This is a genomic window from Variovorax sp. OK212, from assembly GCF_900112425.1.
Lineage (GTDB): Bacteria > Pseudomonadota > Gammaproteobacteria > Burkholderiales > Burkholderiaceae_C > Variovorax.
Map to the genome: position 1 here is coordinate 55,079 of NZ_FOLP01000009.1, position 55,655 is coordinate 110,733.

Annotated in this window: 51 protein-coding genes (2 of these 51 running past the window's edge); 26 read left to right on the forward strand and 25 right to left on the reverse strand. The window is 69.8% G+C overall.

Features of this window, described 5'->3' with window-relative positions; genetic code table 11:
• The 4 genes from BM004_RS24105 to BM004_RS24120 form a co-directional block, all read right to left on the reverse strand.
• Positions 1-1,226 carry the 5' portion of a PepSY domain-containing protein gene (locus BM004_RS24105; RefSeq protein ID WP_093130906.1) on the reverse strand. 283 nt of this gene lie to the left of the window's left edge, so 1,226 of the gene's 1,509 nt are visible here — the first part of the coding sequence; it begins with the start codon at positions 1,224-1,226; its stop codon lies beyond the left edge, outside the window.
• 16 nt (positions 1,227-1,242) lie between these two features.
• On the reverse strand, positions 1,243-3,369 hold the full coding sequence (locus BM004_RS24110; RefSeq protein ID WP_093217536.1) for a TonB-dependent receptor: 2,127 nt from the start codon (positions 3,367-3,369) through the stop codon (positions 1,243-1,245).
• A 123-nt stretch (positions 3,370-3,492) separates the two neighbouring features.
• Positions 3,493-3,864: a DUF2946 family protein gene (locus tag BM004_RS24115; RefSeq protein WP_177206599.1), complete on the reverse strand. Its 372-nt coding sequence runs from the start codon at positions 3,862-3,864 to the stop codon at positions 3,493-3,495.
• Between the two features lie 94 nt (positions 3,865-3,958).
• Entirely contained in the window at positions 3,959-4,906 is a 948-nt protein-coding gene (locus tag BM004_RS24120) for a LysR family transcriptional regulator (protein ID WP_093217754.1), read from the reverse strand.
• Positions 4,907-5,024: 118 nt separating this feature from the next.
• Between BM004_RS24120 and BM004_RS24125 the strand changes: the two genes are divergently transcribed.
• Complete coding sequence (locus tag BM004_RS24125) at positions 5,025-5,615, forward strand: NADPH-dependent F420 reductase (RefSeq protein WP_093217538.1); 591 nt, start codon at positions 5,025-5,027, stop codon at positions 5,613-5,615.
• A gap of 60 nt (positions 5,616-5,675) precedes the next feature.
• Here BM004_RS24125 and BM004_RS24130 read toward each other — a convergent pair whose 3' ends face one another.
• The 4 genes from BM004_RS24130 to BM004_RS24145 all read right to left on the reverse strand — a co-directional run bounded on the left by BM004_RS24130 (position 5,676) and on the right by BM004_RS24145 (position 9,279).
• Positions 5,676-6,299 carry a PAQR family membrane homeostasis protein TrhA gene (locus tag BM004_RS24130; protein ID WP_093217541.1) on the reverse strand — a complete coding sequence of 208 codons (624 nt, stop codon included), beginning with the start codon at positions 6,297-6,299 and terminating at the stop codon, positions 5,676-5,678.
• Positions 6,300-6,344: 45 nt separating this feature from the next.
• Positions 6,345-7,796, reverse strand: coding sequence for a glycerophosphodiester phosphodiesterase family protein (locus BM004_RS24135; RefSeq protein WP_093217543.1), 1,452 nt, complete (start codon positions 7,794-7,796; stop codon positions 6,345-6,347).
• 186 nt (positions 7,797-7,982) lie between these two features.
• On the reverse strand, positions 7,983-8,753 hold the full coding sequence (locus tag BM004_RS24140; protein WP_093217546.1) for a class I SAM-dependent methyltransferase: 771 nt from the start codon (positions 8,751-8,753) through the stop codon (positions 7,983-7,985).
• Positions 8,754-8,757: 4 nt separating this feature from the next.
• Complete coding sequence (locus BM004_RS24145) at positions 8,758-9,279, reverse strand: O-acetyl-ADP-ribose deacetylase (RefSeq protein WP_093130892.1); 522 nt, start codon at positions 9,277-9,279, stop codon at positions 8,758-8,760.
• A 76-nt stretch (positions 9,280-9,355) separates the two neighbouring features.
• Between BM004_RS24145 and BM004_RS24150 the strand changes: the two genes are divergently transcribed.
• Positions 9,356-9,634, forward strand: coding sequence for a hypothetical protein (locus tag BM004_RS24150; RefSeq protein WP_093217548.1), 279 nt, complete (start codon positions 9,356-9,358; stop codon positions 9,632-9,634).
• Positions 9,635-9,785: 151 nt separating this feature from the next.
• Entirely contained in the window at positions 9,786-10,790 is a 1,005-nt protein-coding gene (locus BM004_RS24155; RefSeq protein WP_093217549.1) for a sialic acid TRAP transporter substrate-binding protein SiaP, read from the forward strand.
• 193 nt (positions 10,791-10,983) lie between these two features.
• Here BM004_RS24155 and BM004_RS24160 read toward each other — a convergent pair whose 3' ends face one another.
• Both BM004_RS24160 and BM004_RS24165 read right to left on the reverse strand, forming a co-directional pair.
• The gene (locus tag BM004_RS24160) at positions 10,984-12,432 is read right to left on the reverse strand and encodes a GTPase/DUF3482 domain-containing protein (protein ID WP_093217551.1); all 1,449 of its coding nucleotides are present in this window, start codon (positions 12,430-12,432) and stop codon (positions 10,984-10,986) included.
• Positions 12,429-13,841: a DUF2868 domain-containing protein gene (locus BM004_RS24165; protein ID WP_093217552.1), complete on the reverse strand. Its 1,413-nt coding sequence runs from the start codon at positions 13,839-13,841 to the stop codon at positions 12,429-12,431. The genes BM004_RS24160 and BM004_RS24165 overlap by 4 nt, the downstream gene beginning before the upstream one ends.
• 451 nt (positions 13,842-14,292) lie before the next feature.
• Here BM004_RS24165 and tssE point away from each other — a divergent pair, with 451 nt between their 5' ends.
• A complete protein-coding gene (tssE, locus tag BM004_RS24175) occupies positions 14,293-14,925 on the forward strand; it encodes a type VI secretion system baseplate subunit TssE (protein ID WP_093217555.1) in 633 nt (210 codons plus the stop codon).
• A 47-nt stretch (positions 14,926-14,972) separates the two neighbouring features.
• Positions 14,973-16,853 carry a type VI secretion system baseplate subunit TssF gene (tssF, locus tag BM004_RS24180; RefSeq protein ID WP_093217557.1) on the forward strand — a complete coding sequence of 627 codons (1,881 nt, stop codon included), beginning with the start codon at positions 14,973-14,975 and terminating at the stop codon, positions 16,851-16,853.
• Between the two features lie 7 nt (positions 16,854-16,860).
• Here the strand turns inward: tssF and BM004_RS24185 are convergent, their stop codons facing one another.
• On the reverse strand, positions 16,861-17,469 hold the full coding sequence (locus BM004_RS24185) for a TetR/AcrR family transcriptional regulator (protein ID WP_093217558.1): 609 nt from the start codon (positions 17,467-17,469) through the stop codon (positions 16,861-16,863).
• An 83-nt stretch (positions 17,470-17,552) separates the two neighbouring features.
• Here BM004_RS24185 and BM004_RS24190 point away from each other — a divergent pair, with 83 nt between their 5' ends.
• Complete coding sequence (locus BM004_RS24190) at positions 17,553-17,981, forward strand: VOC family protein (protein ID WP_093130874.1); 429 nt, start codon at positions 17,553-17,555, stop codon at positions 17,979-17,981.
• Between the two features lie 6 nt (positions 17,982-17,987).
• On the opposite strand, the gene BM004_RS24195 is transcribed toward BM004_RS24190, so the two are convergent.
• Positions 17,988-19,856 carry an ABC transporter ATP-binding protein gene (locus BM004_RS24195; protein ID WP_093130872.1) on the reverse strand — a complete coding sequence of 623 codons (1,869 nt, stop codon included), beginning with the start codon at positions 19,854-19,856 and terminating at the stop codon, positions 17,988-17,990.
• Positions 19,857-19,877: 21 nt separating this feature from the next.
• The gene (locus BM004_RS24200) at positions 19,878-20,834 is read right to left on the reverse strand and encodes a LysR family transcriptional regulator (protein ID WP_093217560.1); all 957 of its coding nucleotides are present in this window, start codon (positions 20,832-20,834) and stop codon (positions 19,878-19,880) included.
• A gap of 244 nt (positions 20,835-21,078) precedes the next feature.
• Here BM004_RS24200 and BM004_RS24205 point away from each other — a divergent pair, with 244 nt between their 5' ends.
• The 7 genes from BM004_RS24205 to BM004_RS24235 all read left to right on the forward strand — a co-directional run bounded on the left by BM004_RS24205 (position 21,079) and on the right by BM004_RS24235 (position 27,976).
• Complete coding sequence (locus tag BM004_RS24205; RefSeq protein WP_093217561.1) at positions 21,079-21,516, forward strand: DUF1810 domain-containing protein; 438 nt, start codon at positions 21,079-21,081, stop codon at positions 21,514-21,516.
• Positions 21,517-21,638: 122 nt separating this feature from the next.
• On the forward strand, positions 21,639-22,046 hold the full coding sequence (locus BM004_RS41525) for a DUF2934 domain-containing protein (RefSeq protein WP_177206591.1): 408 nt from the start codon (positions 21,639-21,641) through the stop codon (positions 22,044-22,046).
• Positions 22,047-22,180: 134 nt separating this feature from the next.
• Positions 22,181-22,792 (forward strand): Dps family protein, encoded by a 612-nt coding sequence (locus tag BM004_RS24215; protein WP_093130864.1) that lies wholly within the window; start codon positions 22,181-22,183, stop codon positions 22,790-22,792.
• 40 nt (positions 22,793-22,832) lie between these two features.
• Complete coding sequence (locus BM004_RS24220) at positions 22,833-25,415, forward strand: excinuclease ABC subunit UvrA (RefSeq protein WP_093217563.1); 2,583 nt, start codon at positions 22,833-22,835, stop codon at positions 25,413-25,415.
• A 122-nt stretch (positions 25,416-25,537) separates the two neighbouring features.
• Complete coding sequence (locus tag BM004_RS24225) at positions 25,538-25,939, forward strand: hypothetical protein (protein ID WP_093130860.1); 402 nt, start codon at positions 25,538-25,540, stop codon at positions 25,937-25,939.
• A gap of 108 nt (positions 25,940-26,047) precedes the next feature.
• Complete coding sequence (locus BM004_RS24230; RefSeq protein WP_218152722.1) at positions 26,048-26,995, forward strand: oxygenase MpaB family protein; 948 nt, start codon at positions 26,048-26,050, stop codon at positions 26,993-26,995.
• Positions 26,996-27,133: 138 nt separating this feature from the next.
• Positions 27,134-27,976, forward strand: coding sequence for a DODA-type extradiol aromatic ring-opening family dioxygenase (locus tag BM004_RS24235; RefSeq protein ID WP_093217565.1), 843 nt, complete (start codon positions 27,134-27,136; stop codon positions 27,974-27,976).
• A gap of 66 nt (positions 27,977-28,042) precedes the next feature.
• On the opposite strand, the gene BM004_RS24240 is transcribed toward BM004_RS24235, so the two are convergent.
• Positions 28,043-29,527: a glycosyltransferase family 2 protein gene (locus BM004_RS24240; RefSeq protein ID WP_093217566.1), complete on the reverse strand. Its 1,485-nt coding sequence runs from the start codon at positions 29,525-29,527 to the stop codon at positions 28,043-28,045.
• A gap of 130 nt (positions 29,528-29,657) precedes the next feature.
• On the opposite strand from BM004_RS24240, the gene BM004_RS24245 reads away from it, so the two are divergent.
• Positions 29,658-30,218, forward strand: coding sequence for a cytochrome b (locus tag BM004_RS24245; protein WP_093217568.1), 561 nt, complete (start codon positions 29,658-29,660; stop codon positions 30,216-30,218).
• Entirely contained in the window at positions 30,215-31,075 is an 861-nt protein-coding gene (locus tag BM004_RS24250) for an alpha/beta fold hydrolase (protein ID WP_093217569.1), read from the forward strand. The genes BM004_RS24245 and BM004_RS24250 overlap by 4 nt, the downstream gene beginning before the upstream one ends.
• Before the next feature lie 38 nt (positions 31,076-31,113).
• Here the strand turns inward: BM004_RS24250 and BM004_RS24255 are convergent, their stop codons facing one another.
• The gene (locus tag BM004_RS24255; protein WP_256220027.1) at positions 31,114-32,121 is read right to left on the reverse strand and encodes a Bug family tripartite tricarboxylate transporter substrate binding protein; all 1,008 of its coding nucleotides are present in this window, start codon (positions 32,119-32,121) and stop codon (positions 31,114-31,116) included.
• 14 nt (positions 32,122-32,135) lie between these two features.
• Positions 32,136-33,131 (reverse strand): Bug family tripartite tricarboxylate transporter substrate binding protein, encoded by a 996-nt coding sequence (locus tag BM004_RS24260; protein ID WP_093217572.1) that lies wholly within the window; start codon positions 33,129-33,131, stop codon positions 32,136-32,138.
• A gap of 157 nt (positions 33,132-33,288) precedes the next feature.
• Here BM004_RS24260 and BM004_RS24265 point away from each other — a divergent pair, with 157 nt between their 5' ends.
• The 7 genes from BM004_RS24265 (at position 33,289) to BM004_RS24295 (ending at position 41,470) form a co-directional block, all read left to right on the forward strand.
• A complete protein-coding gene (locus BM004_RS24265) occupies positions 33,289-34,740 on the forward strand; it encodes an FAD-dependent oxidoreductase (protein ID WP_093130846.1) in 1,452 nt (483 codons plus the stop codon).
• An 84-nt stretch (positions 34,741-34,824) separates the two neighbouring features.
• Entirely contained in the window at positions 34,825-35,706 is an 882-nt protein-coding gene (locus BM004_RS24270) for an IclR family transcriptional regulator (protein ID WP_093217574.1), read from the forward strand.
• Positions 35,707-35,760: 54 nt separating this feature from the next.
• Entirely contained in the window at positions 35,761-37,056 is a 1,296-nt protein-coding gene (locus tag BM004_RS24275) for an aconitase X (protein WP_093217575.1), read from the forward strand.
• Entirely contained in the window at positions 37,053-37,502 is a 450-nt protein-coding gene (locus tag BM004_RS24280; RefSeq protein ID WP_093217577.1) for an aconitase X swivel domain-containing protein, read from the forward strand. Before BM004_RS24275 ends, BM004_RS24280 begins: the two co-directional genes overlap by 4 nt.
• Positions 37,499-39,199 carry a dihydroxy-acid dehydratase gene (locus tag BM004_RS24285; RefSeq protein WP_093217578.1) on the forward strand — a complete coding sequence of 567 codons (1,701 nt, stop codon included), beginning with the start codon at positions 37,499-37,501 and terminating at the stop codon, positions 39,197-39,199. The genes BM004_RS24280 and BM004_RS24285 overlap by 4 nt, the downstream gene beginning before the upstream one ends.
• A 120-nt stretch (positions 39,200-39,319) precedes the next feature.
• Positions 39,320-40,471, forward strand: coding sequence for a porin (locus tag BM004_RS24290; RefSeq protein ID WP_093130837.1), 1,152 nt, complete (start codon positions 39,320-39,322; stop codon positions 40,469-40,471).
• Positions 40,472-40,492: 21 nt separating this feature from the next.
• Positions 40,493-41,470, forward strand: coding sequence for a Bug family tripartite tricarboxylate transporter substrate binding protein (locus tag BM004_RS24295; protein ID WP_093217579.1), 978 nt, complete (start codon positions 40,493-40,495; stop codon positions 41,468-41,470).
• A 21-nt stretch (positions 41,471-41,491) separates the two neighbouring features.
• Here BM004_RS24295 and BM004_RS24300 read toward each other — a convergent pair whose 3' ends face one another.
• The 8 genes from BM004_RS24300 to BM004_RS24335 all read right to left on the reverse strand — a co-directional run bounded on the left by BM004_RS24300 (position 41,492) and on the right by BM004_RS24335 (position 49,747).
• Complete coding sequence (locus tag BM004_RS24300; protein WP_093130833.1) at positions 41,492-42,631, reverse strand: acyl-CoA dehydrogenase family protein; 1,140 nt, start codon at positions 42,629-42,631, stop codon at positions 41,492-41,494.
• On the reverse strand, positions 42,628-42,954 hold the full coding sequence (locus BM004_RS24305) for a DUF6285 domain-containing protein (protein WP_093217581.1): 327 nt from the start codon (positions 42,952-42,954) through the stop codon (positions 42,628-42,630). The genes BM004_RS24300 and BM004_RS24305 overlap by 4 nt, the downstream gene beginning before the upstream one ends.
• Before the next feature lie 3 nt (positions 42,955-42,957).
• Positions 42,958-43,980: a phosphotransferase family protein gene (locus BM004_RS24310; protein WP_256220028.1), complete on the reverse strand. Its 1,023-nt coding sequence runs from the start codon at positions 43,978-43,980 to the stop codon at positions 42,958-42,960.
• A gap of 1 nt (position 43,981) precedes the next feature.
• Complete coding sequence (locus BM004_RS24315) at positions 43,982-45,505, reverse strand: acyl-CoA synthetase (protein ID WP_093217582.1); 1,524 nt, start codon at positions 45,503-45,505, stop codon at positions 43,982-43,984.
• A gap of 48 nt (positions 45,506-45,553) precedes the next feature.
• A complete protein-coding gene (locus BM004_RS24320; protein WP_093217584.1) occupies positions 45,554-46,429 on the reverse strand; it encodes an enoyl-CoA hydratase-related protein in 876 nt (291 codons plus the stop codon).
• A complete protein-coding gene (locus BM004_RS24325; RefSeq protein ID WP_093217585.1) occupies positions 46,426-47,559 on the reverse strand; it encodes an acyl-CoA dehydrogenase family protein in 1,134 nt (377 codons plus the stop codon). The genes BM004_RS24320 and BM004_RS24325 overlap by 4 nt, the downstream gene beginning before the upstream one ends.
• Positions 47,556-48,746, reverse strand: a complete 1,191-nt coding sequence (locus BM004_RS24330; RefSeq protein ID WP_093217587.1) for an acyl-CoA dehydrogenase family protein — start codon at positions 48,744-48,746, stop codon at positions 47,556-47,558. The genes BM004_RS24325 and BM004_RS24330 overlap by 4 nt, the downstream gene beginning before the upstream one ends.
• A gap of 137 nt (positions 48,747-48,883) precedes the next feature.
• Positions 48,884-49,747 (reverse strand): class I SAM-dependent methyltransferase, encoded by an 864-nt coding sequence (locus tag BM004_RS24335; protein ID WP_093217588.1) that lies wholly within the window; start codon positions 49,745-49,747, stop codon positions 48,884-48,886.
• Positions 49,748-50,018: 271 nt separating this feature from the next.
• Between BM004_RS24335 and BM004_RS24340 the strand changes: the two genes are divergently transcribed.
• Positions 50,019-51,080, forward strand: a complete 1,062-nt coding sequence (locus tag BM004_RS24340; protein ID WP_093130819.1) for an AraC family transcriptional regulator — start codon at positions 50,019-50,021, stop codon at positions 51,078-51,080.
• Positions 51,081-51,093: 13 nt separating this feature from the next.
• Positions 51,094-52,194, forward strand: a complete 1,101-nt coding sequence (locus BM004_RS24345) for a hypothetical protein (protein ID WP_093217589.1) — start codon at positions 51,094-51,096, stop codon at positions 52,192-52,194.
• A gap of 57 nt (positions 52,195-52,251) precedes the next feature.
• On the opposite strand, the gene BM004_RS24350 is transcribed toward BM004_RS24345, so the two are convergent.
• Complete coding sequence (locus BM004_RS24350) at positions 52,252-53,439, reverse strand: ABC transporter substrate-binding protein (RefSeq protein WP_093130815.1); 1,188 nt, start codon at positions 53,437-53,439, stop codon at positions 52,252-52,254.
• Between the two features lie 188 nt (positions 53,440-53,627).
• On the opposite strand from BM004_RS24350, the gene BM004_RS24355 reads away from it, so the two are divergent.
• Positions 53,628-54,890, forward strand: a complete 1,263-nt coding sequence (locus tag BM004_RS24355) for a dienelactone hydrolase family protein (protein WP_093217591.1) — start codon at positions 53,628-53,630, stop codon at positions 54,888-54,890.
• Positions 54,887-55,655: the 5' portion of a PDR/VanB family oxidoreductase gene (locus tag BM004_RS24360; RefSeq protein WP_093217592.1), read on the forward strand. 206 nt of this gene lie beyond the right edge of the window; only the first 769 of its 975 coding nucleotides appear in the window; the start codon lies at positions 54,887-54,889; its stop codon lies off the right edge, out of view. The genes BM004_RS24355 and BM004_RS24360 overlap by 4 nt, the downstream gene beginning before the upstream one ends.

Genomic DNA, 55,655 nt, shown 5'->3' on the forward strand with positions numbered 1-55,655 from the left:
TCGGCGGCGCCCATCATGGCCTCGGGCTGGCGGCCGTAGTAGTGCAGGTCGTACTGATCGAGCTGTTCGTGCGACACCATCGGCGCGCTCATCAGGCGTTGGCCCGCGCGCAGAAGCTCGGCGTCCGGCCACTGCATCAGCACGCGGTAATCACTGCCTTCCTGCACCACCAGGCGCGTGTCGTTGGCCGCGTTGCGCGCCAGCACGAAGGGCCGGCCACCGAGCACCCGCCATTCCAGTTCGCTCGCCTGGAAGTGCGCCGCCTGCAGCAGCGCCAGCAGCTTCGGCACCGGCAGCGCGAGCCGCGTCTCCTGCGGGCTGCCGCCGCGGTAGGCCGCCACGTTCGGCCGCGCTCCCTTGGCGTCGAAGACGCCCAAGGGGTTCATCGACATCAGCCCGCTGAAGATCCATGTGAACACGATCGACGCGAACACCAGCCCCAGCACGTGATGCCAGTGCAGGTGGAAGTCGCGGTAGGGCGAGCGGGAACCCGACTTGTAGCGCCCGCTGAACCGCCAGCGCCAGATGCCCGCCACCGTGCCCGTGACGGACGTGACCACGCACACGGCCGAGAGCACGATGACGATCCAGCTCCACGTCGCGTCCACCGAGCGGTCGCGAAACATGTAGAGCCAGTGCAGCCAGGCGCCGACGTAGTTCCACAGGCGCTGGGCGCGTGGTGCGTCCATCACCACCTGGCCGGTGGTCGACGACACATACAGCAGGGTGCGGGCGGCATCGTGCATCTGCACCTCATGCAGCGGACGGTGCGCGTCGAGCCCGCGCGAATGCGTCCATCGGTCTTCCCGCACCTGGCCGAGGTAGCTTGCAGCCGCGCCGGGGACGAATGCCCTTGCCGCACGCGTGGCAGCCGCTGCGTCCACCGGCGGCGCCGGCGTGCCGTCGACGGCATCCGCCACGGCGTATCCGCCGCCCTTGCCGCGAACGATGTAGCGGGCGCGGCCACCCACGGTGCCCAGCACCACCTCTTGCGCGGCGCCGTGCGCGCGGCCGGGCGCCAGCGCGGCGTCGACCGGCACGCAGCAGGTGCCCGCGTCCAGCGGCGGCAGCGCCTGCATGCGTTCCCACGGCGTCAGCTTCGGGTAGCCCACGAAGAGCATGACCACCCCGCTCACGAACCACAGCGCCATCAGCACGCAGGCAGCCACGCCCGTCCAGCGATGGACGAGGTAGGTCAGGCGTCTTGCGCGTTTGCTCCAAGTCATCGGACGGCCCCGTCCATCAGAAGCGGTGGTACGCCGTCAGCTCGACGCGGCGCCCGTCGCCCACGAACCATTGTGTGTTGGTGTAGTAGGCGGTGGTGTAGTAGCGCTTGTTGAACACGTTGAAGCCGCGCAGCGTCAGCGTGGTGTCGGGCGTGACCTGCCAGCGCAAGGCCAGGTCGGTGGTGGTGTAGGCGGGCAGCGCCAGCGTGTTGGCGTTGTCCGCGTAGCGCTTGCCGACGTAGCGCAGGCCGGAGCTGAGCGTCCATTGCGGCAGGAAGCTCCAGCTCACCCACACGTTGGCCAGCCGCCGCGGCACGTCGGTGGGAACGTTGCCCGCGCGCGAGACGGCCACGCCGCGCACCGTTTCGGAGAAGTCGTCGTAGCGCGCGCGAAGCAGCGAGGCGTTGGCGTCGAGTTGCCACCCCGACGCGAACGCCATGGCCAGCGTCGCCTCGATGCCCTTCGACGAGCGCTGCCCCACCTGGATGCTTTGCGCCGGGTTGCCCGGGTCGCGCGTGACGAGGTTGTTCTTGGTGATGTGGTACGCGGCCAGCGTCCATTCGCCGCGCTGGCCCCAGAAGGCCTGCTTGAGCCCGACCTCCGCCTGTTTGCCGGTGGAAAGCGCGAACTTGCTGTTGGCGGGCGACAGCATGAGCAGCCCGCCGACCGGGTCGGCCGCCTTGGCGAACTGCGCATACAGCGCCAGGTTCGGCACGATCTCGAACACGGTGCCGATGCGCCAGCCGGTGTTGGAGAAGGACTTGTCGAACGACGGCGTGCCGGCGACGAGGTCGCGCCGCGAAATGCGCGCGTGGTCGTGGCGCAGGCCGCCGATCAGCGACCAGCGCTCGCTGAGTTCGAGGCGGTCTTCCGCGAACACGGCCGACTGCCGCGCTTCGTTGGTGTAGCGCGGAATGAAGGGAACGCTGCTGTAGAAGACGCCGGGCACCGGGTTGAGAGGATCGACCGAAGGCGACGCACCCACGTAGGTGTTGTTCGTGTGCGTGAACGAACTCGTGTTCACGTCGAAGCCCACCGACGCCTGGTTCTTCAGGCCGAACAGCCGGCCCTTGAAAGTGGCGTCCGTCGTGTTGCCGGTCTGCGACTGGTTGTGCAGGATCTCGGTGTTGCCCGACCGGTCGATCAGCCCCGTGCGCGCGTTGTAGGCATAGGCCTCGGCATTGCGCAAGTAGCGCGTGCTCTCGATGCGATAGAGCCGGCTGCGCACGCTCATGTCGGCGCCGGGCGTCCACTGCGCCGCGAGCTCGCTCCAGCGGTCGTCGTACCGGATGGCGCTGTCGCCCACGTTGTAGTTCTTCTCGCGCAGCGCCGGCAGTTGCCGGCCATCGACCAGCGGCGTGCCGAAGTAGCGCATCGGGTTCTGCCTGCCTTGGGCGTGGCTGAGCTTCAGGCTGAATTCGGGCGACACGTCGAGCTGCACCGCACCGGAGATCGTGCGGTTGCGCGAGTCGCCCCTGTCGACCCAGCCGTCGGACCGGTCGCCGCTCAGGTCGAGGCGGTAGGACAGCTTGTCGTTGATGGCGCCGCCGCTGCCCAAGCCCAGGCGCTGCGTGCGGTCGGTGCCCAGCGTGGCCTGCACCTCGTTCTCGATGGGGCCGTGCGCCGGCTTCTTGGGAATGACGTTGACCACGCCGCCGATGGCGCCGTCGCCGTAGACGACCGAGGCCGGGCCGCGCAGCACCTCGACGCGCTCGACCGACCAGGTGTCGAACGGAAACGTCACGCCCACGCCGCCGTACTGGCGCATGCCGTCGTACAGCCGCATCACCGAGGTGGTGTCGGTGAAGCCGCGCGCGGACAGCGACGAGCCGCCGTTGCCGGGGTGCGCCAGGCTGCTGATGCCGGGCGAGCGGGTGATGGCGTCGACCAGGCTGGCGTCGCCACGCTCGCTGAGTTGCTCGCGCGTGAGGGTGCTCACGCTGGCGGGCGTCTGCAGGGGCGTGAGGCCGAGGCCGGAGCCGGTCGACACAGGGGCGGCGAGGCTCGCGTCCTGGGTGGCGGTGATCGACACGGCGGGCAGCGTGGCCTGCGCATCGGCGGCGGAGGCGGAGGCGGCGAAAGCGGGCAGGGCCACGCACGGGAATGCCGCGGCCAGTGCCAGCGACAGGAGGGTCTTGTTCATGGGAAATCTCTCTTCGGGCGCGCCCAGCCACGCACGGGCGCGCCGACTCATTGCAGGGACGGGCCGCGCGCGGTTCGCCCGATTCACGGGCGGCACGTCACGCGCGGCAGGTTCGAGAAAGCGTCAGGAGAGAGAAGGGGGCCCGCGCGCGGGCAGGGGCGCCGCGGTGGCGGCGGCGATGTGCGCCGAAGGAACCGGCCGCGTCGCATGGGCGAGCGGCTGAAGCACGGGCAACGCGAGCGTCGGCGTGGCGGGCGGCGCGCCGACCATCACGCACAGCGGGCAGTCCATGTGGGCAAGGCCCATTTCCTGCGCGCCGTCGTCGGTGTGCACGATGGCCTTCACCAGGCCGTTGGTCGAGCACACGAGTTCGATGGACTGCGGGTTCACGACCGGCGACGCAATGGCCACGCCGAGCGACAGCGCGAACCAGAGCAGCACCCCTCGGACCAGGCTCGCACCCGGACGCCGCAAGCCCGCGCGCGTGGCGGGCATGAGGTGCTGGATGGCGCGGGTGGAAGACATCGGCGCGGATTATCGGCGACGTGTGGCGTGGCCGCGCAACTGCTGTCCCCCTGTTCCGAAAGGATCAGGCCTGCACCGCGCCCGCCGCACCTGCCATGCCCGCTACGCCCGCCATGCCCGATGCGCCCGCCTTCATGCGCGCGATGAGCCACCGCCCCGCGGGTCCGGGCGGCGCCGATGCGGGGTGCACCGCGGCCATGGTCAACGGCGTGCCTTCGCGGGGCATGTCCTCGATGTCGAGCCGCACCAGCTTGCCCGAGGCAATGTCCTGCTCGACCATGTGCAGCGGCATGCTGCCCCAGCCGACGCCGTCTCTCAGGAACGCATGCTTGGTCGAAAGGTCGGCCAGGCGCCAGGTCGACGGCGACAGCACGCCGAAGTCCTGCCCCGCGAGCAACGGCGAACGGTCGGTCAGCACCAGCTGCACGTGCCTGGCCAAGGCATCGCGGGGGATCCGCCCCGCCCAGGCCGCAAGCGGATGCGCCGGTGCCGCGACCATCACCAGCAGCACCTGGCCCAGCCGCTCGCTCGTGAGCGACGGGAAGGCCATCGGCAGGACGCTGAGAAAGCCCAGGCTGCAGCGGCCGTCCATCACGGGCTGGTACGCGGCGCCCAGGCCTTCGACGAAGAGCCGCAGCGGCGTGAGCGGGAAGCGGGTTGCGAACTCCTTCGCCGCCTCGGTGATCGCGGCGGTGGGGAAGAACACGTCGACCACCACCGAGAGCTCGGCCTCCAGGCCCGCGGACATCAGCCGCGCGCGTGCCTTCAGCGTGTCCACGCCCGACACGATGTTGCGCGAGTCCGCCAGCAGCAGCACGCCTTCGGGCGTGAGCTTGGGGTAGCGCCCGGAGCGGTCGAACAGCACCACGCCGATCTGCGCCTCCAGGCTGCCGACCCAGCCGCTCACGGCCGACTGCACGCGGTTGAGCTTGCGGGCCGCGGCCGAGAAGCTGCCTTCGTCCACGGCGGCGATGAAGGTGCGGAGCTGGTCGAGTGAAACGCCGTCGAGCATGGAATGCGGATTCATCCCAAAAGGAGATGGGTCGAATCTCAATATACCGTCTTTTCAGATCGGACCGAAGCGCCCACCATTGGCCTATCGATCAACGAACACCTCACGGAAAGCTCCCATGACCTACGCCATCATCGGCACCGGCAACGTCGGTTCCGCCCTTGCCCGCCACTTCGCCCGCGTCGGCATCGACGTGGCCATTGCCAACACCCGCGGCCCCGGCTCGCTCGCCGCGCTGGCGGAAGAACTCGGCGGCCATGTCACCGCGGTCGCGCTGCCCGAGGCCCTTGCCGCCGACGTCGTGATCCTGGCCGTGCCGTTTCGCGCGCACGTCGATGTGGCACGTGCGGCCACCCAGGGCTGGACCGGAAAGATCGTCGTGGACGCGATGAACACCTATGGCATTGCGCCGGAAGAACTGAAGGGCCAGGCCTCCAGCGACGTGGTGGCGGGCGCGTTCCCGGGCGCGAAGGTGGTCAAGACCTTCAACCAGCTGCCCGCGAAGCTGCTGGCGGCCGACCCTGCCGACAACGGCGGGCGTCGCGTGATGTTCGTGGCGGGCAACGACGAGGCGGCCAGCGCATCGGTCGCGCAGCTGGTGGACGCGCTGGGCTTTGCGCCCATCGCGCTTGGCAGGATCGACGAAGGCGGCGCATTGCTGGCACTCGGTGGACCGCTGGTGCTGAAGAACCTCGTCAAGCTCGGCTGAACCGACGCGGCGGCGGCGCTGCGCGCCCTTCTGAATCTGCAGCTGCAGCTACGGCTACAGCTACAGCACGAACCAGCCGACCGCCACGTAGTGGCTCGCGGTGCCCGCCAGCACGAACAGGTGCCAGGCCCCGTGCGCGTGCCGGAAGCCTTGCCGGTTGCGATAGAACACCGTGCCCGCCGTGTACAGCACGCCGCCGGCCAGCAGCCACATCAGTCCGGCGGTGTCGAGCCGCGCGGCCAGCGGCACGGCCGCGAGCACGCCGAGCCAGCCCATGCCGATGTACAGCCACAGCGGGGGAGGCTTGGGCGCGCCGCCCTTGGCCGGCGCCAGCTCGCGCCAGATGCCGAAGAGCGCCGCGCTCCAGATGATCGCCAGCAGCAGGCCGCCCCACACGCCCTGCAGCGTGACCAGCGCAAAGGGCGTGTAGGTGCCCGCGATCAGCAGGTAGATGGCGCAATGGTCCGCCCGCTCCCACATGCGCTTGAGCCGACCGCGCGTGCTGTGGAAGAGGGTGGAGGCCGCGTACAGCGCCACCGCCGAGAGCGAGAACACCAGCGCCCCCGCGATGCGCGCGGGGTCGCCGGTGGGCACGGTCTTCGCGAGCAGCAACGCTGCCGCGGGCAGCGCGAGCAGCAGGCCGAGCAGGTGGCTGTAGCCGTTGAGTCTTTCGCCAGGGTACATGGGGTGCGCGGCCTGCTGTCTTCGGTCTGCTTGCGGTGCGGCGCCTCAGCGGCCCGTTTCCGTCAGGTACGCCTTGCGCGCGGCGAAGGCGGTGTTCGCGAAGTCCGAGAACACGCCGTCGATGCCCGCGCGGAAGTACAGCAGGTACTCGGCCACGGGGTCGCCCTTGTACAGGCCGGCCAGGTACTTGGCTTCATTGCGGAAGGTGTAGCTGTGCACGAAGAGGCCGGCCTTGTGGGCGTCGGCGATCAGCGCGGTGGGCTTCACGGTGTTCACGTCGGCCAGGCCCTTGTTGGGCGTCACGAAGGGCGCGATGGTGTGCGCCATGACCTGCGGCTTCCACGGGCCGATGCCGTCGGCATAGGTCTTCACCTCGGCCAGGCCGGCGGGCGTGAGCATCTCGCCGAACCACTTCGGGTTGCCGGCCAGCGTCCAGCTGTAGGGGCGGCCGTCGACGAAGGTGTAGACGTCGTTGGTCACGTAGATCATCTCGCCCGTCTGGTAGTTGACGTCGTTGCCGTCCACCAGTTGCACCGCGCGCGCCTTCAGGCCCGCCGAGCGCAGGTACTTCAGGCTCTCGGGCTCGAAGCTCTGCACGAAGATCGGCGCGTCCTTGCGGTTGAGGTCGTTGAAATTCATGATCTTCAACAGCGCGTCTTCCAGCGGGTGGCTGCCCACCGGGCCGCAGCCGTTGGCAATGGCCTGCGCGTTGTTCCAGATCGGGTTCTTCGTTTCCGGATACACGGTGAGCGCGCGGCCGGTGGAGGCGCTCTTGGCCTTGGCGATGTCGATGACTTCCTGGAAGCTCAGGATCGGCAGCTTGCCGTTGAGGTCGGTGGGGCGCAGGTCCTTGGCGTCGTAGGTGGTGCCGCGGATCCATTGGCGCAGCTCGTCCATGGTGAAGTCGGTGATGGACCAGTCGTCGGTGTGGTCCTCGCCGTCGACGATGAGCGACTTGAGCACCGACTTCGAATCGCTCGGGTCGGTCAGGTCGCTCAGGTACTGGGCCGGGCCGTTGGCTGCGATGGGCGGGTACGTGACGTTGACCAGCACGCCCTTCACCGTGCGCTTGCGCCCGGCGACGGTGGCGTTGGTCTTGGCCACGTCGGCCACGTTGGTGTTGTCGCTCAGCCAGGGGTTGTGGCGCGCCACCAGCACGCAGTCCTTCGTGAGGTGCAGGTCGGTCTCCAGCGAATCGGCACCGGCGTCGGCCGCGGCTTCGTAGGCGGTCCTTGTTTCTTCCGGATACAGGCCCGGCAGGCCGCGGTGGCCGATGACCAGGGGCACGGAACCGTCGAGCGTGCCCAGCGGCGCGGGTGCGGGCGGGGCCGGGGCTGGCGCCGGGGCCGGCGGGAGCACCGGAAACGCGATGCCGCCGCCACCGTTGCCGCCGCCACAGGCGGCGATCACGAGGCAGCCGCCGACAGCGGCAATGGCCGCCACGACGGCGCGAACCGGACGGGGGGCGGGTGCAGGAACGCTCTTCGTTGTTGTCATGTGCGGTCTTGGGATGGTTGTGGAAGGAGATCGAAAGCCGCCGGATGCTAGGTTTGGCCCATGACGGGACAGTGACCGGCAAACTTTTCCAACACTGCGAATCACCCGCGACCACAACCGTCCGCAACAGACCACTACCAAGAGCTCTCGAGCAGCTTTACCGAACCGCGCCGTGCTGGCGCCCGCTCAGGGCCGCGTCCCCACCAGCACCGGCTGGAAGAACGCATCGTCGATGCGCCGCACCTGCGCCAGCCCCGCCTCGCGCATGAGTTCGCACAGCCGCGTCGTCGACACCGCGTAGTAGCGCGAGCGCATCACGCGCGTGCGCACCTCGCGGGTCGCGAGGTCTTCGGTGACGAAGAAGAAGCCCAGGTCGTAATGCGCGCCCCGGCCGCCGTCGTCGAAGTCCCACACCTGGAACAGCACGTGCCGCTGCCCGTTCTCGACGCGCGCGCCGTAGTGCTTCACGAGGTTGCTGCCGCGCGCCTCGCTGTCGTAGTCGCGCACGCTGACCACGCAGCCGCCCCCGGGGCGCAGGCAGGCGGTCATCTGGCGCAGGGCGGTGAGCAGGTCGTCGTCGGTCTGCAGGTGCGGCATCGAGTTGTCGCACGACATCACGATGTCGAAGCCGCCGCCGTGGTGCGTGTGCGCCTCGCGCATGTCGCACACAGAGAAGGCGATGCCGAGGCGGCGCGCCTGGGCCTCGCTGCGCGCGCGGTCGATCTCGCGCGCGGACAGGTCCGACGCCGTCACCCCGTGGCCGAGCGCGGCGAGCCCGAGCGCCTGCGTGCCGATGCCGCACGACACGTCGAGCACCTTGCGGGGCTTGCCCTGGCCAGGCCATTCGGCCTCGATGAGCTGCGAGAGCCGCTCGCCCTGTGCGCGGATGCTCTCGTTCCAGTCCGGATAGATCAGGTGGTAGAGCGGTGCGAGGGTGTCGTAGAAGTTGTCGGTCATGCGCTCATTCTGCGGAGCCGGCGCGCAGCGCGGCCTCGTACACCGCGAGGTCGCTCGCCGAGAAGCAGCAGAACACCACCTCCTCGACCGACGTTTCGCCCTGCAGCGCCTCGCGCACGGTGGTCACCGCCACGCCGGCCGCCAGCTCGACCGGATAGCCGTAGATGCCCGTGCCGATGCTCGGGAACGCGATGCTGCGCACGCCTTGCGCGGCGGCGATTGCCATCGACCGCCGGTAGCACGCGGCGAGCAGCTCGGGCTCGCCCGATGTGCCGCCGCGCCACACCGGGCCGACGGTGTGCACGATGAAGCGCGCGGGCAGCCGATAGCCCTTCGTGAGCTTGGCTTCACCCGTCTTGCAGCCGCCCAGCAGCCGGCATTCGTGCACCAGGTCCGGGCCGGCTGCGCGGTGGATGGCGCCGTCGACCCCGCCGCCGCCGAGCAGCGAGGAGTTGGCGGCGTTGACGATGGCGTCGACCTGCAGCGTGGTGATGTCGGCGCGCAAGGCGCGAAGGGTGTGAGTCATGGCGTGGCTTGTCTGGTCTGTCGACAGGGCAATCATGCCGCGTCGGCCCGACAATCCACCGATCCGTCCGCCCACCATGTCCAGATATCCAGCAGCCACTTTCACCGGTCTCGGCCTGGCGTTGTCCCTGGCCGCCTCGGCCTTCTTCTTCTGGGCCTGGTACGACCGCTACCTGAGCCGCGACTTCAACGAGCTCGGCCGCTTCTACGACGCCGAATGCCAGTGCGTCTACACCACGGCCGGCATGGTGTGGGTGCTGCCCGCGGGCGCGTTCCTGCTGCTGGCCGTCGGGCTGCTGGCACTGGTGGTGCGCCGCACACGCGCCCGCAAGCCCTCGGCGCCACACGCTTCCTGACCGCGCAAACCCCAGTCGGGCAAACCCCGCTTCCTGCGGTTGTTTCGAGTCCTTACGATCCGCTCGCCGGACGCGATCGACCGGCACCTGTCCGCCGCCATGGCGCCGATCTTGCATGAGCCCGGGTTGTTCTCAACCCGAGGGAGAGTCGATGAAAAGCTTCTTGCCGTGGCGCCGCGCAGGCCTTGTCCTGTTCGCGCTGGGGGGCGCCATGGCGCTGGCCGCGCAAGCGCAAGCGCAGGTGGTGCAGCTCAAGTGGGGCCATGTCTACGAGCCCACGAGCATCTTCCACCAGCAGGCCGAGCTGGCGGCGCGCAAGATCGCCGAGCAGTCCGAAGGCAAGATCAGGATCGAGGTGGTGCCCTCGTCGAAGCTGGGGCAGGAGTCCGACTTTCCGTTGATGCTGGCGAACGACTCGGTGCAGATCGCCTACGTCGGCGAGGCCACATTGGCCGAGGGCTATGCGCCGCTGGGCCTGGCGAGCTACCCCTTCGCCTTCAAGGACCTCGACCACATGCGCCGGTACCTGGCGAGCCCGTTGCTGGCCGAACTGATGAAGGGCTACAACGAGAAGAGCGGCAACCGCATGGTGGCCGCCGTGTACTACGGCGCGCGGCAAGTCACCTCGGCCAGGCCGCTTGCGAAGCCGGAAGACTTTCGCGACCTGCGCCTGTACGTGCCCGACGCCGCGGCCTACCAGCTGTTTGCCACCGCGCTCGACGCCAAGCCGGTGACGCTGCCCTTCATGGCGCTCTTTGGCGCGCTGAAGAAGAACGAAGTCGAGGCGCAGGAAAACCCGCTGGGCATCGTGCGCTCGAAGAAGCTCTATGAAGTGCAGAAGTACGTGCAGCTCACCGCGCACGTCTACGACACGCTGGGCATCGTGATCGGCAAGGCCGCGTGGGCGAAGCTTTCGGCGCCGCAGCAGGCCATGGTCGAGAAAACGCTTGCCGATACCGCGAAATGGACCAACGTCGGCGTGATCGCGGGCGAACTGGAAGACGAGCAGTTCCTGCGCGGCAAGGGCATGACGGTGTCGCCGGTGAACCGGCAGCTGTTCCTGGAACGCATCGCCAAGCGTTCGACGCCCGAGCAACTGGGTGCGCGGCCGGGTGACTTCCGGCGGCTGCAGGCGCTGGCCTCGGGCGCGAACTGACGGCGTTGTCTCGCGTGCGGCTCACGCGCGGCGGCTGAGACCCCGCTTCCTGGCGGAAGCTGTTGGCGTGCACCTCGGCGATGTCGGCGAACTCGGGCAGGGGGTTTGGACGAAACCTTGGAGCGCCCCGCGGCGCCGGGTTCGCAGGCGCCGGCCAACCCCGCCGCAAGCGAAACCTCGGGCTCGACAGTGTTCAGGCCGGTTCGAAGGCGCGCAGCAGTGCGTGCGACAGGTCGGCGGCGAGCGCTTCGCGCTGCGGTGATGCGCGCCAGAAGATGCGGGTGGCCGCGTTGCCGCCGGCTTCCCAGTCCGGGTGGTTGCGCGCCGGTTGCGCGGCGCGCACGGCGGCTGCGGTAGCTTGCACAACGGCGTCGTTCACGGCGCCTTCGGCCGCACCTTCTGTCGCTGCACCGGCGCTGATGCGCTGCGTGGCCGCATGCCCGCGCTGTTCCAGCGCCTGCGTGAGCTTCAGCTGCCACGCCACCAGCGCGAACAGCACGCCGTCTTCCACCGTGAGCTCGTGCATGTCTCGCAGCTTGTTGGCCAGCTTGCGCCCGAGCGGGCCCCAGCCCTGCGACACCGCACCGCCGATGGCGCCGCCCAGCGCCGCACCTGCGCCCAGCGAGAGGCCGGCCACGGCCAGGTCGGCGACCACGCCCACGGCCGCGCCGATGACCGCGCCCTTGCCCAGGCGCAGGCCCGCGTCCTTCATGGCCTCGGGGTTGAAGAAGTCGAGCGTCCAGCGGCCTTCGACCATCGGCAGCGGCGCCTCGTCGGCGTCGCCCTGGCGAAAGCCGTAGAGCGCGAGCAGGTCGTCGGTGCAGTGCTGCGCCTTGTCGAACACCGCCTTTCGCAAGGCGGTGACGAGCGCCTGCCGCCGGGCGGTGTCGGCGAACTCGGTGGCCGACACCGTGCGGCGCACGGCCGCGGCGTCGACCAGCAGGTCGGCAATGCGCGTGCAGGCCGACTGGCGGCGCTGCGCGGCCTCGGTGTCGAGCGCGTCGACCACGCCGCGCAGCAGCTCGCGGCGATCGCGCAGCAGGGTGGCCAGGTCGTTGTACAGGTCGTGTTCGGCGCCGACGAAGGGCGCGGCCGCGTCGAAGCGAACCTGCACGTGCAGGCCGTAGGCCGACAGCAGTTCCTTCCAGGCCGGCTCGCGGCTGGCGGCGTCGCGCACGAAGTTGAGCACCGGCAGCACGGGGCGCGCGCAGGAGTTGAGCAGCTCGATCTCGTCGCGGAACTTGGGCAGCACCGGCTCGCGCACGTCGATGACCAGGAAGGCGGCGTCGATGTCGAGCATGGTGCGCAGCACCTTGGCCTCCTGCTCGAACACACCGTGGGCCTCGGGCCCCTGCAGGAAGCGGCGGATGCGCTCGGGCGGCGTGGCCTGCGCGTCGAAACCGGCGAGGTGCTCGCGCAGCGCGACGGCGTCTTCGAGGCCGGGCGTGTCGAAGAAGCGCACCGCGGCGGCGCCGTTCACCTCGAGGTCGACCGATTCGACATGGCGCGTGGTGCCGGGCCGGTCGGACACCTCGCCGAAATGCGCGCGCCGCGTGAGCGTGCGCAGCAGCGAGGTCTTGCCGGCGTTGGTGTGGCCGACGACGGCGATGCGCAGGGGCTGCGTCTGCTGTTGTGCGGTCATGGCGCGGTGGCGGCTTCGTGCAGCGCGGCGTCGAGGCGGTCGCTGGCCGCGATGCGTTCCAGGCCGGTGTCGCGCAGCCAGTCGAGCCAGCGCCGCACCGCGCTCTCGCCCGGTGCATCGGCCAGCCACAGCCGGCATTCGCCGCAGTGCGCCAGCACCTCGCGCAGGAAGCGTTCGGTGCCGCGGTCGGGGCTCGAGGCGGCGTGGCACACCAGCAGCACGGTGCGCGGATGCACACGCGCCAGCTGGTCGAGCAGCGCGCGGCGCGCCGGTGCGCTGCCGTCGATGCGTTGAATCTCCATGCCGTCGGCTGTCGATGCGGCGGGCAGGGCGGCCGGCGGCCAGGGCGTGTCGGGCGGCAGTTCGAAGCCGATGACGAACAGCACGTCGCGCAGCTGCGCCTCGGACAGGCTGGCCGGCGTGGCGCCGTGCGTGCGGCCGGGGTCGGCATCGACGATGGCGGCCGGCGCCATCGCGGCGAAGCGGTCGAGCAGCTTGCGGTAGTAGGGCTCGCGCCAGTCGGGCTGCAAGGCCTTGCGGCGGCTGCGCCACATGGCTGCGCTCAGCAACACGAGCGCCACGCGCGGCAGCAGGCCGTAGACCATGATGCAGCCGGTGAGCCACAGCGCCCAGGTGCGCTGGCCGCCGGTGCTCGCCGCGCCGGGGGCGGCCATGACGGTGGCCGCGTCGGGCACGGGAAAGCCCAGCTTCGCGGGCGCCCAGCCCAGCACCTGCACGGCCTGCACGAAAAAGGCCGGCTCGAGGATGGTGGTTTCCCAACTCAGCGTGTAGCTGCGGAAGGCGAGCGCGAACAGCATCGCGGCCAGCACCACGGCGAACGACAGCGACCAGATGCCGTGGCTCACGAGCCCGAAGGCCCAGGGCAGCAGCCTGGCGCGCGACATCAGCCCCGTGGCCGCGCGCACCAGCATGGGCGCCTGCCCGCGCTTGCCGCCCGCCACGCGCGCGGTGAGCGACAGCCAGATCCACCCGAGCGAGGCGGTGCCGCCGAAGCCCGGCGGCATCCACAGGCCCGCCAGCCACAGCAGCAGCGTGAGCGCGTGCAGGCCCAGCAGGCTCACCAGCGCGACGATCACGTTGATGTGGCGGTCGCCGCCGCCCACCACGTTGCCCGCGAGCCCGAGGCCGGCGGCCACGATCAGCGCGACCATGCCCAGCAGCACCCACGGCGCCCATTGCCGCGCGCGGGCGAGTTCAGCTTGCAGGCCGATGCGCTCGCCGAGCTGGAGCGCGCGTTCGGTGGCTTGTGCGTGGCCGTCGGCCGGGCGCGAGGCGGCGATGCGCATGGCTTGCGCGTCGTCGAGCGGGCCGTTCTGTTCGGCCCATCGAACCGCCTCGGTGATGACCGCATCCGAAAAAACTGGGTCGCGCAATGCGGTGTTGGTCAACAGGGTCCCTTCGCGAATGACGAGGCCCCGTGCAGTGACGGGGCGCGCAAATTATGCCCGGCGCGCCACGGGCGACCATGAGAAACGGGGCCGCGAACGGCCCCGTTGTCCAGGGTAGAGAGAGCAGCTGCCGCTGGCCTCGTCTCAGCGCAGGCCGAAGAACGAAAGCACGGCGACCACGACCACGACCAGACCGACGATGTAGATGATGGAATTCACGCGAGGACTCCTTTGTGTTGAATATGTATTCAGCTTCGTCGCAAGGCCACGGAAAGACTGTCGGCAAGGGGCGGCGTGTGCTGTAGGACTCGCAAAGCGAGCGGCGCAGGCATCGCCCCGCGCCAAGGGGTTTCCCGTGGGTTGTCCGAGGAATGTGACGATTGTTTGCAATGGGCAACGGGCGCCCACGCAAGACTCGGCGCCTCTTTGTGAAGCCTGTGAAACCGACCTCATGCGACCTGCCGAGCCCCCGATCTCCAGCCTTTCAAGCCCCTCCACGCCGCCCGTCAGGTTCACGGGCTCCGACCCCGTTCATCCCGGCGCCCGCCCGCTTCGCGAGCCCGGCGCGCCCGAAGCCCCCGCGGCGCGTGTCAACGCCCACCTGCTGCCCACGCTGTTCGACCGCCTGCGCGACGAGGCGCCCAGCCGCGGCTCGGAGCTGCCTTCGGACTACACCGTGAGCCCGGCGCAGATGCGCGACATCGTGCAGCGCGACCTGGCCTTTCTGCTCAACACCACCAATGCCGAAGACCTGATCGACCGCAAGCGCCACGCCGAGGCCGCGTCATCGACCGTCAACTTCGGCGTGCCGCCGCTGGCGGGCAGCTACCTGTCGCAGCGCAAGTGGGTGGACATCGAACGCATCATCCGCCGCGCGGTGCACGACTACGAGCCGCGGCTCATTCCCGAGACGGTGTCGGTGGTGCCGCTCATGAAGGAAGACGGCGCGGCCGAGGCCTGCAACGTGCTGCTGTTCGAGATTCGCGCGCTGATCAACCTGCAGCCCTATCCGCTGGCGTTCACCGTGCAGAGCGCCGTCGATCTGGAGACCAACCGCATGAGCGTGCTGCACGTGGCGCGCTGAGGCCCACCTTTCATCGCTCTTTCATCACTTCAGGAACCCCGAGCCTCATGGACCCCCGACTCCTCGACTGCTACAACAAAGAGCTGGTCTACATGCGCGAGGCGGCGAGCGAGTTCGCCAGCGCGCACCCGAAGATCGCGCGGCGCCTGGGCATGCACGGCATCGAGGTGGCCGACCCCTACGTGGAGCGGCTCATCGAGTCGTTCAGCTTCCTGTCGGCGCGCATGCAGATCAAGCTCGATGCGGAGTTCCCGCGCTTCACCCAGCGCCTGCTCGAGGTGCTGTACCCCAACTACCTGAGCCCCACGCCGTCGATGGCGGTGGCGCAGCTGCACCCGAGCGTGAAGGAGGGTGACTTCACGCGCGGCTTCGTGGTGCCGCGCGGCACGGCCTTTCATGCGCGCGTGCCCGCCGGCGAGGAAACGCCGTGCGAGTTCCGCTCCAGCCAGGACGTGACGCTGTGGCCCGTCGAGATCGCCGATGCCAGGCTCACCGGCGCGCCGCCCGACATTCCCGCGCTGGAGCGCTACCTGCCGCCGCACGTGCAGGTGACGGGCGCACTGCGCCTGCGCTTGCGCATCGTGGGCGAGATGAACTTCAGCACGCTGGCCGGCCTCGACCGCCTGCCGATCTACCTGCGCGGCAACGAACAGGTGGCCTCGCACCTGTTCGAACTGCTGCACACCTCGGCGGTGGCCACCTTCGTGGGCGAGCCCGGCAAGCTGACGGAACGGCCCCACGTGGTGACCGAAGGCGCGCTGGTGCACGAGGGCCTGGGCCCGGGTGAAGGGCTGCTGCCGCTCGAATGGAACACCTTCCACGGCCACAACCTGCTGCACGAGTACTTCGCGTGCCCCGAGCGCTTCTATTTCTTCACGCTCACGCAGCTGGCGCCGGGGCTGGCGCGCGTGCACGGCAAGGAGGTCGAGATCGTCGTGCTGCTGGGCAAGCTGCCGGGCGCCTTGGGCGCGCTGGTCGACGCGGGCCAGTTCGCGCTGTTCAGCACGCCGGTGGTCAACCTGTTCGAGCGGCGCACCGACCGCATCGAGCTCGACGAGGCGCAGCCCGAGTTCCACCTGGTGCCCGACCGCTCGCGCCCGCTCGACTTCGAGGTGTACGCGGTGCGGCGCATCGCGGGGCAGCAGGCGCAGACCACGGCCGAACTCGAATTTCGCCCGCTCTACCAGACGCTCAACGAGGACGAGGGCAACTACGGCCGCTACTTCTCGGTGCGCCGCGAGCCGCGGCTGGTGTCGAACACCGCGCGCAAGTACGGCACGCGCACGCCGTACATCGGCACCGAGGTGTTCCTGTCGCTGGTCGACCAGCACGAGGCGCCGTACCCCGAGCGCCTGCGCTACCTCTCGGTGAAGGCGCTGCTCACCAACCGCGACCTGCCGTGCCTCGTGCCGCGCAACGGGCATGCCGACCTGGCCGTGTCCGACTCGGTGCCGGTGTCGGCGGTGGGGCTGATCCGTCCGCCGAGCACGCCCAAGTCGCCGTTCGCGCAGCGCGAGATCGCGTGGCGGCTGATTCGCCAGCTGGGCTTCAATCACCTGCCGCTGGCCGACATGCCGCACCGCGAGGGCGCGCAGGCACTGCGCGACATGCTGCGGCTGTTCGTCACGGCCGACAACGACGTGCTGGGCCGGCAGATCGACAGCCTCGTCGGCTCGCGCATCGAGCCCGTGACGCGGCGCCTGCCGGGCGCGGGGCCGCTGATCTACGGGCGCGGCGTGCAGTGCACGCTCAGCGTCGACGAAGAGGGCTTCTCGGGCACCAGCCCCTACCTGTTGGGACTGGTGCTGGAGCACTACCTGGCGCGGCACGTGAGCATCAACGTGTTCACGCAGACGGTGCTCGAGTCGATGCAGCGCGGCACCGTGGCCAGGTGGCCGGTGCGCATGGGCGGCCGCGGAGTCGTCTGAGGGGGCTTCAGCCCTTCTTTGCGGGCCTTGCGGAATTTGAGGGCCTTGTGGGCCCCAGCGCCTGCTCGACCAGCCAGCGCATGGCGGCGCGAACCTCCTTGGCGTCGGCGCCGGCGTCGATCTCCAGCGCCGCGCGGTCGAAGGCGGCCGACAGCAACTGCGACAGCGCATCCACCGAGACCTCGCCGCGCCCCATGCCGGCGCGCTTCAGGCCCTCGCGCAGCGAGTGCGCCGCATTGGCATCGTCGATCGCCATGGTCTCGGCCACGCCCAGCACGGCGGGGCCGTCGACCAGCAGCAGCCGCGTGCGGCCCGGCACGGTCATCGCGCCCAGGTAGGCCTCGCTGCCTTCGAGCAAGGCTTCGCGCGGGCCCAGTTGCTCAGGCGTGGCGGCCTCGATGTCGGCCGCCACGGCCATCGCCTCGCGCGCCAGCACCTGGCGGAACAGGTCGCGCTTGTCCGCGAAGTGGTGGTACAGCGCGCCGCGGGTGATGCCCGCGGCCAGCGCGATTTCAGGGGTGGAGGTGTCGCCGTAGCCCTTGCTGACGAAGAGGGCGCGCGCCGCTTCGAGCAGCGCGAGCTGGGTGTTTTCGGTGCGTTCGCGGTTGGTGGCCATGGCGGGTAATTTACATGCAGGCTGTCTGTAGGTTAGTATTTAACGTACGTACAGTCTGTATGTTTCATGGAAAGGACCCTCCGATGAAAGTCACGAGCTACTACCCCGTCGTCATGACCCGCGACGTGGCCGGCACCGCCGCCTTCTACCAGTCGCACTTCGGCTTCGTGCCGCTCTTCACCAGCGACTGGTACGTGCACCTGCAACTGGCGGACCAGCCTTCGGTGAACCTGGCCGTGCTCGACGGCCGCCACGAGACCATTCCCGAGGCGGCGCGCGGCCAGGTGGCGGGCGGGCTGCTGCTGAACTTCGAGGTGGACGACCCCGACGCGGTTCACGACCGGCTGCAAGCCGCCGGCCTGCCCATCCTGCTGCCGCTGCGCGACGAGGCCTTCGGCCAGCGCCACTTCATCACGCGCGACCCGAACGGCGTGCTGATCGACATCATCAAGCCGATTCCGCCGAGCGGCGAGTTCGCCGCGCAGTACGAGGCCGGCGCGCTGCCGACCTGAACGCGCTCAGGCCCGCAGCGCCTCTTCCTCGTCGAGGTTGTCGCCCAGGAAGCCGCCGCTCTGGTGCGCCCACAGCCGCGCATAGAGTCCGCCGCGCGCCATCAGCGTGCGGTGGTCGCCTTCCTCGACCACGCGGCCTTCGTCGAGCACGATCAGGCGGTCCATTGCCGCGATGGTCGACAGCCGGTGCGCAATGGCGATCACGGTCTTGCCTTCCATCAGCGTGTACAGGCTCTGCTGGATGGCGGCCTCCACCTCGGAGTCGAGCGCGCTGGTGGCTTCGTCGAGCAGCAGGATCGGCGCGTCCTTGAGCATCACGCGCGCAATGGCCACGCGCTGGCGCTGGCCGCCCGACAGCTTCACGCCGCGTTCGCCCACGTGCGCCTCGTAGCCGCGGCGCCCGGTGGCGTCGCCCAGCGTCTGGATGAAGTCGTGCGCCTCGGCACGCCTGGCCGCCGCCTCGATCTGCTCCTGCGGCGCGTCGGGCCGGCCATAGGCAATGTTGTCCGACACCGAGCGGTGCATCAGCGAGGTGTCCTGCGTGACCATGCCGATGTGGCTGCGCAGCGAGTCCTGCGTGGCGTGCGCGATGTCTTGCCCGTCGATCAGGATGCGCCCGCTCTCCAGGTCGTGAAAGCGCAACAGCAGGTTCACCAGCGTCGACTTGCCCGCGCCCGAGCGGCCGACCAGGCCGATCTTCTCGCCGGGCTTCACCGTCAGGTTCAGGTCGTCGATGACGCGGCGGCCACCATCTTGGTCGCTCAGGCCGTAGCGGAAGCTCGCATGCTCGAAGCGCACCTCGCCGCGCGGCACCTCGAGCACCTTGGCGTCCGTCGCGTCGAGCACGGTGCGCGGGCGCGACAGCGTCTTCATGCCGTCCTGCACCGTGCCGATGTTCTCGAACAGGCTCGTCATCTCCCACATGATCCAGTGCGACATGCCCTGCAGCCGCAGCGCCATCGCGGTGGCCGCGGCCACCGCGCCCACGCCCACCGTGCCGTGCGACCACAGCCACAGCGCCATGCCGGCCATGCCGGCGGTGAGGCCCATGCTCAGCGTGTGGTTGACGATTTCGAAGGCGCTCACCAGCCGCATCTGGCCGTAGCCGGTCTTCATGAAATCGCGCATGGCGTCGCGCGCAAAGCCCGCTTCGCGGTGCGTGTGCGAGAACAGCTTGACCGTGGCGATGTTGGTGTACGCGTCGGTCACGCGGCCGGTCATGAGCGCGCGGGCGTCGGCCTGCGCCTTGCCGACCTTGCCCAGGCGCGGCACGAAGTACGCGAGCGAGGCGATGTACAGCGCCAGCCAGATCACGAAGGGCCACACCAGTTGCGCGTCGAGCACGCCCACCAGAATGATCATGGTGGCCACGTACACGCCCATGGCGACCAGCACGTCGGCCAGCACGAACACGGTGTCGCGCACGGCCAGCGCGGTCTGCATCACCTTGGCCGTGATGCGGCCCGCGAACTCGTCCTGGTAGAAGGCCATGCTCTGGCCCAGCATCAGCCGGTGGAAGTTCCAGCGCAGGCGCATCGGCAGGTTCACCGCCAGCGTCTGGTGCTTCACGATGGTCTGCAGCGCCACCACGCCGATGCTGATCGCCAGGAACGCGGCCAGCCACAGCAGCGTGTCGCCGCGCTCGGCCCACAGGCGCGAAGGCACCTGCCCGCCGAGCCAGTCGACGATGCGCCCGAGGATGGCGAACAGCGCCGCCTCGAAGGTCGACATCAGCGCGGTGAGCACCGCCATGACGGCGATCTTGCCGCGCACGCCGTGCGTGCAGGCCCACAGGAAGGCGAAGAATCCCTGCGGCGGCAGCGTGGGTTCGGCGGCGGGGTACGGTTGGAGGAGTTTTTCGAAGAAGCGGAACAAGGACACGGTCTCCCAGAGAGCTCAGGACTTTAGCCGTGCCTGCATGACCTTGCCCCGAAAAGGTGCGTTCTGCGGCGCTTTCGCCGGCGCCTGCGCGCCGAGCCGCTCGCTCAGGAAGTCGATGAAAGTTCGCAGTTTGGGCGACATGTACTGCCGGCTCGTGTACACGGCGAACAGCGTGACCGGCATCGATTCGAACTCCGGCAGCAGCCGCACCAGCCGGCCCTGCGCGATGTCGTCGTCGATCAGCCACAGCGGCATGAAGGCGATGCCCATGTCCGCATGCACCGCGTGCAGCGTGAGCGTGGTGTCGTCCGAGCGCATGGCCGGCGCCAGCCGCAGCGGGAACATGCGCCCACCCGGGCCCTTGAGCGCGAGGTTCTCCAGGTTCACGTAGCTTGGCACGATGGCGCCCAGCTTCGCCAGGTCGGCGGGCAGCGCCGGAACGCCGCCCCTGCGCGCCAGGTAAGCCGGCGTGCCCGCCAGGTAGAAGGGCACGCGGCACAGCGGCCGGGCAATCAGCGCGGGCGAGGGCTCCTGCGTGGCGCGCAGCGCGAGGTCGTAGCCGTCGGCGGCAAGGTCGACCTTGCGGTTCTCCAGATGCATGTCGACCAGCACCTCGGGGTACTTCTCGCGGTAGTCGGCCAGCACGCGCGCGAAGCGCGGCGTGGCACACCACACGGGCGCGCTCACCTTGAGCTGGCCGCGCGGCGTGTCATGGGTCTGGCCGATGGCGGCCTCGGCCGCGTCGAGCAGGTCGAGCGCGCGCCGGCTCTGCTCGTACCAGGCGGTGCCGGCCTCGGTCAGGCTCAGGTGGCGGCTGGAGCGGTGCAAGAGGCGCGCGCCCAGCGATTTCTCGAGTTGCGCGACATGCTTGCTGGCCATGGGCGGCGACATGCCCAGGCGCCCGGCGGCTGCCACGAAGCTGCCGGCCTCCACGACTTCGCGGAACACCCGCAGGCTGGTCATTCGGTCCATGTTCGGTCCATCGGCACACCTTTCAATCTTTCCTGCCAGGAACTTGGCCGGCGCATCGTAGCCTGCCGGTTTCCTGAAAGGAAATGTCGCGGCGCCGCCCGGCCGCGCTTTTTCTGCTGCGATCGGCCGGTCCGCTTGCCCCACGGGGCGAAAGCCTACCGGCGCCCCCGGCGCATGCCCACGGCTTCCCGGCACCGGCGCCGTAGCCTCGTCCGACCGCAGCAACGAACCGGAGACCCGAGCGATGCCTTTCGATCTCGAACGCTTTCTGAGCGCGCAGGCGCCGGTGTACGAGGCCGTGCGCGCCGAACTCGCCGCCGGGCGCAAGGCGAGCCACTGGATGTGGTTCATGTTTCCGCAGCTGCGCGCGCTGGGCCGCAGCCCGACTGCGAAGTTCTTCGGCATCGAGGGGCTGGACGAGGCGAAGGCCTACTGGGCGCATCCGGTGCTGAGCGAGCGTCTGGCCCTGTGCACGCAGCTCGTGCTCGACGTCCGCGGCCGGAGCATCCACCAGATCTTCGGCTCGCCCGACGACATGAAGCTGCACTCGTGCATGACGCTGTTCGAAGCGGCGGCTCCGGAAGAGGCTCGCTTCGCCCGACTGATCGAGCAAGGTTTCGGCGGCGTGCGGGACGACAACACCCTTGCGCTGCTGCGCCCGCAGGGGCGGCAACCCGGCTGAGGTGGTGTCCGACCTGGAGAAGGGAAACAGGCTCGCGATGCGCAGGCGTTCGGGCGCCAAACCTTCCAACCATTCCATCCAATCCGGTCCATCCGAATCCAGTCCATCCAAAGGAGCACCCCATGAGCAGCACACCCCTCGGTTCCGGCGACGGAACCCGCCCCACCACCAGCGGTGGCGTCGACAACATCGGCGGCGGCGAGAAGTTTTCTTCCACGAAGAACAAGGCCGGCGAAGACGTTTCCGGCCCGGCACCGAAGGAGCGGATGCAGTCCAAGCGCAAGAGCGCGGAGGCCAGCCAACGCGACGACTCCGCGCCACTCGGCCTGGCTGAAGACCTCACGCCGGAGACCAACCGGGAGCCCGGGGGAGGCAGCGAGCCCGCCGGCGACTCGGCCTCCCGCGAAGAAGCGATCCGCCGTGCCGCCTACGACGCCTACCAGCGCAGGGGCGGCGAGGGCGGTCATGAAACGCAAGACTGGCTGGAGGCCGAAGCCGAGGTGGACCGCCAGCACGCCGCGAAACGGTGAGCGACCAACGAGGAGCGGGCAGCTTGCCGTCTCGCGGTCGAACGGCCTCGATGCAAGCGGCCTTCCGCCCTACAGGCAGCGCGCGAAGAACGGACTAGAACCCGAGCACTCAACACACAAACCTGGAGTTACCGATGGCAGCACCTTCCGCAAGCAACAAGTCCGCGCTGGCTGGCGCACCCGCCTCGTCGAGCGAAGTGGCGCCCGACCTCGACCAGCCGAGCCACGAGACGCAGAAGTTCGGCGAGATCGTCAAGATGCCCAACGGGCTTTCCGAAAAGGTCTGCAAGGGCAGCGTGGCGCTGCTGAACCAGTGCCTGGCCGACACCATCACGCTGCGCGACATGTACAAGAAGCACCACTGGCAAGTGGTCGGCCCCACGTTCAACCAGCTGCACCTGATGTACGACCAGCACTTCGAGGCGCAGGTGCTGCTGGTGGACATCCTCGCCGAGCGCATCCAGCTGCTGGGCGGCATCGCGCTGGCCATGGCGGCGGACATTGCCGAGACCACGAAGATCAAGCGCCCGCCGCGCGGCCGCGAGCCGGCCGCCGTGCAGATCCGCCGGCTGGCCGAGGCGCACGAACTCATCATCATCGAGGCCCGCAAGGCGGCTAAGGCGGTGGACGAGGCGGGCGACGACGGCAGCAACGACGTGTTCGTGAGCAACATCCTGCGCACCAACGAACTGCAGGTGTGGTTCCTGACCGAGCACCTGGTGGCGGCGTCGCCGGTCACGGCCTGAGCCGTTCCGGCTTTCGGGTGGGGGCCGTACGCTATCGCCCATGGACGATCAACGCAACGACCCCTCCTATTCCGCGCACCCTGTCGGCCGCTTCGTGCGCGTGCGCGGCGCGCGCGAGCACAACCTCAAGGACGTCGACGTCGACATCCCGCGGGATTCGCTCGTGGTGTTCAGCGGCATCTCCGGCTCCGGCAAGTCGTCGCTGGCGTTCGGCACCTTGTATGCCGAGGCCCAGCGGCGCTACCTCGAATCGGTGGCGCCGTATGCGCGCCGCTTGATCGACCAGGTCGGCGTGCCGGCCTTCGACAGCATCGAGGGCCTGCCGCCGGCCGTGGCGCTGCAGCAGCAGCGCGGCACGCCGAGTGCGCGTTCTTCGGTGGGCAGCGTCACGACCCTGTCGAGCCTGTTGCGCATGCTCTATTCGCGAGCCGGCGACTATCCCGCGCGGCAGCCGATGCTGTACGCGGAAGACTTCTCTCCCAACACGCCACAGGGGGCCTGCCCGGTGTGCCATGGCCTGGGGCGCGTTTTCGAGGTGACCGAGCAGTCGATGGTGCCCGACGATTCGCTCAGCATCCGCGAGCGCGCCGTGGCCGCGTGGCCGCCGGCCTGGCACGGGCAGAACCTGCGCGACATCCTGGTGACGCTGGGCCACGACGTCGACAAGCCCTGGCGCGACCTGCCGAAGAAGACGCGCGACTGGATCCTGTTCACCGACGAGCAACCGACGGTGCCCGTGTATGCCGGCTTCACGCCGGCCGAGACGCGCGCCGCGTTGCGCAGCAAGGCGGAGCCGAGCTACCAGGGCACCTTCATGGGCGCGCGCAAGTACGTGCTGCACACCTTCGCCACCACGCAAAGCGCGCTCATGAAGAACCGCGTGTCCCGCTTCATGGTGGGCGCGCTGTGCCCGTCGTGCAAGGGCAAGCGGCTCAAGAAGGAGGCCTTGTCGGTGCGCGTGGCGGGCCACGACATCGGCGAGATATCGCAGATGCCCCTGGGCGAGTTGTCGCGCGTGCTGGCGCCGGTGGCCGCGGGCAAGCTGCCCGGGCAGTCGGAAGAAAAGCGCATCGCGGCGCAGCGCCTCGCCCACGACCTGCTGGAGCGCGTGGGCACGCTGCTCGACCTGGGCCTGGGCTACCTGTCGCTCGACCGGCGCACACCGACCCTGTCGCCCGGCGAACTGCAGCGGCTGCGGCTGGCCACGCAGATCCGCTCGAACCTGTTCGGTGTGGTCTATGTGCTCGACGAGCCTTCGGCCGGCCTGCACCCGGCCGACGGCGAGGCGCTGGTGGTGGCGCTCGACATGCTCAAGCGCGCGGGCAACTCGCTCTTCGTGGTCGAGCACAATCTGTCGCTGATGCGGCGCGCGGACTGGCTGGTCGACGTCGGGCCGGAAGCCGGCGAGAAGGGCGGTGTCGTGCTGTACAGCGGGCCGCCGCAAGGCCTGCGCGGGGTGGCGGGCTCGCACACCGCGCGCTACCTCTTCGGGGAACGCACGGCGCACCCGAAAGCGCCGCGCCCGCCCGCCGGCTGGCTCAGGCTGGCCGGCATCTCGCGCAACAACCTGAGCAGGCTGAGCGCCGAATTTCCGCTGGGCGTGCTGACCGCGGTGACGGGTGTGTCGGGCTCGGGCAAGTCGAGCCTGGTGACGCAGGCGCTGGTCGAGCTGGTGTCGGCGCACCTGGGCCATGAGCCGCCCGAAGCCGAAGAGGAAGCATCGGGCGAACCGTCGGTCATGCAGCGCGCCACGGGCCGCATCGTGCAGGGCATGGAGAACATCCGCCGGCTGGTGCGCGTCGACCAGAAACCCATCGGCCGCACGCCGCGCTCCAACCTCGCGACCTACACCGGGCTGTTCGACCATGTGCGCAAGCTGTTCGCCGCCACACCGGCCGCGCGCAGGCAGCGCTACGACGCCGGGCGCTTCTCGTTCAACGTGGCCAAGGGCCGCTGCCCCGACTGCGAGGGCGAGGGCTTCGTCAGCGTCGAGCTGCTGTTCATGCCCAGCGTGTACGCGCCGTGCCCCACCTGCCATGGCTCGCGCTTCAACCCGCAGACGCTGAAGGTGACGCTGCGCGGCAAGACGATTGCGCAGGTGCTGGGCATGACGGTCGACGAAGCGCACGCGTTCTTCGAGGCCGACACCGCGGTGGAACGCCCGTTGCGCCTGCTGCGCGCCATCGGCCTGGGCTACCTGCGGCTGGGCCAGCCCGCCACCGAGCTGTCGGGCGGCGAGGCGCAGCGCATCAAGCTCGCGACCGAACTGCAGCGCGCGCAGCGCGGCGACACCCTGTACGTGCTCGACGAGCCCACCACCGGCCTGCATCCTGCCGACATGGACCGGCTCATGGTGCAGCTCAACGAGCTGGTGGACGCCGGCAACACCGTCATCGTGGTGGAGCACGAGATGCGCTGGGTCGCGGCCTGCGACTGGGTGATCGACATGGGGCCGGGCGCCGGCGGTGAAGGCGGGCGCGTCGTGGCCGTGGGGCCGCCGCGCGCGGTTGCGGCAGTGGAGGCGAGCCGCACCGCGCCCTACCTTCGCGCGTGGCTGGAAGAAGATGTGCCCGATGTGCCCGATGTGCCCGATGTGCCCGATGTGCCCGACGCGCTCGCATGACCGCAGCCTAAGCCGAAGCCGGGCTTCGTCCTACCCGGCGCGCCCCTCGCGCTGCCTACATTGCATTGCATGGAGACGCGAGGTGCGGCTCCTTCCAACATCCGCTTCAAGAGGGACTTCCAATGAAAAAACATCTTCTGGTTCTGGCGATCGCATCGAGCTGCTTTGCCATGGCTTCCGCCAATGCCATGACGAAGGACGAATACAACGTTGCCAAGGAAAAGATCTCGGCCGACTACAAGGTCGCCAAGGCCAAGTGCGACACCCTGAAGGACAACGCCAAGGATGTCTGCGAGAAGGAAGCCAAGGGCGTGGAAAACGTGGCCAAGGCCCAGCTGGAGCAGGACTACAAGCCGACGCCTGGCCACGCCAAGAAGGTGGCCGAAGAAACCGCCACGATGAACTACGACGTTGCCAAGGAAAAGTGCGACGACCAGTCCGGCGATGCCAAGAGCGCCTGCGTGAACCAGGCCAAGGCCGATCACGACAAGGCCAAGGCCGACATCAAGGCGATGAAGGGCTGACCCGCTGCCGCACGATGAAGAAGAGCGCCTCCGGGCGCTCTTTTTTTGCCGGTCGGCCGCGTCGCAAGTCCCACGAAAGGCCGCTACCAACAAAAGAAAAATCGCACGATGCCGCGTTCCCGATCGACCCGCAGCGCCACGACCTTGCAGCTCCCTTCGTGGATCCAGCAGGCCATCGACGGCCTGGCGTCGGACATGCTGAGCCCGCCGGGCGTGCCGGCGGTCGACTTCACGCAGCCGCGGGGAGAGCCCGCGCTGGCACCGCACGGCTCGATGTCCTGGAAGATCTTCAAGAACCCGGTGGCCATGTTCGTGGGCGGCGTGGCGGCCGTGATCCTCGAGCTTGCGCAGCCGCGCGTGCGCACGGGCGTGTGGGAGCACTCCACGTTTCGCACGCAACCGTTGGCAAGGCTGCAGCGCACCGGTCTCGCGGCCATGGTGACGGTGTATGGCGCCAGCAGCGTGGCGCAGAAGATGATCGCGGGCGTCGTTCAGCGCCATGGCCAGGTGCACGGGCAGACACCCGCGGGCGATGCGTACGCGGCCACCGATGTCGAGCTGCTGAGCTGGGTGCAGGCCACGGCGGGATTCGGTTTCGCGCATGCGTTCGATGCCTGCGTGCGGCCGTTGAGCCCCGACGAATTCGACCGCTTCTATTTCGAGGGCGCACCGGCCGCGCGTTTGTACGGCGCCCTGCAGGCCCCCACGTCGCGCAGCGAGATGCAGGCGCTGTTCGACAGCATGGCCGACCGCCTGGGGCCGTCGCCCGTCATCTTCGAATTCCTCGAGATCCTCCGGCGCACGCCCATCCTGCCCAGGGCGCTGCGGCCAGCACAGTGGCTGTTGATGCGGGCGGCCGTGGAGATCGTGCCGCCGCCGTTGCGTGAACACCTGGGGCTTGGCCGCGCCTATGGCCTGAACGGCTTTGAAAGGCGACTGGTGCGATGGAGCGGGAGCCTTGCCGACCGGGTGATGCTGGCCCAAAGCCCCGCCGTGCAGGCGTGCCGGCGGCTCGGATTGCCCGACAACTATCTCTATCGGCGGCTCAATGAGTGACGGCGGTTGCGCCGCTGAATGTCCCGGTTCTTCCGGTTCTCGATGTTTCCTGACAGGAACCGATTCGATGCATCGCAGCCTGTCGATTTCCTGCGGGGAAATGTCTACAGTCGATGCAACGCTTGAAGGAGCATCGACTTGACCCACGACCAAACGAACACATCGCAGCTTTCGAGATTGCCCACGTACTTCATCTCGCACGGCGGCGGTCCCTGGCCCTGGATGAAGAAGGAAATGGGCCCGACCTACGACCAGCTCGCGGCCTCGCTGGCCGACATGCCGCGCCAGATCGGCCGCACGCCCAGTGCCATCCTCATGGTGTCGGCGCACTGGGAGGCGCCCGTCTTCGCGGTGCAGGGCAACCCCAAGCCGCCCATGATCTACGACTACGGCGGCTTCCCGGCCCACACCTACGAGGTGCGCTACGACTCGCCGGGCTCGCCGCAACTCGCGCAGCGCGTGCAGTCGCTCATTGCCGAGGCCGGCCTGCCGGTGCAGATCGACCCCGAGCGCGGCTACGACCACGGCATGTTCTCGCCGATGGCCGCGATCTACCCGAAGGCCGACGTGCCGGTGGTGCAGCTGTCGCTGCGGCGCGGGCTCGACCCGGCCGAGCACCTCGCGCTGGGCCGCGCCATTGCGCCGCTGCGCGACGAGAACGTGCTCATCGTGGGCAGCGGGCTGAGCTATCACAACCTGCGCAACTTCGGCCCGCAGGCGCACGGCGTGTCGAAGGCTTTCGACGACTGGCTCGATGCGGCGGTGGCCAATGGCTCGCCCGCCGAGCGCAGCGCGCAACTGCTCGACTGGGCTTCAGCGCCCGCGGCGCGCATGGCGCATCCGCGTGAAGAGCACCTGATTCCGCTGATGGTGGCGGTCGGCGCGGCCGAGGCCGAGGCCGGCGAGCGCGTCTATCACGAGGAGACCTTCATGGGCGGGCTCGTGGTGTCGAGCTTCCGGTTCGGGGAAGCGGCCGCCTAAAAAGAAGACAACGAAGAAGCGCGGCCCGTTCCGTTCAGTCAGCGGCCGGGCCCTGCCGCCCGCGCCTCAGCTGTTGCGGCGCTGCACCCCATCGGCATCGACCAGCCCCACGCGCGTCTGCCGCCCCCACGTCCCGCGCCCCGTCAGGAACGTCCACCAGCCCCAGGCCGCACCCGTGTGGCGCAGGATCTGGAAGGTGAAGGGCTCGACCAGCGCGGCCGCGAAGGCCTGCATGAAGTTGGCTTCGCTGCTGTGGCCGATCCAGCGGCGGTACAGGTACACCGACCACAGGTGGAAGGCGAGGTCGAGCACGATCTTCGCGCCGATCACGCCGGCCACCGGCGCCAGCACGCCGAATTCGCCGCGCACCAGGTACACCAGCAGCAGCGCGAAGGCGGCCAGGCCGTACAGCGGCTGCAGCGTGTCGATGGCCTTCACGGGCAGCATCGCAATGCCGAGCCAGCCGTAGCGCCGGTCGCCGACCATGGCGCGGTACCAGTACTGCGTCTGCAGGAAGCCGCCGAACCAGCGCCGGCGCTGGCGCAGGAAGGCGCCGGTGCTGCTGGGCGCGTCGGTGTGCGCCTGCGCGTCGCCGAGCACGCGCACGGTCCACGGCAGGCCGTGGGCCTGGGCATGACGGTGCAGGCGGTGGATGAGTTCGTAGTCTTCCACCAGGCAGTCGGTGTCGAAGCCGCCCACGGCGCGCACCGCCTCGGTCCGGAAACCCGCGAAGGCGCCCGAGATCAGCAGCAGCCCATTGACTTGCATCCACGCATAGCGCGAGAGGAAGTTGCGGATGTACTCGTAGGTCTGGAACCACTGGAAGCAGCGCCCCGTCAGGGTGCGGCTGCACACGGGCGTGATGACGCCGGTGGCGGCCACCAGGTTGGGCTCTTCGGTGAAGGCGCGGCGCACGGCGCCGATGGCCTGGCTGTCGAGCAGGGTGTCGCCGTCGACGGTGAGCACGGTGTCGGTGTCGATGCACACGATGGCCGCGTTCAGCGCCACCGCCTTGCCGCCATGAGGCAGGCGCAGCCAGTAGAGCGAGGGGTGCGTGGCGCTGGCGGCGCTGAGTTCGCCCAGCGGCGGGGCGACCAGGCCGTAGCGCGCGGCCAGCAGTTCGGCCGTGCCGTCGCTGGAGCCGTCGTCGGCAATCACGATGCGGTCGGGCACGTCGCTCTGCCCGAGCAGGGCGGCCAGCGTGACGGGCAGCACGGCGGCCTCGTTGTGCGAGGCGACGATCACGCCCAGCGTGTTGCGGCGCATCGCGGCCGCGGCAGAAGCAGAAGCAGGGCCGGAAGAAGGCGAGGGCCGCTGCCGCAGGATCGGCAGCGTCATCCAGGCCACGAACAGCAGCAGCACGGTGTCGTACAGCACGTAGGCCACGCCGACCGACCAGGCCCGCACGTTGCCGACCTTGAAGGCCATGGCGAAGAGCAGTGCCCACAGCACGAGCACGCCGCCGTGGATCAGCCAGCTCCGCAGCGGGGTGCCGGGGGGGGACAGGCGCGGCGAGGCGGCCGCAAAGGCGCGTTGGAGAGGATCGTTCAAGAGAAGGTGCCCGGGCGAACTGGTCGTTGATACGCAAAAACTCGGCCTGCGGTTTCGAAAGTCCCATGGCAAACCCGGGACAATCGCTCGCGCCACAGACTGAGTCGCCTCACGCCCGAAAATTCCCCGCATGCTCGCACAAACCCGTTACACCCGAATCGCGATCGCGCTGCACTGGCTCATTGCCGTGCTCATGGCCGCCAACATCGCATTGATCCTGCTGGTCGACCACTACCCCGACGAGTGGGTGCGCCCGGCCGTCGACACCCACAAGTCGATCGGCATCACGGTGCTGGGGCTGGTGCTCCTGCGCATTCTGTGGCGCGCCACGCACAAGCCGCCGGCCATGGCGGGCTCGCTGGGCGCGCTGGAGCGCTTGGCGGCCCATGCGGCCCACGGGGCGCTTTACATCCTGATGATCCTGCTGCCGCTGTCGGGCTGGATGCACGACTCGGCCTGGAAGGACGCCGGCACCCACCCGATGTTCCTGTTCGGCCTGTTCGAGTGGCCGCGCATCGGCTGGATCATGGCCATCGAGCCCGCGCTCAAGGAAACCTGGCACACCGTGCTGGGCGGGGTGCACACCTGGGCGGGTTATGTGCTTTATGTGATCTTCGGGCTGCATGTGCTGGGCGCGCTGAAGCACCAGTTTCTCGACGGCGAGCGCGAGCTGCAAAGGATGTGGCCATGACGCCGAAAGACACTGAAGACGCACGCGCGGTCATCGCCCGCATCGACGCGCTCTCGACCCACCACGACCCCGTGCACGAAGGCGTGCGCGTGCGCTGGCGCCGTTTCGGCACCGACACCACCAAGCCGCCGCTGGTGCTGCTGCACGGCGGCCATGGCAGCTGGATGCACTGGCTGCGCAACGCGCAGGCGCTGTCGGCCGGCCGCACGCTGTGGCTGCCCGACATGCCCGGTTTCAACGAATCCGACGCGCCGCCGCGCGTGGCGCCCGGCGAAGACTCGCTGCCGCCGCTGCTCGACGCACTGGGCGGCACGCTCGACCAGCTCGTCGGCGCGGGCACCCCCATCGACCTGGGCGGCTTTTCCTTCGGCGGGCTGACCGCCGCGCGCTTCGCGGTGAAGCGCGGTGCCATCCGCCGTTTTGCGGTGGTGGGCAGCGGCGGCCACGGCACGCTGCGGCGCATGACGGCGCAGATGATCAACTGGCGCGCCGCCCCCGACCGCGAGGCCGAGCGCGCCGCGCTGCTGAACAACCTGGCCGCGCTGATGCTGCACGACCCGGCGGCCATCGACGCGCTGGCCTTCGAGATCCACGACATCTCGTGCCACGGCACGCGCTTTCGCAGCAAGGAGGTGTCGCAGTCGGGCGGGCTGCAGCAGGCGCTCGACACGCTGGGCGTGCCCACGCTGCTGCTGTGGGGCGAGTTCGACGTCACCGCCGACCCGCGCCCGCTGGTGGCCCGGCTGGTCGCCGAAGGGCCGGCGCGCGAAGGCGTGGTGATCGACGGCGCCGGGCATTGGGCGCAGTACGAGCGCGCCGACGAGGTCAACGCGCACCTGCTGAAGTTCTTCGGCTGAGGCGCCAGAATCCCGGCGTTGCCGCTGCCTGCTGATGTCTACTGGGGCTGCCTCACCAGCCCCAGCTTGCGGATGATGTCGCCCCACTGGTCGTAGGTCGCGCGCGTCAGCGCGGCCAGTGCCGCGGGGCTGGACGACTCGGCCTCGTACGCGCCCTGGCGGAAGAAGTCGCGCGTGGCCGGCATGGCCAGCACCTGCGCCAGCGCGGCGTTGAGCTTCTCGACCACCGGTGCCGGCATGCGCGCCGGCCCGTAGAAGCCCAGCCAGCTCGGCATGTCCACGCCGCTCACGCCCTGTTCGCCCATGGTCGGCACGTCGGGCAGCATCGGGCTGCGCCGGGGCGCGGCCACCGCCAGCATGCGGACCTTGCCGGTGGCCGTGTTCTGGATGGCGTTGGGCGCCGCGTCGAAGTAGTACTGCACGCGGCCCGCGAGAAAGTCTTTCGCGGCGTCGGCACCGCCCTTGTAGGGCACGTGCACCACGTCGAGCCCGGCCTGCCGGGCGAAGGCCTCGCCGTAGATGTGCGACGAGGTGCCGGTGCCGAAGGAGGCATAGCTCATCTTTCCCGGGTTGGCCTTGATGTACGCCACCAGCTCCTGCACCGTGCGCGCCGGCACGCTCGTGTGCACGGTCAGCACCAGCGGTCCGCGCGCGCCGAGCGAGATGGGCGTCAGGTCCTTGAACGGGTCGTAGCGCACCTGCGCCAGCGTCTGCGGGTTCTGCGCCACCACGGAAGAGGGCGCGTACATGAGGGTGTAGCCGTCGGGCGCGGCGCGGATCACTTCCTCGGTCGCGAGGATGAAGCTCGCGCCCGGCCGGTTCTCCACGATCACCGGGATCTGCAGCACCTCGCCGAGCTTGTGGGCGACAAAGCGCGCCTGCGAATCCGACGCGCCGCCCGCCGCCAGGCCGAGCACGATGCGCAGCGTGCGGTTCCTGTCGGGGAAGGGCGCGGCGGCGCGGGCGGCCAGCGGCCACATCGGCGCCAGGACCGCAGCGAGCGCACCCAGCGAGACCCCGGCGGTGATCCGGCGGCGACGGAGCATGGTCTGCAGGCCGCTCATTGCTTGGCCAGCCCGACCTGCTGCACCATCGCGCCCCATTGCTCGTAGGTGGCGCGCGTGATGCTCGCGAACTCCTCGGGCGTGGTGGCGCCGGCTTCGTAGCCGCCGCTGCGGTAGAACTCGCGCACCTGCGGCATCGCCAGCACCTTGGTGAGCGCGGTGTTGAGCTTTTCGAGCACGGGCGCAGGCATGCGCGCCGGCCCGTAGAAGCCCAGCCAGCTCGGCAGGTCGAGCCCGGCGTAGCCCTGCTCGGCGAAGGTGGGCACGTCGGGCAGTGCGGCCACGCGCGCGTTGGCCGCCACCGCCAGGATCTTCACCTTGCCCGTGGCCGAGGTGATGACGGCCGACGAGGCCGAGTCGAACATGTACTGCACGCGCCCGCCGATCAGGTCCTTGGCCGCGTCGGAGCCGCCCTTGTACGGGATGTGCACCGCGTCGATGCCGGTCTTCTTCACGAAGGCCTCGCCATAGATGTGCGACGAGGTGCCCGCGCCGAAAGAGGCGTAGCTCACCTTGCCCGGGTTGGCCTTCACGTAGGCCACCAGTTCCTTCACGTTGTTCACCGGCACGGTGGTGCTCAGCGACAGCACCAGCGGCCCGCGCCCGCCCATCGAGATGGCGGTGAAGTCCTTGAACGGGTCGTACGGCACCTGGCTGAAGGTGTGCGGGTTCTGCGCCATGGTCGACGACGGCGCGTACAGCAGCGTGTAGCCGTCGGCCAGGGCGCGCGAGACCTCGTTGGCCGCCAGCATGGTGCTGGCGCCGGGCTTGTTGTCGACGATCACGCTGGTGTGCAGCACCTCGCCGAGCTTCTGCGCCACGATGCGCGCCTGCGCGTCGGTGCCACCGCCGGCGGTGAAGCCCACGACGATGCGGATCGGCTTGCCGCGCGCCGGAAAGTCCTGCGCCAAGGCCAGCGGCGCCAGGCCCAGGAAGGCCGCGGCGCCCAGGGCCGAGCCAAAGGCACGGCGGGTGCCGTGAAGTTTCTTCATCGATGTCTCCGTTTGGAATTTCTTTTCTTATATTGATCTTGAAAACCATAAAAAGCCATATTCACTAGGGAATACCCCAGAGATATAGCTTTTGAGTTTGACAAAATGGAAAGTGAAATCAAAATACGACGAAACAAGCCAAGCCGAGAACGCATTCATGAAAACTGTCGTCCGCACCGACGAGCGCATCCTGTCTTCCGACATCTTCGACCGCGACAGCCGCGTCAAGCGCCCTGACCACGGCAGCTGGGCCGAGCCCGGCAAGGACATTCCCGTGTACCACCGCTGCGGCGTGCTGGTGGTCGGCGGCGGCCCGTCGGGCACCGCCGCCGCGGCGGCCGCGGCCCGCGCGGGTGCCGACGTGGCGCTGCTGGAACGCTACAACCACCTGGGCGGCCTGTCGACCGGCGGCCTGGTCATCTGGATCGACCGCATGACCGACTGGCAGGGCGAGCTGGTCATTCGCGGTTTCGCCGAAGAGCTGTTCGACCGCCTGCCGGCCGACGCCATTGCCGGCCCGGTGCGCGAAGACTGGGGCTCGCAGGACGCGGCCAAGGCCGCGCACTGGTCGCAGCGCACGGCGGCGTACCACGGCGTGGTCACGTGGTCGCCCACCATCGACCCCGAGCGCCTGAAGCTGCTGTCGCAGGAGATCGTGCTGGAGCGCAAGGTCAAGCTCATCTACCACTCGTGGGCCGCCATTCCCATCGTGCAGGACGGCGCCGTGAAGGGCGTGGTGTTCGAGAGCAAGGAAGGCCGCATGGCCATCATGGCCGACGTGGTGGTCGACGCCACCGGCGACGGCGACCTGTTCGCCCGCGCCGGCGCCGCCTACGTGAACGACATCGAGGAGGCCGACGTGCACCACTGCATGAACACCTCGTGGCTGTTCGGCGGCGTCGACATGAACCGCTGGATCGAATTCAAGGCCGGCCAGCCCGAGGCCTTCACGAACTTCATGGCGCGCGGGCGCGAGGCCTGCGGCCTGTTCGAGCGGCCCTTCGTTTCGTGGCGCAACGACGTGGCGCTGTTCATGGGGCCGCGCCAGTCGGGCTACTCCGCGCTCGACGTGGACGACCTCACCGCGGTGGAGGTGCGCTCGCACCGCGCCATGGCCGCGCACCTGGACTACTTTCGCGCGCATGCGCCCGGCTTCGAAGATGCCTACCTGATGCTCAGCGCGCCGCAGATCGGCGTGCGCCACGCAAGGCGCCTGACCGGCGTGGGCGCCGTGCTGCGCAGCCAGTGGCCCGACGGTGTGCCGCTGGCGGACGAGATCGGCGTGTCGCCGGCGGTGTCGCCCAAGTTCCCGAACATCTCCATTCCCTACGGCGCGCTGGTGCCGCAGCAGCTCGACGGCCTGCTGGCCTGCGGGCGCCACATCTCGTGCGACCGCAACTCGCACGGTTTCATGCGCGAAATTCCGCAGTGCTGGATCACCGGCCAGGCCGCGGGCGTGGCGGCGGCGCTGGCCTCGCGCGGCGGCATTGCGCCGCGCTTCATCGACGTGGGCGCGCTGCAGTCCGAGCTGCTGGCGCAGGGCGTGTACCTGCGCACCGGCGCGGCGCAGGGCGCCGCCGCGCTGGCCACCGCCGAAGCCGGCGCCTGAACGCCGGCCCGAGCCTTTGCCATGACCCCGGCAGACCACCCTGCGCAAGCCTCTACATTGGAGAGTCTTGTGAAGGGTCCTCCCATGTCCACTGAAAAAAACGACACCTCCCATTCCGCCGCCGAACCGGTCGAGCCGGTTGAAACGCGCGGCGAACGCTCCGACACCGTGAGCGCGCTGGAGCGCGGCATCTCGGTGCTGCGCTGCTTCAGCGAAGAGCGCCCAGTGCTGGGCCACGCCGACGTGGCGCGCATCACCGGCATTCCGCGCCCCACCGTCAACCGGCTGGTCGCCACGCTGCTCTCGCAGGGCATGCTCAAGCCCGCGCAGGCGGCCGACCGCTTCATGCTCGGGCCGGGCGTGGTGTCGCTTTCGCGCGTGTTCCTCGGCAGCCTCGACGTGCGCGCCGCCGCGCGGCCCAGCATGCAGGCGATGGCCGAAGAGGTGGGCGCCTCGGTCTACCTGGCGGTGCGCGACGGCATGGAAATGGTGCTGATCGAGGCCTGCCGGCCGCGCTCGTCGATGCTCTCGGCCCGGCTCGACGTGGGCTCGCGCGCGCCGCTGGCCAACTCGGCGCTCGGCCGCTCGTACCTCTCGGCGCTGCCCGAGGCGCAGCGCAACCAGCTGATCGATTCCATGCGCCTGCTGCGCGGGCCCGAGTGGGACAGCATTGCGCCGGCCATGAACCGCGCCATCGGCGAGTCGCGCCGGCTGGGCTACTGCCTGTCGCTGGGCGAGTTCCACCGCGAGATCAATTCCGTGTCGGTGCCGCTGATCGGGCCCGACGGCGAGGTGATGGCGCTCAACGGCGGCGGCGCCGCGTTCGTCTTCACCGAGGAGCGGCTGCGCAACGAACTCGCGCCGCGCCTGCACGACATCGCGCTGAGCATCGCGCGCGACATCGGCGGGCACGTTCCTACACCGACACCGACACCGACACCGACACCGACACCCCCGCCGGGTTAGCAGGCCCGGCCGGGGGACTTCCCCCACGACCACAGAAGAACGGAGACACAGGCCATGCACCTGAGCGATGAAGAAAAAGCCATGCGGGACGGCCGGGACGGGCCGGCCGTGCAGAAGGCGATGGACCTGCTGATGCGCTACGGCGAGGCACTGGGCGCCGAGCGGCTGGTGGAAACGCGCAACGTCTGCGCCACCATCACCTCGACCACGCCCTTCCAGCGCGACTTCGCGCTCGCCAAGGGCGGCGGCATGGACGCGGTGTTCTCCGAATTCAGCCTCGACAGCCAGGAGACCGTCGAGATCCCCAAGTTCAAGGTGTTCACCAGCCACCTGCAGCTGGGCTTCGACCCCGGCCAGCCCGAGCGCATGGGCGTGAGCGAGGAGATCGTGCAGTTCTACAACCGCAGCGAGCGGCATGCCGCGGGCCTGGGCGCGCAGATCATGAACACCTGCACGCCCTACCAGGTCGGCAACATTCCCACGCGCGGCGAGCACTGCGCATGGATGGAATCGTCGGCCGTGGTGTATTGCAACTCGGTGCTGGGCGCGCGCACCAACACCGAAGGCCGCGAGAGCACGGGCGCGGCCATGCTCACCGGGCGCATTCCGTACTGGGGCTACCACCTCGACGACAACCGGCGCGCCACGCACGTGGTCGAGCTCGACATCGAGGTCGAGTCGGTGCAGGACTGGGGCCTGCTGGGCTACTACATCGGCGAGCACGTGCAGGAGCGCGTGCCGGTGGTGCACAGCAGGCGCGGCATCGGGCGCGTGCCCAACCTGCCGCGGCTCAAGCACTTCGGCGCGGCGGCTTCGTCTTCGGGCGGCGTGGAGATGTACCACATTGCCGGCGTCACGCCCGAGGCGCTGACGCTCGAGCAGGCGCTGGGTGGAAGGGCGCCGGTCGAGGTGCTGCGCTACGGCGAGGCCGAGCGGCGCGCCACCTACGAGAAGATCAACGTGACCGGCAAGGACGCGGAGGTGCAGTACGTGATGCTCGGCTGCCCGCACTACACCATCGAGCAGATCTGGGAGGCCGCGCAGCTCATCGAGGGCCGCAAGGTGCACCCCGATTGCGAGCTGTGGATCTTCACGCCGCGCGCCATCAAGTCGCTGGCCGACCGCAACGGCTACACGAAGATCATCGAGGACGCGGGCGGCATCCTCATGAGCGACAGCTGCTCCGCCATGAGCCGCGCCGTGCCCAAGGGCACGAAGACCGTGGCGCTCGACTCGGCCAAGCAGGCCCACTACCTGCCCGCCATCCTCGGCGTGCAGGCCTGGTTCGGCAGCACCGCCGAATGCATCGACGCTGCCTGTACCGGGCGCTGGAACGGGGGCTACGCATGAGCACGGCCGTCTTGAACGAACAGGTCATCGTCATTCACGGGCGCAAGGTCGTGGGCGGCGTGGCCGAGGGCGAGGCACTGGTCACGCGCGACCGCATCTCGGGCTGGGGCGGCATCGACCCGCGCACGGGCACCGTCATCGAGACGCGGCACGAGCTGCGCGGCCAAAGCTTCGCGGGCAAGGTGCTGGTGTTCCCCGGCGCCAAGGGTTCGTCGGGCTGGTCCGCCATGTTCCACATGACGCGGCTCATGAACGTGGCGCCCGCCGCGTTTCTCTTCAACGAGATGACCACCAAGATGGCGCTGGGCGCGGTGGTCACGCATTCGCCCGCCATGACCGACTTCGAGCGTGACCCGCTCGCCTGCATCGAGACCGGCGACTGGGTGCGCGTGGACGCCGACCGCGGCGTGATCGAGATCACCAAGAAAAAAAGAGGCACGCCATGACCCGTCCCCTGCGCAGCAACTTTCCGCGCGGCTCCTACCTCTGGTCGGTGCGCAACGCGCACTGGCGCGCGCTCGGCATTCCCGAGGAGGACTGCGAGAAGCCGAAGATCGCCATCGTCAACAGTTCGTCCGAGCTGGCGGCGTGCTTCAGCCACCTCGACCGCGTGGCGGTGGAGGTGAAGGCCGCCATTCGCGCGGCGGGCGGCGTGCCCTTCGAGATCCGTACGGCCGCGCCCAGCGACTTCATCACCGGCGCCGGCGCGCGCGGCGCCTACATGCTGGCCGCGCGCGACCTGGTCACCAACGACATCGAGGTGGCCGTCGAAGGCGCGCAGCTCGACGGCATGGTGTGCCTCACCTCGTGCGACAAGACCGTGCCGGGCCAGCTCATGGCGGCCGCGCGGCTGAACATCCCAACCCTGCTGGTGCCCTGCGGCTACCAGCCCAGCGGCGAGTACCGCGGCCACCACATGGACATCGAGGAGGTGTTCATCGGTGCGATGCATGCCGTCACCGGCAACCTGCCGGTGGAAGAACTCGTGGGCATGAGCCGCGAGGCGATCCGCGGCCCCGGCGTGTGCTCGGGCCTGGGCACGGCCAACTCGATGCACATCGTGTGCGAGGCGCTCGGCATGGCGCTGCCGGGCAGCGCGCCGGTGGCGGCGCTCAGCGAGAAGATGATGGCCGACGTGCGCGCCGCCGGCACGCGCATCGTGCAGATGGTGTGGGACGACCTGAAGCCGCGCGACATCCTCTCGCCCGGCGCCTTCGCCAACGCGGTGCGCGCGGTGCTGGCCATCGGCGGCTCGCTCAACACCGCCAAGCACCTGCAGGCGGTGGCCACCGAAGGGCAGTGCGGCGTCGACGTGTACGGGCTCTTCGAAAGCCTCGGCCCCACCACGCCGGTGCTGGCCGGCGTGCGGCCCATCGGCGCGCATTCGATCGAAGCCTTCGAGGCGGCGGGCGGCTGCCGCGCGTTGATGAAGCAGCTCGCGCCGCTGCTGGACACCGGCGCGCGCACCGTCACCGGCGCTACCGTGGCCGACAACCTGCAAGGCTTCGGCGTGGCCGATGCCGAGGTGATACGCCCCATCGAGCGCCCGGTGGCGCCGCTGCCCGCCATCGTGCTGCTGCGTGGCAACCTCGCGCCAGAGTCGGGCCTCATCAAGACCGGCATCGCCGAGCGCAAGGTGCGATGCTTCACCGGCCCGGCCGTGTGCTTCTGGAGCGCCGACGCGGCCATCACCGCACTGAAGCAGGGCGAGATCGTGTCCGGCCAGGTGATCGTGATGCGCGGGGCCGGCGCCTGCGGCGGCCCCGCCATGGGCGGCGGGGCGTCGCGCGTGGTGTTCGCGGTCGACGGCGCGGGGCTCGGCGACGACGTGGCGCTGCTCACCGACGGCCACCTCTCGGGCCTGGTCTGCAAGGGCCTCGTGGTGGCCGAAGTGTCGCCCGAGGCGGCGCTCGGCGGCCCGCTGGGCCTGCTGCGCGACGGCGATGTGATCACCATCGACCTCGATGCGCGTCGGCTCGACGTCGCGCTGAGCGACACCGAACTGCAGGCCCGCCGCGCCGACTGGCAGGCGCCGCCGCCGGCGAACGACACCGGCTGGCTGCAGCAGTACCGGCGCAACGTCGGCGCGCTTTCGCAGGGCGCCGTGCTGGTGCGTGCGGAGCGCCGCGAGCCCGCGAGCTAGACCACCCCTTTCCCCAGGCTGAGATCACCCCGGCGCGCATGCCCGTGCGCCCCGGGTGGCGCAGCCCTGCGCGCGTGCCGAGTTGTTCAACCAAGAAAAGAAGCAGGAGACAGAGAAAAAATGAAAAAGCAATGCATGTGGCCGGCGGTCGGTCTGGCGGGCCTCACCGGCCTTGCGAGTCTTGCGGGTGGGGCGGCGCACGCCCAGTCCAGCGTCACGATGTTCGGCGTGGTGGACCTGGGCATCCAGTACACCCACGGCGCCGGCGTGGGCTCGGTCAAGGCGCTGTCGAACGGCGGGCTGTCGACCAGCCGCCTGGGCTTTCGCGGCACCGAAGACCTGGGCGGCGGCCTGCGCGCGGGCTTCTGGCTCGAGGGCAGCCTGAACCCCGACACCGGCGGCGGCCGCGCCAGCAACTCCAACAACCAGACCAGCGGCGCGGGCACGGCCGGCCCGATCACCTTCGACCGCATGTCCTTCGTGAGCCTCTCGCACGACAGGCTGGGCGAACTGCGGCTGGGGCACGACTTCATTCCCACGCACTACAACAGCATCTACTTCGACCCTTTCAACGCCAACGGCGTGGCGCGCGCGGGCAACCTCACCTTCGCGGCCGCGGGCACCGGGCCGCTGCCCACGGGCATCACGGGCAGCAACACCGTGAGCTACTGGCTGCCGGCCAACCTGGGCGGCCTCTACGGCATGGCGATGGCCGGCACCGGCGAGAACGACTCGACCGCCGCGAACCGCGACGACGGCAACTTCGCGGGCGCGCGCATCGGCTTCGCGTCGGGCGCGTTCGACATCGCGGCGGCGTTCACGCGCACGCACTACAACGCGGGCGCGGCCATCGGCAAGTACTCGCACGCCAACATCGGCGGCTCGTGGGACGCGGGCTTCGCGAAGTTCTTCGCGCTCTACAACATGGTGCGCGTGGAGGTCCTGGCCGGCACCGTGCGCAAGAACACCGCGGAGATCGGCGCGCACATTCCGGCCTTCGAGGTCGGGCGCATCCGCATCAGCTACGCCTACCTGAACGACCGCAGCGACGACAGCGTGCGCAACGCCGACGGCATGCCGCGCAACCGGGACGACGCGCGCCAGTTCGGCATCGGCTACGTGCACAACCTCTCGAAGCGCACCGCGCTGTACGGCACCTACGCGCGGCTCATGAACAGCGGCCAGGCGCGCTACGTCGTCAGCGGCGGCGTGGCGCCCGCGGCCGGGCAGCGTTCGTCGGGCTGGGAGTTCGGCGTGCGGCACGCCTTCTGAAGCGCTCCAAAGGAGAACACCATGCAACGCAGAACCCTGACTGCGGCGGCCCTGTGGGGCGGCGCCGCCGCGCTGTGCGGCCTGCCGGCGGCCGCCGCGCTGGCCGACGAGGCCTACCCGCAGAAGCCGCTGAGGCTGATCGTCGGCTTCGCGCCCGGCGGCGGTGCCGACGTGCTCACGCGCATCATCGCGGAGGGGCTGGCCAAGCAGCTCGGCCAGCAGGTGATCGTGGAGAACCGGCCCGGCGCCGACGGCGTGCTGGCGGCGCAGGCCACCTCGTCGGCCAGGCCCGACGGCTACACGCTGCTCATGGGCACCAACACCGCGATGGTGGCCGCGCCCACGATGCGGCCCACGCCGCCGTACGACCCGTTCAAGGCCTTCACGCCCATCAGCTCGGCCGGCCAGTTCTCGATGTTCCTCGTGGTGCCGTCGAACCTGCCGGTCAAAAGCGTGGGCGAGCTGCTCGCGCTGGTGGCGTCGAAGCCCGGCGCGCTCAACTCGGCCTCGAGCAACAGCGCGTCGGAACTCGCCATGCTGCAGCTGCTGGGCGAGCGCAAGGTGGTCAACGCGCGCTACAAGGGCGACATGCAGGCCATGACCGACCTGCTGGGCGGGCAGATCCACATGATGTTCACCACCGGCACGCTGGCGCCGGGCTTCGTGAAGGAAGGGCGCATCCGCGCGCTGGTGGCACTGCTGCCGCAACGCAGCGCCTTGCTGCCCGAAGTGCCCACGGGCGGCGAGCTGGGCCTGGGCAAGCTCACCATCACGCCGTGGGCCGGCTTCTTCGGACCGCCCGGCCTGCCGCCGGCCATCACGCAGAAGCTGTCGCTGGAGCTGCAGAACACGCTCAGGCGGCCCGACGTGCGAGAGCAGCTGGGCCAGCAGGGTTTCGAGGGCTACGGCATGAGCCCGGAGAAGTTCGGCGCGTTCTTCCGCGCGCAGTACGACGCCTTCGGCGCCACGGTGCGCGAGCACAACGTGAAGTTCGAATAGCCCCTGCCAACCGGTCCGAGCTCAGCGCATCAGTTCGCGCGCGATCACCACCCGCTGGATCTGGTTGGTGCCCTCGAAGATCTGGTTGAGCTTGGCGTCGCGCATCATCTTCTCCACCGGATAGTCGCGCACGTAGCCGTAGCCGCCGAACACCTGCACGGCGTCGGTCGTCACCTTCATGGCCACGTCGCTCGCGAAGCACTTGGCCATGCTGGCGAACTTGGGCAGCTGCTGCCAGTCGCCGGCGTCGGCCAGGCGCGCCGTTTCGTACACCAGGCAGCGCGCGGCCTCGATCTGCATGGCCATGTCGGCCAGCATGAACTGGATGCCCTGGAACTCGATGATCGCGCGCTTGAACTGCTTGCGCTGCTTGGCGTAGGCCAGCGCCGCGTCGAGCGCGCCCTGCGCCAGGCCCACCGACGCCGCCGCGATGGCCGGGCGGTTGAGGTCGAGCGCGCGCATCGCCGAGCGGAAGCCCTTGCCTTCCTCGCCCAGGCGGTTTTCGGCGGGCACGCGCACGTTGTCGAGGTAGACGGGCACGTTGATCGTGCCCTTCATGCCCATCTTGCGTTCGTTGCGCCCGAAGGTGAGGCCCTTGCTGGCCTTCACGTCGACGATGAAGGGGCTGATGTCGTCGGCCCCGCCGCGCTCGCCGGTCTTGGCGAACACCAGGATGTGGTCGGCGCGGCTGCCGAAGGTGCACCACTGCTTCTGGCCCGTGAGCAGGTAGCTGTCGCCGTCGCGCACGGCGCGCGTGCGCATGCCGCCCACGTCGCTGCCGCAGTCGGGCTCCGAGATGGCAATGGCCGTGACGGTGCGGCCTTCGGCCAGCAGCGGCAGGAAGCGGTTCTTCTGTTCCTCGGTGCCGAAATGCATGATCGGCAGCGCGAACATGGTGTTCATGCCCGCCATCAGCGCGCACGACTCCGACACGCGCGAGATCTCCTCGCGCGCGATGCACACCATCGTGAGGTTCGCGCCCGGGCCGCCGTAGGCCTCGGGCACCCACAGCTGCAGCAGGCCCATGTCGCCGTAGATGGGAATGAGCTCTTCGGGAAAGCGGTCGTTCTCGTCGATCTCGGCGGCAATGGGCGCCACGTGGCGCTCGACCATGCGGCGCACGCCGTCGCGAAAGGCGGTCTGTTCTTCGGTGAAGTTCATGGGGCAGGGCTTTCGGGGTTCGTCCACTTGGGGTTGTTGAGGGCCAGCGCCTGGGCCAGGTCCGCGCGCAGCTGCGCGGCCAGGCCGGGCGAGTCGATGGGAAGCCGGCCGCTGCGGATCGCTTCGGCCAAGGCGAGGTCGGCCGCGCCGGCGCCGTTCGGCGGCGCGGCCGACCGCAGCTCGCGCTCGACGATGCGCAGCACGTTCACCGTCACGCGTGCCTGGAACCGGTGGTAGCCGTCGAGCGTGGGCAGCAGTTCTTCTTCGAGGTAGCGCGCGGCGGCCTGCAGCAGGGTGGCGGCGGGTGGCACGGAGGTCGGCATGGCTCAGCCCTCGATCAATTGGAGGAAGTCCCACAGCGGCTCTTCCATGCGCCGCCCCACGGCGCACAGCTCCACGCTGGCCGGGCTGCCGTCGCCGCGCACCGAGAGCCCGCGCCGCACGCAGCCGATGGCCCACTTCAGGTTGGAGAAGGCCTCCCAGAAGCGCACGCGCGCCGGCTCGACCGGCACGCCGCTGGCGCGTTCGTAGGCCGCGTACAGGTCGTCGCGCGCGCCGAAGCCGCCGGCCTCGGGCGCGCCGCCGAAGCGCCATGTCTTCATGCACAGCACGCCCAGGTCCTGCATCGGGTCGCCGATGCGCGCGATTTCCCAGTCGAGCACGCAACGGATGCCTTCGGGGCCGACGATGAGGTTGCCGGTGCGGAAGTCCGAATGCACGAGGGCATCGCGCCATTCCGTGGGCAGGTGCCGGCGAATCCATTGCAGCGCGAACTCGAGCGCGGGGTGGCGAAAGCCGGTGCGCTCGAGCAGGTCGCCGTATACCGCGAGTTCCTGCGCGGGCGACAGGCGCTGCAGGAAGGGAAGCGGCTGCGTCGGCGTGGCGTGGATGGCGGCGAGGATCTCGCCCGCCTGCGCCGCCATCGCGGCGCGTGCCACGGCAAGGGCCGGGTCGCCCACCACCTTGCGCCCCAGCGTCTCGCCTTCGACGCGCGCGGTGACGTAGCCACGGTCAAGGCCGTCGTGCACGTCGAGGATGGCGACCACCCGCGGCGCCGGTACGCCGTGCGCGCGGGCCGCGATCATCACGCGCGCGTCCTCGGCGGCGTCGAGCTTCGGCGCACAAGGGCCGAATGAAGGGCCGGGTGAAGGTCCGGACGAAGACGGCCGCGCGGGCGTCTGCTGCAGGATCATCGGCTGCCGCCCGTCGCCGGTCAGCAGGTCGAACGACCAGGTGGTCTTGGTCGCACCGCCGGTGAGCCGGCGCAGGTCTTCGACGCGGCCGTTCAGCCCCGCGTGCCGCTGCAGTGCGCTCGCCAGGCGCGGGCCGAGGTCGTGCACGCCGGACACCTCAGATCTTCCGCCCCGCCGCCTGCCAGAACGGGTCGCGCAGCCGGCGCTTGAAGATCTTGCCGCTGTCCTCGCGCGGCAGCGCCGCGTGGAAGTCGATGCGGCGCGGCACCTTGTAGCGGGCGATGCGCGCTTCCAGGAAGGCGCGCAGCTGCGCCGCGTCGGGCGTGGCGCCGGGCATCGGCTCGACGGCCGCGGCCAGCGACTCGCCCATCTCGTCGTCGGGAATGCCGAACACCGCGCAGTCGCGCACCTCCGGGCACTGCAGCAGCACCGCCTCGATCTCGGCCGGGTAGATGTTCACGCCCGCCGAGATCACCATGTCGGCGCGGCGGTCGCACAGGTAGAGGTGCTCGTCCTTCACGTAGCCGACGTCGCCGCAGCTGACGAGGCCGTCGCGCTCCACCTCGGCGCGCTTTTCGGGGTGGTTGTGGTACGTGAAGTCGGCGTACGCGGGCACGCGCACGAAGATCTCGCCGACCTCGCCCGGTGCCACCGGCTGGCCGTCTTCGCCGTACAGCGCCATGCGCGCGCCGGGCGTCAGGCGGCCCACGCTGCCCGGGAAGGCGAGCCAGTCTTCGGGCGTGCTGAGCGTGGCGGTGCCCACCTCGGTGCCGCCGTAGGTCTCGTAGACCACCGGGCCCCACCAGTCCATGAGCGCGCGCTTGGTCTCGGGCGAGCAGGGCGCGCCGGTGTGCGTCACCCATTGCAGCGAGCGCAGGTCGTGGCGCTGGCGCACCGCCTCGGGCAGCTTGAGCATGCGCACGAACATCGTGGGCACCGCCACCATGTGCGTGATGCGGTGGCGCTCGATGGCCGCGAGCGCGGCCTCGGCGTCGAACCGGGTCTGCATCACCAGCAGGTCGGCCACCTGCAGCGCCTGCCGCGCGAAGGCATTGGGCGACGAGTGGTACAGCGGCCCGCCGATCAGCGCGCGCACGCCCTGGCGCAGGCCGTACACGCTGCGCAGCAGCTCGACGTAGGCGGCGGCCTGCTCGGGCGTGGCGGCATCGCGCTTCACGCCCTTGGCACGGCCGGTGGTGCCCGAGGTGTAGATCATGGTCGCGCGGCTGCGCAGCGGCGGGCCGTCCCACGGCGCGAAGGACTCGAGCCACGCGTTCCATTCGGGGGCGCCGGGCGGCAGCGCAACGGCCTCGTCGTCCAGCGAGAAGCTGCGCTTCGCCTCGGGCGGCGTGGGCACGGTGATGACCCGGGTGGTGGCCGGCACCTGCTCCCGCACCGGCGCGAGCAGGTCGGCGTGCGCGACCAGCACCTTCGGCTGCACGTCGTTCACGATGTAGAGCACCTCTTCGGGCTTGCCGTGCCAGTTGACGGGCACCGCGTAGGCGCCGAGCGCGGCGGCCGCCTGCTGCGCCTCGAAGAAGGCGAAGTCGTTGCGCAGCAGCAGCGCGACGGCATCGCCTTCGCGCACGCCCAGCGCATGGAGGCCGCGCGCGGCGCGCAGTGCGCGCTGCATGAGCGCATCGCGCCCCATGCTGCGCTGGTCGAGGATCACCTGGCTCATGTCGTCGTGTCTCCGTGATCTGGCGGCGCTTTCATGCCGCTTCTTGTTTCAGGCGCGGAAGGGGGGCTCGGTCCACCATGGGTAGAACGCCGGCATGCCGTTGCTCACCCGGTCGGGAAAGCGCGCGGGCCGCTTCTCCCTGAACGAGGCCACGCCCTCGGCCGTGTCCGCCGAGGTGCCGCGCGCCGCCAGCGCGGTGCTCTCGAGGCGGTGCGCCGCCATCGGGTGGCCCTCGCCCAGCATGCGCCACATCAGCTGCCGCGTGAGCGCCACCGATACCGGCGCGGCGTTCTCTGCGATGCCGCGCGCCAGCGCCTGCGCGCGGGCCAGCAGGTCGCCGGGCTCGCACACCGCGCTCACCAGGCCGCCCGCGGCAGCCTCGGCCGCATCGAACACGTGCCCGCCCAGGCTCCATTCGAGCGCCTTCGAGATGCCCACGACACGCGGCAGGAACCAGCTCGCGCAGGCGTCGGGCACGATGCCGCGCCGCGCAAAGACGAACCCGAAGCGCGCGTCGCTCGCGGCAATGCGCACGTCCATCGGCAGCAGCATCGAGGCCCCGATGCCCACGGCCGCGCCGTTGACCGCGGCGATCAGCGGCTTGGTGCATGCGAAGAGCCGCAGCGCGAGCACGCCGCCGCCATCGCGGCCCGGCTCGTCGGCGGAATCGGGATCGGGATCGGCGTCCGGTGCGGCACCGAACGCGCCCGCGCCCTCCGACAGGTCGAAGCCCGCGCAGAACGCGCGGCCCGCGCCGGTGACCACGATGGCGCGCACCGCGTCGTCGGCATCGGCGCGGTCGATGGCCTCGCACAACTCGCGGCGCATCGCACGCGTCATGGCGTTCATCTTCTCGGGCCGGTACAGCGTCAGCGTGAGCACCGGGCCCGAGCGGTCCCAGCGGATCGTCTCGAACGCGCTCATGCCATCGCCGCGAGCCGCATGGCCTGCGCCTCGACGTCGCCGAACAGCTGGTCGATGAGCGTGACGCGGCGCAGGCAGTGGCCGACCGCGTATTCCTCCGTCATGCCGATGCCGCCATGCAGCTGCACCGCCGCGTGGCACACGGCGCGCGCGTGCCGACCGATCACCAGCTTGGCGCGCGCGAGGTCGGCGCGCGCACCGGGCGCGTCGAGGTCGTCGGCGGCCACCGCCGCGACCATGGCCATGCTGCGCGACATTTCCAGCGCCACCAGCATCTCGGCCGCGCGGTGGCGCAAGGCCTGGTTCTCGCCGATGGCGCGGCCGAACTGCCGGCGCGTGCCGAGGTAGTCGATGGCCAGCGCGTAGGCCGTTTCCATGGCGCCGACCGCGTCCGCGCAGACGGCGGCCGTGCCCATGGCCAGCGTGCCTTCGAGCGCGCGCAGCGCGGCGGCGCCGTCGTGCGGATCGCCCAGCGGCTGCGCCCTGGCGGCGTTGAAGCGAAGCTCGCCCGCGGGGGTGTCGTCGACCAGCCGGTGCGCGCGGCAGGCGATGCCCGCGGCGCGCGCATCGACATGGAACAGCGCCACGCCGTGCGCGTCGCCGGGTTCGCCCGCGGTGCGCGCGCTCACCACGAAACGGTGGGCCGACGGCGCGTGCAGCACGTTGCACTTGGCGCCGTCGAGCAGCCACTGGCCGTCCTGCTGGCGCGCGCGCGTCTCTATCCACAGCGGCGCATGGCGCGCGGCCTCTTCGTCGTGCGCCCAGGCCAGCCGCAGCTCGCCGCTGGCCACGTCGGGCAGCAGCTGCACCTGCAGCACCTCGTCGGCCGCCAGCCGCACGGCGGTGGCACCGAGCACGATCGACGACAGGAAGGGCTCCAGCACCAGCGCCTTGCCCAGTTCCTGCATCACGGGCATCAGGTCGGCCGCGCCGCCGCCGAAGCCGCCGTGCGCCTGCGGCAAGGGCAGGGCGGTGAGGCCCAGCGCGGCCAGTTGCTGCCACGCGGGCAGGCTCCAGCCGGTGGCCGACGCCGCGATGGCGCGGCGCTTTTCGAAGCCGTACACATCACCGAGCAGGCGCGCGAGGCTGTCGCGCAGCGCGAGCTGTTCGTCGTTCAGTTCGAAGTTCATGCCTGCGCCGCTCCGGAGCCCAGGATGGTCCTGGACAGAATGTCTTTCTGTACCTCGCTCGTGCCGCCGTAGATGCTGGCGGCGCGGCTGTAGAAGTAGCGCATGGCCAGCGGGCCGGCCCAGTGCGCGGCGCCTTCGCCGTCGTGCGGGTGGCGCTCCATGGCCGAGGGCCCGGCGATGCGCTGCAGCAGTTGCGCGATGTCCTGCTGCAGTTCGGTGCCCTTGAGCTTGAGCACCGAGGCGAAGCCGGGGTTCTTCTGCGCCGTGTCGGGCGAAAGCAGAAAGCGCCAGTTGGTCACCTCCAGCGCGCGCACCTCGGCGTCGAGCATCGCGAGTTCGCTGCGCAGCTTGGGGCTTTCCAGCAGCGGCCGGCCGGCCTCGGTGAGCCTGCCGGCCAGCTCGCGCGCGTATTCGAGCCGCTCGCGGCACAGGCCCACGTTGGCGATGCCGGTGCGCTCGTTCATCAGCAGGTACTTGGCGCAGTCCCAGCCGCGGCCTTCCTCGCCCACGAGGTTGCCGACCGGTACGCGCACCTCGTCGAAGAACACCTCGTTGAGGTGGTGCTGCCCGTCGATGGAGGTGATGGGGCGGATGGTGACGCCTGGCGTGCGCAGGTCGATCAGCAGGAACGAGATGCCGTGCTGCTTGCGGCCCTCGCCGTCGGTGCGCACCAGCGCGAACACCCAGTCGGCCAGGTGCGCGGTGGTGGTCCAGATCTTCTGGCCGTTGACGACGTAGTCGTTGCCCTCGCGCCGCGCGGCGGTGCGCAGCGAGGCCAGGTCGGAGCCCGAGCCCGGCTCCGAGAAGCCCTGGCAGAACCAGAGGTCGAGGTTGGCCAGCTTCGGCAGGAAGTGGCGCTTCTGCGCGTCGGTGCCGAACTTCATCAGCACCGGGCCGAGCATGCCCACGTTGAACACCTGCGGCAGCGGCGCGCTCGCGCGGAACAGCTCGTCGAGCAGGATCAGCCGCTCGGCCTGGCCCAGTTCGGCGCCGCCGTACTCGCGTGGCCAGTGCGGCGCGGCCCAGCCCTTCTCGTTGAGGATGCGCTGCCAGGTGACGGTGTCCTGCTTGCGCGGCGGGTGGCCCAGCCGCAGGCGCTCACGGATGTCGGCGGGCAGGCGCGTGTGCACGAAGCGGCGCACCTCGTCGCGGAATTCGGCCTGGCGGGCGGTCAGATCCAGATTCATCGATAGCAGGGCGGGGACGCCCGAAGTTGGCTGAAAGGATCATAGCCCGATGCGCTTCATTGGATCAACCATTAAATTTTTGACGATAAAAAAGCGCCGGAGGGCCGGCGCTTTCGATCGCATCTGGCGAGCCGTCTTCAGGGCTTGACGAACTTCAGCACGAACTCGTCCTTCGGCTGCGGCGGTTCGGGCGTGTTGCGGTCGCGCGGGTCCGAGGGGTTGCGCAGGAAGTTGCCTTCGCCCACTTGCCTGAACCCGGCCCGCTCGACTTCCGCGCGCAGGAAAGCTTGCTCGATGCGGTGCAGCGTGCCCGATTCGGAAATGCCCGTGCCCGCGCGTCCCGCGTGGTCGGCAATGACATAGATGCCGCCCGGCTTGAGCGCGGCGAACACGGCACGGTTCACCGCGGCGCGGTCCACGCCCATGTGGCCGAAGTCGTGGTAGTTGAACATCAGCGTGACCAGGTCAAGGCCGTTCGCCGCGAGCTCGGGCGGCACCGGGTCTTCGAAGGGCCGGACCACGGCGACGATGTTGCTCGCGTTCGGGTTCCTGGCGCGTTCGGCCAGCGCGACGGGTGAAGGGCGCGGCCCGGCGGAAGGTGCTGTGGGTGCCGTGGGTGCCGTGGGTGCGGCGCCCATCGGCGCGGGGGCCGCGGCACCCTCGGGCTGCGCGGGGCGGCTCATCGGCGGGCGCGGCGGGCTCTGGCCGTACACGCGGCCGTTCGCTCCGGTGGCGCGCGCGATCAGCTCGGTGGTGTAGCCGCCGGCCGCGCTCAGGTCGAGCGCGACCATGCCGGGGCGCACGCCGATGAAGGCCAGCATCTCCTGCGGCTTGCGCCGCGCGTCGTTGCGCCGGTCGGCGTCGCTGCGATCGGGGCTGGCAACGATTTCGGCGATGCGGGCCTGCGAGATCGCCGGTGTCTGCGGTCCCGGCGTGGTGCAGGCGGCGAGCGCCACGGTGAGGCCCGCGAGGGCTGCGGCAAGGGTCTGGCGAAAGGGCATGGACGAGCTCCGGGTTTCGGGTTCCAGGTTCCGAACAGGGATTGCATCCGGCCCCCATGGCGCGAACGCAGCCCCGCCAGTCTATGCCTCGGTTCTTTCGCCTGCCTGAGGCCGGTGGCTGCCGGCCATCGGCTGGGCAAGGTTCTTGCTGCAAATGCGGGGCTGCCCGGGCAACTCCCATGGCGGCAAGCGGCTGCCGGACGTAGATTTCCGGCGTGCGGCAGGCATCCGTTCCTGTCCGCTTCCCCCACTTTGATCCGCAGGAGTGTCCGTGGACGCATGGTCGAGCCAGCAGTTGTCGCCGTTGTACGGACGCGAGGTCTTTCGCTCGCGCGAGGCCGACGAGACCCATGCGCGCGTCGCCCATGAACTCAAGCCGCACCGCAGCGTGTGGGGCCATGGCGACGTCGACGCCATCTTCTGCCGCGCCGAGCTGAGCGCACTGTCGTTGTGCATCCTGCGCTACGGCTGCGACGTCGACATCGAGCCCGACGCGCTCGGCAACTTCGTGCTCGTGCAGATGCCGCTGCGCGGCCATGCCGACATCCACACCGGCGGCCAGACGCTGCAGATCCACCCCGGGCAGGGCGCCATCGTCTCCGCGCACAAGCCGGTGCGCCTGCGCTGGCATGCGGACTGCGAACAGCTGATGCTGAAGATCGAGCTCAGCCGGCTGCAGGAAGTGGCGCGCCAGGCCTTCGCGCTGCGCGGCACGGACACCGTGGGCGAGATCGATTTCGAGATGCCCTTTCGCCTCGACGACGCGGCGGGCACGCAGTGGTGCCGCATGGTGGCCGGCCTGGCGTCGCTGCTGCCCTCGAGCGGCTTCGCCTCGTTCGATGCGCGCTGGCTCGCGCACTGCGAAGACAACCTGATGCTCTACCTGCTGTGCCACCACCCGAACTCGGTGCTGCAGCGGCACGCCGACGTGCAACGCGGCTCGGAGCAAACGAGCCTGCAGCAGCTGCGGCGCGCGGAAGAATTCATGCGCGAGCGGCTCGATGCCGCCTTGTCGCTGGAAGACGTGGCGCAGGCCGCGGGCGTGACGCGGCGCGGGCTCGGCCTGCTGTTCAGGCGCTACCGCGACCTGTCGCCCGGCGAGGTGCTGCGCAACATGCGGCTGGACGCGGCGCATGCGCAGCTGGCGCGCAACGACGGCGCGAGCGTGACGGAGGTGGCGCTGAACTGCGGGTTCTCGCACCTGAGCCGGTTCGCGGCCTGCTACAGGGAGCGCTTCGGGCAGCTGCCGCGGGATACGTCGCGGCATACGTCGCGTGATACATCGCGTGACACCGTGAGAGACAGCTCGCGCCTTTCGGTTGCGAGGCACTGACACTCACGCAGCCATGACCGTCTCGCTTGCCGCTTCGCTCATCGATCTTGCCCTCGGCTTCGAACTCGCAGCGATCGGCAAGGCCGCTGGCAACCGATTCGCGCTCGAGGGCGTGACATGCAAACCCGGACAGGACGGCGCCATCGAGGTCCGGGTCCAGAAACTCGAGGCGACCGCACTGCGGCTCGCGTTCGGGCCGCTCGTGCTGGACATCGGCCGCATTGCCCTGCACGAGCTGGTGGCGCGGATACGGACCGACGCCGGCGCGGCGCGCCTGGCTGCCGTCGAGGCACGCGAAGCGGAGTTCTCGGGATGGAAGCTGCAGGGCCCTTTGAGCTTGCCGTCGCAGATCCGCAAGGTCTGGGACGCTTCGCAGAAGCCTGCCGAACCGGCCGCGGATGCATGGCGCCTTGACCCGTTCGGCCAGGCCGAAGGCACCGTGCGTGCACAGATCACCGACGCGCACCTGCTGTTCGACGCCGACGTGACGGTGCCGATCCGGCACGGCGAGATCGACTTCAACGATGCGACGGTCGAGCATGTCGGACCCGACTCTCGCATGGGCATCAGCCGGCTGGGCCTGTACGTCGACGCGCCCAACGGGCGCAGCTACCTGTACCAGTTCGCGTCGGCACCGCTGGCCGGCGTGGAGTTCGAGCGCCGCGGCGCGTTGCTGAGCCCGTGGGTCTCCGAGCGTGGCAAGCTGCAGCTGCAGGTGTTCGCGGAGTCGACGCTCCGGCAAGGTCGCGAGAGCCTGGACCCGGGGCTGACGGCGCAGGCGCGCCTGCTGTTGGGCCGCACCGCGCTGTCGGGCGAGGTCCGGCTCGGCGATGGCGTGCTGGCCATGCCGGGCGTGCAGGTGCATCTGGAAGGACGCGACGGCGGCGCCAATGTGCTCGCGCTGCATGCCGATTCCGTCGGCCGTGGCTTGACCGCGGAGATCGCATCGTTTGCGGCGCGCGACGCCGTGGCGAGCTGGCAGGGCGCGCAATTCGGCTTCGACGCGCTGGCCGCGGCGCTCGCGCTGCAGTTGCTGCGCGAAGGGCCTTCCATGCGCTTCGTGCTCGACCTGGGGAGCGGCAAGGTCACGAAGCCGCGATTCGCTTCGCGCTGAGAGGCAGGCAACGCGACCGGCACGACGCACCGGACGTCGCACCGGTCTTTGCCTTCTTCAGGACTTCATCGCGCACTGCGCCGCGCTGGTGTCCTGGTAGTTCTGCAGCACCGTCCCGATCACCTTGTTGGCGATGCGCCCGTTGGCGTCCTTGCCGATCACGCGCAGGTAGTAGTTCTGGATCGGAAAGTTGTTGGCGCCGTAGCGGAAGTCGCCGCGCACCGACTTGTAGTTGGCCGCCTTGATCGCCTTCAGCAGCGCGGGCCGGTCGGCCACCTTGCCGCCGACGTCGCGCACCGCGGCGTCCATGGCCATCAGCACGTCGTAGGCCTGGCCCGCATAGAACGAGGGGTTGCGTCCGTTGTTCTGTTCGCGGAAGGCGGCTACGAAGCGCTGGTTGGCGGGGTTGTCGAGGTCGAAGGACCAGTGCGCGGTGTTGAAGAGGCCGAGCATCGGGTCGCCGACGGCCGGAATCATGTCTTCGTCGGCGGAAAAAGCCGTGGAGATCAGCGCCACGTCCTTCGACAGCCCCGCGCCCACGAACTGCTTGATGAAGCTCACGCCCATGGCGCCGGGCAGGAAGAAGTACAGCGCGTCGGGCTTGGACGCGCGGATCTGCGCGAGCTCGGCCGAATAGTCGAGCTGGCCCAGCTTGGTGTAGAGCTCGTCGCCCACCGAGCCCTTGTAGGTGCGCTTGAAGCCGGTGATGGCGTCCTTGCCGCCGGGATAGCTGGGCGCGATGAGCGCCACTTTCTTGAAGGCCTTGTCGGAAGCGAACTTGCCGGCCGCCTCGTGGTACGCGTCGTTGGGGTACGACGCGCCGAAGAAGTACGGGTTGCAGCGCGCGCCCGAATAGTCGCTCGGGCCGGTGTTGCTCGACAGGTAGGGCACCTTGGCCGCGAAGAGCGGCGGGCCGACGGCCAGCGCGACCGAGGAGCCGACCGGGCCGGTGAACAGGTCGATCTTGTCGCGCATGAGCATGCGGTCGACCGCCTGGCGCGCGGTTTCGGGGTTGCCGGCGGTGTCGGCCTCGACGTACTCGACCGGCACGCCGCCGAGCTTGCCGCCCAGCTGCTTCATGGCCACGGCGAAGCCGGCCTTCGCCTCGGCGCCGCCGACGGCGAACGGGCCCGACAGGTCCATGGCGAGACCGACCTTGACTGTCTGCGCCTGCGCGGGGGTGGCCAGCGCGCCGACGGCGATGGCGATGGCCCACAAGGCGGGTTGGATGCTTGCCTGCGACATGAAAGAGCTCTCCTGTGGAGGGGGTTCGGTGAACGTGGGGGAGGGAAATGCAGGGCGCAGTCTGTGGGCCGCGGCGGCGCGGCGCTATCCGTTTCGTGCAGCCGGACCGGTTGCACGAAATGGACAGACAGGCGGGCGGGGCGGTCCACAGAATCGCCGCCGAACCCCACCACTCCAGAGACACCCCGATGAGCAGCTACATCGACATTCCGGCCGCCGACGGCCAGCAGACCTTCCGCGGCTACCTGGCCCTGCCGGCCTCGGGGCGCGGCCCCGGCATCGTGCTGTGCCAGGAAATCTTCGGCATCAACGACTACGTGCGCGAGGTGGCCGACCTCTACGCCGAAGAGGGCTACGTGGTGCTCGCGCCCGACCTGTTCTGGCGCATGGAGCCCGACGTGGAGCTGGGCTATTCGCCCGAGGACTGGCAGCGCGCCTTCGGTTTCTTCCAGAAGTTCGACATCGATGCCGGCGTGGCCGACGTCACGGCGAGCGTGAAGGCGCTGCGCGCGCACCCGGCCTGCAACGGCAAGGTCGGCGCGCTGGGCTTCTGCCTGGGCGGCAAGCTCGCGTACCTTGCGGCCGCGCACTCGGGCGTGGACGCGGCCGTGGGGTACTACGGCGTGGGCATCGAAGGCGCGCTCGACCTGGTGCCGAAGATCGAATGCCCCCTTGCGCTGCACTTCGCGGAGCTCGACCAGTTCTGCCCGCCCGAAGCGCGCGCGCAGGTGCTGGAGGCCTTCGCGGGCAAGCCGGGCGCGCAGATGTACGTGTACCCCGGCGTCGACCATGCCTTTGCGCGCACCGGCGGCGACCACTTCGACAAGCCTTCCACGCTCATGGCGCACCAGCGCTCCATGGCGCTGTTCAAGGAAGCGATCGGCCCGGTCTACGACCTGTCGGCGCTGTGGGACAAGCACTGCGAGTACGAGTTCGCCACGCGCGACGTGGTCGCGACCATGGCCACGATGGTGAGCGAGCCCTACGTCAACCACATCCCGACGATGACGGGCGGCGTGGGCGCCAAGGAGCTGTCGCGCTTCTACAAGCACCACTTCATTCCGACCACGCCGCCGGACACGCGGCTCACGCCCATCTCGCGCACGGTGGGCGCCACGCAGATCGTCGACGAGATGCTGTTCTGCTTCACCCACACGGTGGAAGTCGACTGGATGCTGCCGGGCATCGCGCCCACGGGCAAGCCGGTGGAAATTCCGCTGGTGGCGATCGTGAAGTTCCGCGGCGACAAGCTGTACCACGAGCACATCTACTGGGACCAGGCCAGCGTGCTGGTGCAGATCGGCCTGCTCGACCCGAAGGGCCTGCCCGTGGCCGGCGCGGAAACGGCGCGCAAGCTGGTCGATGAAACGCTGCCGTCGAACACGCTGATGACGCGCTGGGCGAAGTCGACCGCGCTGACCATCGCCGACCCGGCGCTGCCGCCGGGATGAGCGGCACGCTCAATATGTCGGACATGCTGGAGCTGGTGGTGGCATCTGTCACCTCGCTCACGCCGGCCATCAAGGCCTTCGTGCTGCGCAGCGCGAACGGGGCGCCCTTGCCGCCGTTCACACCGGGGGCGCACCTGGGCGTGCAGGTGATGCAGCCCAACGGGCATGCGGGGCAGCGCGCCTATTCGCTGGCGAGGCCGCACGACGCGTCGGGCTGCTACGAGATCGCGGTGCTCGACGAGCCGCAAGGCGCGGGCGGTTCGGCATGGATGCATGGCCTGACGGAAGGCGCGGCGCTGACCGCGCACGCGCCGCGCAACGACTTCGTGCTGCACAAGGGCAACGCCGCGCCGCTGCTCATCGCGGGCGGCATCGGCATCACGCCGCTGCTGTGCATGGCGCGGGCGCTGGCCGCCGAAGGCCAGGCTTTCGAGTTCGTCTACGCCACGCGCAGCGAAGAGGCCACGGCCTACCTGCAGGAAGTGTGCGCGCTCGGCGGCACTGCGGTGCACGACGGCGGCGATCCGTCGCGCGGCATCGACCTGCGCGCCTTGCTCGCGGCACCGGCCACCGGGCGCCATCTGCACGTCTGCGGCCCGCGCGGCATGGTGCAGGCCGTGGTCGACACGGCCCGCGCGCTCGGCTGGCCCGGCGACCACGTGCACTTCGAGCTCTTCGCCGGTGCGCTCGAGCAGGCCGGCGACAAGGCCTTCGAGGTGCGCACGCTGCGCTCGGGCAAGACGCTCACGGTGCGGCCCGACCAGA

Excerpts from the sequence above, each read along its gene's own strand:
- BM004_RS24145 (WP_093130892.1), bottom strand. The coding sequence starts at position 9,279 with ATGACTCACACCCTTCGCGCCTTGCGCGCCGACATCACCACGCTGCAG.
- BM004_RS24350 (WP_093130815.1), bottom strand. The coding sequence starts at position 53,439 with ATGTCGCAGGCAAGCATCCAACCCGCCTTGTGGGCCATCGCCATCGCC.
- BM004_RS24205 (WP_093217561.1), top strand. The coding sequence starts at position 21,079 with ATGCCTTTCGATCTCGAACGCTTTCTGAGCGCGCAGGCGCCGGTGTAC.
- BM004_RS24300 (WP_093130833.1), bottom strand. The coding sequence starts at position 42,631 with ATGAACTTCACCGAAGAACAGACCGCCTTTCGCGACGGCGTGCGCCGC.
- BM004_RS24110 (WP_093217536.1), bottom strand. The coding sequence starts at position 3,369 with ATGAACAAGACCCTCCTGTCGCTGGCACTGGCCGCGGCATTCCCGTGC.
- BM004_RS24270 (WP_093217574.1), top strand. The coding sequence starts at position 34,825 with ATGTCCACTGAAAAAAACGACACCTCCCATTCCGCCGCCGAACCGGTC.
- BM004_RS41525 (WP_177206591.1), top strand. The coding sequence starts at position 21,639 with ATGAGCAGCACACCCCTCGGTTCCGGCGACGGAACCCGCCCCACCACC.
- BM004_RS24200 (WP_093217560.1), bottom strand. The coding sequence starts at position 20,834 with ATGGACCGAATGACCAGCCTGCGGGTGTTCCGCGAAGTCGTGGAGGCC.
- BM004_RS24285 (WP_093217578.1), top strand. The coding sequence starts at position 37,499 with ATGACCCGTCCCCTGCGCAGCAACTTTCCGCGCGGCTCCTACCTCTGG.
- BM004_RS24315 (WP_093217582.1), bottom strand. The coding sequence starts at position 45,505 with ATGAGCCAGGTGATCCTCGACCAGCGCAGCATGGGGCGCGATGCGCTC.
- BM004_RS24185 (WP_093217558.1), bottom strand. The coding sequence starts at position 17,469 with ATGGCCACCAACCGCGAACGCACCGAAAACACCCAGCTCGCGCTGCTC.
- BM004_RS24250 (WP_093217569.1), top strand. The coding sequence starts at position 30,215 with ATGACGCCGAAAGACACTGAAGACGCACGCGCGGTCATCGCCCGCATC.
- BM004_RS24255 (WP_256220027.1), bottom strand. The coding sequence starts at position 32,121 with ATGCTCCGTCGCCGCCGGATCACCGCCGGGGTCTCGCTGGGTGCGCTC.
- BM004_RS24230 (WP_218152722.1), top strand. The coding sequence starts at position 26,048 with ATGCCGCGTTCCCGATCGACCCGCAGCGCCACGACCTTGCAGCTCCCT.
- BM004_RS24245 (WP_093217568.1), top strand. The coding sequence starts at position 29,658 with ATGCTCGCACAAACCCGTTACACCCGAATCGCGATCGCGCTGCACTGG.
- BM004_RS24275 (WP_093217575.1), top strand. The coding sequence starts at position 35,761 with ATGCACCTGAGCGATGAAGAAAAAGCCATGCGGGACGGCCGGGACGGG.
- BM004_RS24140 (WP_093217546.1), bottom strand. The coding sequence starts at position 8,753 with ATGACCGACAACTTCTACGACACCCTCGCACCGCTCTACCACCTGATC.
- BM004_RS24135 (WP_093217543.1), bottom strand. The coding sequence starts at position 7,796 with ATGACAACAACGAAGAGCGTTCCTGCACCCGCCCCCCGTCCGGTTCGC.
- BM004_RS24280 (WP_093217577.1), top strand. The coding sequence starts at position 37,053 with ATGAGCACGGCCGTCTTGAACGAACAGGTCATCGTCATTCACGGGCGC.
- BM004_RS24130 (WP_093217541.1), bottom strand. The coding sequence starts at position 6,299 with ATGTACCCTGGCGAAAGACTCAACGGCTACAGCCACCTGCTCGGCCTG.
- tssE (WP_093217555.1), top strand. The coding sequence starts at position 14,293 with ATGCGACCTGCCGAGCCCCCGATCTCCAGCCTTTCAAGCCCCTCCACG.
- BM004_RS24345 (WP_093217589.1), top strand. The coding sequence starts at position 51,094 with ATGACCGTCTCGCTTGCCGCTTCGCTCATCGATCTTGCCCTCGGCTTC.
- BM004_RS24305 (WP_093217581.1), bottom strand. The coding sequence starts at position 42,954 with ATGCCGACCTCCGTGCCACCCGCCGCCACCCTGCTGCAGGCCGCCGCG.
- BM004_RS24150 (WP_093217548.1), top strand. The coding sequence starts at position 9,356 with ATGTCCAGATATCCAGCAGCCACTTTCACCGGTCTCGGCCTGGCGTTG.
- tssF (WP_093217557.1), top strand. The coding sequence starts at position 14,973 with ATGGACCCCCGACTCCTCGACTGCTACAACAAAGAGCTGGTCTACATG.
- BM004_RS24220 (WP_093217563.1), top strand. The coding sequence starts at position 22,833 with ATGGACGATCAACGCAACGACCCCTCCTATTCCGCGCACCCTGTCGGC.
- BM004_RS24355 (WP_093217591.1), top strand. The coding sequence starts at position 53,628 with ATGAGCAGCTACATCGACATTCCGGCCGCCGACGGCCAGCAGACCTTC.
- BM004_RS24215 (WP_093130864.1), top strand. The coding sequence starts at position 22,181 with ATGGCAGCACCTTCCGCAAGCAACAAGTCCGCGCTGGCTGGCGCACCC.
- BM004_RS24120 (WP_093217754.1), bottom strand. The coding sequence starts at position 4,906 with ATGCTCGACGGCGTTTCACTCGACCAGCTCCGCACCTTCATCGCCGCC.
- BM004_RS24320 (WP_093217584.1), bottom strand. The coding sequence starts at position 46,429 with ATGAGCGCGTTCGAGACGATCCGCTGGGACCGCTCGGGCCCGGTGCTC.
- BM004_RS24190 (WP_093130874.1), top strand. The coding sequence starts at position 17,553 with ATGAAAGTCACGAGCTACTACCCCGTCGTCATGACCCGCGACGTGGCC.
- BM004_RS24125 (WP_093217538.1), top strand. The coding sequence starts at position 5,025 with ATGACCTACGCCATCATCGGCACCGGCAACGTCGGTTCCGCCCTTGCC.
- BM004_RS24160 (WP_093217551.1), bottom strand. The coding sequence starts at position 12,432 with ATGACCGCACAACAGCAGACGCAGCCCCTGCGCATCGCCGTCGTCGGC.
- BM004_RS24295 (WP_093217579.1), top strand. The coding sequence starts at position 40,493 with ATGCAACGCAGAACCCTGACTGCGGCGGCCCTGTGGGGCGGCGCCGCC.
- BM004_RS24335 (WP_093217588.1), bottom strand. The coding sequence starts at position 49,747 with ATGCCCTTTCGCCAGACCCTTGCCGCAGCCCTCGCGGGCCTCACCGTG.
- BM004_RS24330 (WP_093217587.1), bottom strand. The coding sequence starts at position 48,746 with ATGAATCTGGATCTGACCGCCCGCCAGGCCGAATTCCGCGACGAGGTG.
- BM004_RS24260 (WP_093217572.1), bottom strand. The coding sequence starts at position 33,131 with ATGAAGAAACTTCACGGCACCCGCCGTGCCTTTGGCTCGGCCCTGGGC.
- BM004_RS24115 (WP_177206599.1), bottom strand. The coding sequence starts at position 3,864 with ATGCCCGCCACGCGCGCGGGCTTGCGGCGTCCGGGTGCGAGCCTGGTC.
- BM004_RS24290 (WP_093130837.1), top strand. The coding sequence starts at position 39,320 with ATGAAAAAGCAATGCATGTGGCCGGCGGTCGGTCTGGCGGGCCTCACC.
- BM004_RS24225 (WP_093130860.1), top strand. The coding sequence starts at position 25,538 with ATGAAAAAACATCTTCTGGTTCTGGCGATCGCATCGAGCTGCTTTGCC.
- BM004_RS24155 (WP_093217549.1), top strand. The coding sequence starts at position 9,786 with ATGAAAAGCTTCTTGCCGTGGCGCCGCGCAGGCCTTGTCCTGTTCGCG.
- BM004_RS24325 (WP_093217585.1), bottom strand. The coding sequence starts at position 47,559 with ATGAACTTCGAACTGAACGACGAACAGCTCGCGCTGCGCGACAGCCTC.
- BM004_RS24265 (WP_093130846.1), top strand. The coding sequence starts at position 33,289 with ATGAAAACTGTCGTCCGCACCGACGAGCGCATCCTGTCTTCCGACATC.